The following is a 54,912-nucleotide window of genomic DNA, read 5'->3' as shown; positions in this document are numbered from 1 at the left end:
ATCCGCCTTCTTCCGCGGTGAGGCGCACGGTATTGGCCGAACAGCGCCCGGTGTACCATCCGCGCGGGCGCATCCCCACCACTTCGGTATGCAGGCGGATCGCCTCGGCGATGGCGGCGCGTTCCTCATCCTCGGGCATGTCGCGGTGATCGACCCATTTCAACCCGTGGCTGGCGATTTCCCACCCGGCGGATTTCATCGCCTCGACCTGTTCGGGGCTGCGGGCAAGTGCGCTGGCCACGGCATAGACCGTCAACGGGATGCCCGCGCCGGTGAACAGGCGGTGCAGCCGCCAGAACCCGGCCCGCGCGCCGTATTCATAGATCGATTCCATGTTCCAGTGACGCATCCCCTGCCAGGGCGTGGCCCCGGCGATATCGGACAGAAACGCCTCTGACGCCGCATCGCCATGCAGGATGCAGTTCTCGCCGCCTTCCTCGTAGTTCAGCACGAACTGCACGGCGGCCTTCGCACCATTGGGCCATTGGGCCTGCGGCGGGGTTGCGCCATATCCGATCATGTTGCGTGGGTAACGGTTCATCAATGTCCTCGCATGTGCTGGGAAAACTCTATGACAGTCAGGCGCGGTTTATTTTCAAGAAATCCGATAAAGACTTATCTGACAATCATCGCGCGGCATTTGCCCCTGTCCTGCGCTATGGCTTGGGTTAGACTGCCCAATGATACCGCACGGAAGGAGCCTTTCATGTCCCAGGGATACCTGACCACCCATGTTCTGGATACCGCACGCGGTTGTCCTGCGGCGGGGCTGGCCATCGACCTCTACCGGCTTGACGGGGGCGCACGCGTGCATATGGCGCGTAAGGTCACGAATGATGACGGGCGCACGGATGGCCCGATTTTGCCGCCGGGACAATTTGCATCGGGTGTCTATGAGCTGGAGTTTCACGCCGGCGCCTATCTGGATGCTGTGGGCACGCCGCCGGAAGACCCGCGTTTCCTGGATGTGGTGCCGATCCGCTTCGGCATGTCGGATGCAGGCGCGCACTACCATGTGCCGCTGTTGCTGTCGCCTTTCGGGTATTCCACCTATCGCGGCAGCTGAGGGGGGCCGCGCGCCCGGATGGACAGTTGCCCGCGCGCGGGATATTCAGCGCGCATGGCCCAGAAGAAAGCAGACCCCAATTACAAGGTGATTGCCGAGAATCGCCGCGCGCGTTTCGACTACGCGATCGAGGAGGATATCGAATGCGGTATCATCCTGATGGGATCCGAGGTGAAATCGCTGCGCGAGAACGGGGCGAATATCGCGGAAAGCTATGCCTCGGTCGAGGATGGAGAGCTTTTCCTGATCAACAGCTATATCGCGCCCTTCCAGCAGGCCCGTGTCTGGAAGCACGAGGAACGTCGGCGGCGCAAGCTGCTGGTCTCGCGTAAGGAACTGGCGCGGCTGTGGAATGCCACGCAGCGCAAGGGCATGACGCTTGTACCGATTGTGATGTATTTCAACGATCGGGGTCTGGTGAAGCTGAAGATCGGCATCGCCAAGGGCAAGAAAAACCACGACAAGCGCGAGACCGAGGCCAAGCGCGACTGGAACCGTCAGAAGCAGCGGCTGCTGAAAGAGGGCTGATTGCCCCGAAAAACAGGGGTTTTCGATTGCGTATCGCAGGCCCTTTGACTTGCCAGCAATCACCCCCCGATGTAGGCAGGGCAGGACGCATCGACAGGGGGTTTCCCATGGCACTTGATGATCCCAGAACGCTGGTGTCCACCGACTGGCTGGCCGCCCATATGAAAGACCCGGATCTGCGGATCCTGGATGCCACTTATTTCATGCCGGGCGATCCGCGTGACGCCAAGGCGGCCTATGCGGCCGCTCATATTCCCGGCGCGCGGTTTTTCGATATCGACGAGATCAGCGACCACCGGTCCGAACTGCCGCATATGGCGCCGCCGGTCGAGAAATTCATGTCGCGCATGCGCGCCATGGGCGTGGGCGACGGGCATCAGGTTGTCGTCTATGACGCCGAAGGGCTGTTTTCCGCCGCCCGCGTCTGGTGGCTGTTCCGCCTGATGGGGCAGATGGATATCGCCGTGCTGGATGGCGGTTTTCCGAAATGGCTGGCCGAGGGCCGCGAGGTCGAGGACATGGCCCCCATGGTGCGCGACCGGCACATGACGGTGCGCCGCCAGAACCACATGGTCAAGGATGTGACGCAGGTCTCGGCCGCGTCCAAGCTGGGCGATCATGAAATCGTGGATGCCCGTGCCGCAGAGCGTTTCGCGGGCGAGGTGGACGAGCCGCGCCCCGGCCTTCGCAAGGGGCATATCCCCGGATCGAAAAGCCTGCCCTTCAAGAATTTGCTCAACTCCGATGGCACCATGCTTGACGCGGATGGTTTGCGCGCGGCTTTTGCCGCCGCGCATGTGGATCTGTCCAAACCCGTGATCACCACCTGCGGGTCCGGCGTGACCGCCGCCATCCTCAGCCTGGCGCTGGAACGGATCGGCAAGACCGATCATTCGCTTTATGACGGGTCATGGTGTGAATGGGGGGCTTTCCCCACCCTGCCCGTCGCAACCGGAAAGGCTTGATTTCCCAATGTTTTCCAACCTCAAAGAACATCCCGCCGACAAGATCCTTGCGCTGATGCAGCTCTACAAGGATGATCCGCGCCCGACCAAGATTGACCTGGGCGTCGGCGTCTACAAGAACGCAGAAGGCGTGACCCCGGTGATGCGTGCCGTCAAGGCGGCTGAACGCAAGCTGGTCGACGAACAGACGACCAAGGCCTATGTCGGGCTGGCGGGCGATCCTGCCTTCGCGGATGTGATGATTGATCTTGTGCTGGGCGGGGCCGTGCCGCGCGACAGCATCGCCGCTGCGGCGACGCCGGGCGGCACAGGTGCAGTGCGGCAGGCTTTCGAGCTGATCCGCATGGCGAACCCGTCCGCACGGGTTTTCGTCTCCAATCCGACCTGGCCGAACCACGTGACCATCCTGAACTATCTCGGGATGGAGTTGGTCGAATATCGCTATTTCGATGCTGAAACACGCGGCGTGGATTTCGACGGCATGATGGCCGATCTGGCCGATGTGCGCGCCGGTGACGTGGTTCTGTTGCATGGTTGCTGCCATAACCCCACGGGGGCCAACCTGAACCTGACCGAGTGGAAGGCCGTGGTCGATCTGCTGCTGAAAACTGGCGGGATCCCGATGATCGACATCGCCTATCAGGGATTTGGCGACGGTCTGGACGAAGACGCGCTTGGTGTGCGTCTGGTGGCCTCATCGGTGCCTGAATGCCTGATCGCGGCAAGCTGCTCCAAGAATTTCGGCATCTACCGCGAGCGGACCGGTCTGCTGATGGCCGTGGCCCAGGACAAGGGGCTGCGCGGCCTGACGCAAGGCTCGCTGAATTTCCTGAACCGGCAGAATTTCTCGTTCCCGCCGGATCATGGTGCCCGTGTCGTGACCGAGATCCTGACCGATGCAAAGCTGCGCGCCGATTGGGCGGCAGAGCTGGAAGAGGTGCGCCTGTCCATGCTGGATCTGCGCAAGCAGCTGGCCGCCGAATTGCAGCGCCTGTCCGGGTCCGACCGTTTCGGTTTCATCGCGCAGCATCGCGGCATGTTTTCGCGGTTGGGCGCCTCGCCCGAGATGGTGGCCCGCCTGCGGGCAGAGCATGCGATCTACATGGTGGGCGACAGCCGGTTGAACATCGCGGGCCTGAACAAGACGACCGTGCCGATCCTGGCCAAGGCGATCATCGACACGGGGATCTGAGGTCTGCGGACCATCCGTATCCCTTGACGTGAAAAAAGCCCACGCTGCGCGCAGCGTGGGCTTTCCCGTTTCAACTCTGCCTTCGGATCAGTTGATCAGGCCCGCGTGACGCATCGCGTCATCCATGCGCGCCTTGACCGCATCCGTCAGGCCCACCAGCGGCAGGCGCACTTCGTCGCTGCACAGACCAAGGCGGGACATGCCGTATTTGGCACCGGCGACACCCGGTTCGGCAAAGATCGCTTCGTGCAGCGGCATCAGACGGTCCAGCAGGGTCAGGGCCGTCGCATAGTCACCCTTGAGGGTGGCCGTCTGGAATTCCGCGCAAAGCTTGGGTGCGACATTCGCGGTGACCGAAATGCATCCGACGCCGCCATGTGCGTTGAACCCAAGCGCGGTGGCATCCTCGCCGGACAGTTGAATGAAATCGGTCCCGCAGGTCATGCGCTGCTTGGGCACGCGGCTCAGGTCGCCGGTGGCATCCTTGACGCCCACGATCCGTGGCAGCTTGGCCAGTTCGCCCATGGTCGCAGGGGACATGTCCACGACCGACCGGCCGGGGATGTTGTAGATGATGATCGGCAGGTTGCAGCAATCATGCACCGCCTTGAAATGCGCGATCAAACCGGCCTGCGTGGGCTTGTTGTAATAAGGCGTCACGACCAGTGCGGCATCGGCCCCCACGGCTTCGGCGTGCTGGATCAGGCGAATGCCCTCGGCGGTGTTGTTGGATCCGGCCCCCGCGATGACGGGGATGCGCCCGGCGGCGGCCTTGACCACTTCCTCGATCACGATTTCATGCTCGCGGTGGGTCAGCGTGGGGCTTTCGCCGGTCGTGCCCACGGGCACCAGACCATGCGAGCCTTCGGTCACATGCCAGTCGACAAGTTTCTTGAGCGTCTCGATATCCAGCGCGCCGTTCTTGAACGGCGTGATGAGGGCGGGAATGGACCCTTTGAACATGACACGCTCCTTTTTATTGCGTGGCGGCCGCATACCGCCTGTGGATGGCCCGCGGGATCGGTCTTGTCACCAACGTGAATTGAAGCCCGGGACTCGAGGGGATAGTCTGGCGCTGTCTATCCTTCGTCCCTCTGGAAAAAGCAAGAGATGTTGCGAAAAGCGATCCTGACGGCCGCGCTTGCGGGCTTTGTAATGACCTCTGATGGGGTGGCGCAACAGACTGGGCCGCAGCCTCTGGCCTCGGCCATGGCGGCGGTGCGGTCGGGCAATTGGGACAATGCCGCGACCCTTGCCGAAAGGGCCGGCCCCGAGGCGGTGACGCTGGTCGAATGGCACAGGTTGCGCGCCGGGCGCGGCACCCCCGATCAAGTGCTGTCCTTTCTGGAACGCAACGCCGACTGGCCGGGCCTTGCCTTGCTGCGACGCCGGTCGGAACAGGCCTTTGTGACCGCGACCGACGCGCAGGTCATGCAGTTTTTCCGCGATCAGCCGCCCCAGACCGGAACGGGCGTCCTGCGTCATGCGGCGGCCCTGAAAGAGGCGGGGCGCGCCGGCGATGCCGAGGCGGGGCTGGTCCTGGCATGGCGCACGCTGGCGCTGGACCGGTTGGAACACGAGGTGTTTGTCGGATTGCACGGTCCGCTTCTGGCCCCGCACCATGCGGCGCGGCTTGACATGACCCTCTGGCGTGGCCTGACCGAGGATGCGGAACGCATGCTGCCGCTGGTCGGCGCGGATCGTCAGGCGCTGGCAAGGGCGCGTCTGGCGCTGAAGGCGCAGGCGGATGGTGTGAATGCCTTGATCGACGCGGTGCCTGCCGCGTTGAAGGCTGATCCCGGTCTGGCGCATGACAGGTTCAACTGGCGCATCCAGAAAGGGCTGACCGACGGCGCGATCGCGTTGCTGCTGGAGCGTTCGGACAGCGCCGCAGGCCTGGGCGAGCCGCAGCGTTGGGCCGGGTGGCGCGGCTATCTTGCCCGCGCACAGATGCGCGAGGGCAAGACCGACCTGGCTTATCGCCTGGCGGCATCGCATCAACTGACGGAAGGGTCCGATTACGCGGATCTGGAATGGTTGGCGGGCTATATCGCCCTGATCTACATGAAAGAGACCGATCTGGCGCTGGACCATTTCCAACGGTTCCGGGCGGCGGTGTCCACACCGATTTCGCTGGGCCGTGCCGGTTACTGGATCGGTCGCGCGCAGGAAGCGGCCGGTGACCCCGAAGCGGCTGGCCTGGCCTATGCGGATGGCGCGCAACACCAGACCAGTTTCTACGGGTTGCTTGCCGCCGAAAAGGCGGGTGCAGCGTCTGATCCTTCCCTGAAGGGTGCCGATGCCCCGTCAGACTGGCGTCAGGCCGCGTTTACCACCTCATCGGTCTACCGGGCTGGCCTGTTGCTGCTGCGAGCCGGTGAAACGGGCCTGGCCGAGCAGTTCTTCACCCACCTTGCCGAAGGGCAGGACGCGACCGGGCTTGCCCAGCTTGGCGAGATGGCGATTGATCTGGGAGAGCCGCATCTGGCCGTGATGATCGGCAAGGAGGCGGCGAACCAGGGCGTGACCCTGCCGCGCCCCTATTACGCGCTGCACCCGATGCGTGACATGCGCCTGCCCGTTCCGATGGAGCTGGCCAAATCCATCGCGCGGCGCGAAAGCGAGTTTGACCCCGCCGTGGTCAGTGGCGCGGGCGCGCAGGGTCTGATGCAGCTGATGCCCGGCACGGCGGCCGAAGTCGCGCGCGATCTGGGGCTGGATCACGACGCCGGGCGCGTTCTGTCGGACTGGTCCTATAACGCGCGGCTTGGCAGCGGTTATCTGGCCAGGCTGGGCGCTGATTTCGGGGGCAATGTCGTTCTGGTGGCGGCGGCTTACAATGCCGGGCCAAGCCGCCCGATCCGCTGGATGCAGGAACAGGGCGATCCGCGCGGCATGAGCGCGGATCAGGTCGTGGACTGGATCGAACATATCCCGTTCCGCGAGACCCGGAACTACGTCATGCGGGTGGCGGAATCGCTGCCGATCTACCGCGCCCGTCTGGGGCTTGATCCGCATCCGGTGCCGTTCAGCCGCGAATTGTCAGGCGCGACGGTTTTGCCGCTCGCGCCATAGGGTGAACAGGCCCGCCGCCACGATCATCGCAGCACCGATGGCGACATTGGTGCGGATGGTTTCGGAAAAGACCACGATTCCCAGCACCGAGACGAACACCAATTGCAGATAGGCAAAGGGCTGAACCGCGCTGGCCTCGGCCACCTCGTAGCATCTGATCAGCAGCCAGTGGCCCAGTGCGCCCGTGATGCACAGCAGGCCCATCCATCCCCAGTCAGGGGCTGTCATCGGTTCCCAGAACCAGATGCCGACGCTTGTCATGGCAACCGACCCCACGGTGCCGGTCCAGAAAAAGCTGGTGGCGGTGCTGTCCTTGCGGGCGGCGTAGCGGGTCAGCAGGCCGTAAAGCGCGAACATCAAGGCGGCGATCAGGGGCACGATTGCCTCGATCCGGAAGACGCCGAAACCCGGTTGCAGAATGATCAACACGCCGATGAACCCCACGCCGATGGCGCTCCAGCGTCGCCAGCCGACCTTTTCGCCCAGCACCGGGCCGGACAGCGCCGCGATCAACAGCGGATAGCAGGTAAAGACCGCGTGGCTTTCGATCAGGCCCAGCAGGGTGAAGGCCAGAACCATGACGCAGATCTCGGTGACCAGCAGAACCGCGCGGAATGCCTGAAGCACCGGTTGCGAGGTTTTCGCCGCCGCCCGCAGCCCGCCCGCCTTGCGTGCGGCCACGGACATGACGAAGGCGGCAAAGAACCAGTAGCGGATCATGATGACCATGAAGACGTTGTATTCCCCGGCCAGATGCCGCGAGATCCCGTCCTGCATCGCAAAAACGAAGGTGGTGGCGATCATCAGCATGATGCCGAGGCGTGTGTTCTGTTCGGTCATGCTTTGGCCTTCCGCGCCACGGTCATGTGTCTTTTGCTGCCGTATCCCTGACAGCGTTCAACGTCAAACCCCGCCGCTGCAAGGCCGCGCCTGACAAATCCTGCCGCCGTATAGGTGGCGGCGGTGCCATCCGGCGCGGTGTGGCGTCCGACCTCGGCCAGCAAGGCATCCTCCCACATCTCGGGGTTTTTCGCGGGCGAGAAACCATCGAGAAACCAGGCATCCGCCTGCCCGTCCCAATGCAAAAGGGTCTGGCGTGCGTCGCCCTTGATCATGGTGAAATGCAGGTCGGGCAAGATGAAACCCGTGGGGCTTTCGCGCCAGAAGGGGGCAAGCTCTGCCGCGATGGTGGAGACCGCGGGAAAGGCGGCCTGCGCGCGCAACATGTCGGGCGCCGTCATCGGATAGGCCTCGAAGGTGGTGAAGCGCAACTGGCCGGTCTGCCCCGTCTCGCGCCACAGGTGCAACACGGCCAGCAGGTTCAACCCGGTGCCAAACCCCAGTTCGGCAATATGGAACCCGTCGCAGAACCGATCCGGCAGGCCGTTGCCCTGCAGAAAGACATGCGCGGTTTCCGCCAGACCGCCCTGAAGCGAGAAATAGGGATCGTCGAACCGGGTCGAGACGGGCAGGTCGCCGTCGCGCCACGCGATCTGAGCAGACTGGTCTTGCAAGGGGGCATCCCTTAGGAAGGGCGTTGAAAACAGGGCGACAATGCAAAGGATGGCCGGGAATGGCAATGGCTGATGTGACCGTTCTGGGTGCCGGGATATTCGGCCTCTCGCTGGCTTGGGCCTGTGTGCAGCGCGGCGCAGGGGTGCGCGTGATCGACCCCTACGGACCCGGCGCGGGCAGCAGCGGCGGCATCGTTGGCGCCTTGGCCCCGCATGTGCCGGAACAGTGGAACGAGAAGAAGGCGTTTCAGTTCGACAGCCTGCTGATGGCTGCGGAATTCTGGTCGGGGGTCGAGGATGCCTCGGGTCTGTCCACGGGCTATGGCCGGCTGGGGCGGTTGCAGCCCCTCGCGGATCAGGCGGCGCTTGATCTGGCGCGGGCGCGTGCGCTGTCGGCGGACAAGCTGTGGCAAGGCCAGGCGGTGTGGGAGGTGCTGCGCGCGGATGAGTGTGGCGCCTGGGTCCCCGACAGCCCCAGCGGCTGGGTGATCCGCGACACGCTGACCGCGCGGTTGCATCCGCGTCTGGCTTGTGCGGCGCTGGTGGCGGCGTTGCGCGCGCGCGGCGCCGAGGTTGTGGCGGATCATGCACATCAGGGTGCTTTGGTTCACGCCACGGGTGTGGCGGGGCTTGCAGAAATCGGCGCGCAGCTTGGCCGCAGTTTCGGCAACGGGGTCAAGGGGCAGGCGGCCCTTCTGGCGCTGGACATGCGCGCGGCGCCGCAGCTTTTTGTCGATACTGTGCATGTGGTGCCCCATGCGGATGGAACTGTCGCCATCGGATCGACCAGCGAACGCGATTACGACGATCCTGCCAGCACCGATGACCAACTGGACCCGGTGATCGCCCGGGCCCGCGCCGCCGTGCCTGCGCTGCGCGATGCGCCGGTCATCGCGCGTTGGGCCGGTGTGCGACCCCGCGCGCGCAGCCGTGCGCCGGTTCTGGGGGTGCATCCGGTGTTCAAGGATCAGTTCATCGCCAATGGCGGCTTCAAGATCGGCTTCGGCATGGCGCCCAAGGTGGCACAGGTGATGGCCGATCTGGTGCTGGACGGGGTGGACCGGATTCCGGCCGGGTTCCGGCCAGAGGCAAGCCTGTAACCTTCAGGCGGCCTGCGCCTGCATGCATTGCCGCCCGTCAGGACCGCGCACCCACATGGTGCCGTCCGTACACCAGCACAGATCAGCGGCTTCGACATGCATCAGCGGGGCGGTCGCGCGAAAGCTGAACTGGCGCAGGGTTCCCAGCCGTTCCTCGGCCAGCAGCATCAGGTGCTGCGCCAGCAGGGGGCCATGGGTCACAAGCCCTTCGTAGCCTTCGACATCGCGGGCGTAATCCAGATCATAATGGATGCGATGCCCGTTGAAGGTCAGGGCCGAATAGCGGAACAGCAATGTGCTGTCGAAATGCACGGTGCGGCACAGATCCTCGTCTGTCCGCGCCTGCGGCGGCACGGGTGCGGGGGCGTCCGGCGCCGGATCCTCGCGATAGACAAGATCCTGCCATTCGGTGACACATGCCTTGCCGCCTTGGGTGATCTCATGACGAAGGGTCACGAAACCCAAAGGCCCGGTGCGTCCATCCTTGCGCGTCACGCTGTCGATCACGGTGGTCTTTGTCGCAGGTGCCCCGGCCAGCAAAGGTGCGTGAAACGCCAGCCGACCGCCCGCCCACATGCGGCGCGGCAGGCCAAGGTCGGGGATCAGGCCAAGCCCGGTCGCGGGGTGTCCGTCACGACCCAGACGCGCGGGGGGCTGCGGGTCCCAGAAATGCAGCTGATGGAAAAAGGGCGGCAAGGCGCTGCCGGTGGCGATGGTCGGGGCCAGTCCCAGCGCCACCTGAAAGGCCGCGCCGCGCGCGGGGTCCATCATGTCGGTGACGGTTTGACTGTCGGGGCCTGTGGCATCATTCTGCATGGGCGCAGATTAGGCGCGGGCGGGGCAAGGAACAATCGGGAAAATGTCACCAGAACTCAAGGCGCTGGATCATCTTGTCCTGACGGTGGCGGATATCGCGGCGACCGTTGAGTTCTACACGCGCGCCCTTGGGATGCGGGCCGAAAGCTTTACGCCCGCAGGCGGTGCGCCCCGTCTGGCGCTGCGTTTCGGGGTGCAGAAGATCAACCTGCATCAGGCGGGCGCGGAATTCCGCCCCCATGCGGGTCATGTGCAGCCGGGGTCGGCCGATCTGTGCTTTCTCAGCGATGTGCCGCTGGACGAATGGCAGGCGCATTTGTCAGGCGTGGGCGTCACGATCGAGGAAGGCCCCGTCCGCCGCACCGGCGCCGAGGGGCCGATCCTGTCGATCTACCTGCGCGACCCTGACGGGAACCTGATCGAAGTGTCGAACGCGCTGACGGTCTAGTCTTGCCGCTTCAGCCGCGCGGCGTGATCCGCCGCACAAGCCCTTCCTGCGCGACATTGGCAACCAGCCGCCCGTCGCGGGTGAAGATACGGCCCCGGTTGAAACCGCGGGCACCCCCGGCCCAGGGGCTGTCCATCGTGTAGAGCAGCCAGTCGTCCATGCGAAAATCGTCATGCACCCAAAGCGCGTGATCGAGGCTGGCAAACTGCATGTCCGGGTCAGTGAAGGTCTTGCCATGCGGCATCATCGAGGTGCCCAGCAGCCCCATGTCCGATGCAAAGGCCAGTGCCGCGCGATGCAAGGCCGGATCATCCGACATGCCCCCACGCACCCGGATCCAGATATGCTGCACCGGGGCGCGCGGGCTGCGGTCAAAAGGCGGGCGCGGCGTGACCGATCGCATCTCGACCGGGCGTGGTGTTTTCAGCCAGTTGCGAAACGCCTCGGGCAGGGCGTCGCCCATGCGGGCGGCCATCGCCTCTTCCGTCTCAAGATCCTCTGGGCCCGGCACATCGGGCATGCTGTCCTGATGACCCAGCCCCGGCTCGGGAGAGTGGAACGATGCGGCAAGGTTCAGGATCGGTTTGCCATGCTGGATCGCCACAACACGGCGGGTGGTGAAACTGCCGCCGTCGCGATCCCGCTCGACCTGGTAAAGCACGGGTTGGGTCGCATCGCCCGGCCGCATGAAATAGCCATGCAAGGAATGGTTCGGGCGGTCGGGATCGACGGTCATCGTGGCGGCCATCAAGGCCTGTCCGATGACCTGGCCGCCAAAACTGCGCCCGCGCCCTTGCGGGGTGGCGATACCGCGATAGAAATCCTCCTCGATCCGCTCGACGGTCAGAACGCTGGCCAGACTGTCGGCCAGTTGCTGATCGGTCGGACGAGGGGGCGTGGCGGTCATCGGCGTGCATCCTTCAGGCATGTTTGCCCCAAGGGGAGGGGAAAACGCGGCCAAGTGCAAGACCCGCCGCGCGCCATGTCGTCGCGTCAGCGGCCGATCAAGGGCGCGTTCCGGCAGGCCTCGTCCGGGTTTTCCAGTTCGATCGTGCTATGGGTGATCGCAAAGCGGTCATGCAGCAGCGTCTTCAGGTCGGCCCGCACCTGGGACGCCGGACGCGTGCTGTCCAGCACGACATGCGCCTCGAGCGAGCTGGCATGCTCCTGCATCTGCCACAGATGCACCTGGTGCAGGTCTGCGACGCCGGGAACGGCGCGCATGTCGCCGATGACCTTTTGCAGCCGGGGGGTGTCGGGGCTTCCCAGCATCAGAAGACGCACCGCCGGAACCAGACCAAGACCGGCAAGCCACAGGATATAGCCCGCGATCACCAGGGTCAGGATCGGGTCGATCAGACGCCAATCGAACAGCAAGACAAGGGTGCCGCCCAGGATCAGCGCAAGCGATCCCATCGCATCTGCAAGGTTGTGCAGAAAGGCCGCGCGCATGTTCATGCTCTGGCGGCTGAGGCGGAAGGTCAGAAATGCGGTCACAAGGTCCACCACCAGTGCCAGGATGGCCACGATCACCACGATCCAGCCCTGCACCTCAAGCGGATCGAACAGCCGGAGAAACCCCTCGGCCAGAAGCCAGAGCGCGATCACGATCAGCGTGGTGTAGTTGACCAGCGCCGCGACCACTTCGATCCGGCCATAGCCGAAGGTCATCGCCTCGTCCGCGGGGCGGCGCGCCAGCTTGCGCGCGGCCAATGCGATGATCAGTGACAGGGCATCCGACAGGTTGTGGATGGCGTCGGCGATCATCGCAAGGCTGCCCGCCGCAACCCCCGCCAGGATCTGCACCACTGTCAGGAAAATGTTGACCGAAACGGCCGCCACCACGCGGCGGTCGCCTTCGGGCGGTTGCGCGTGTCGATGGTCGTGATCATGTGGCATGACGATGCGTCTTTCTTGCGGCGTCCGGCCGCTGGATCAATGCGCCTCGGCCCAGTTTGCGCCGCGTCCCGCATCCACGATCAGCGGCACATCAAGTTTCAGTACCGGCTCGCACGCGCCTTGCATGATGTCGCGGGCGGTTTCGATCAGATGATCTGCCGCCCCCTCGTCCACCTCGAAGATCAGTTCGTCATGGACCTGCAGCAGCATTGTCGCGGGCTGACCCTTGATCGCGTCCGGCATGCGGATCATGGCGCGGCGGATGATGTCGGCGGCGGTGCCCTGGATAGGTGCGTTGATCGCGGCGCGCTGGGCAAAGCCGGCGGTCGGGCCCTTGGCGTTGATATCGGGCGTGTGGATCTTGCGCCCGAACAGGGTCTGCACATAGCCATGTTCGCGGGCGAAGGTCTTGGTGGCATCCATGTAATCGCGAATGCCTGGGAAGCGTTCGAAATAGCGGTCGATGAACCCCTGCGCCTCGGCCCGCGGAATCCGCAGGTTGCGCGCGAGGCCAAAGCCCGAAATGCCATAGATCACGCCGAAGTTGATCGCCTTGGCGCGGCGCCGGATGTCCGGGGTCATCTGGTCCATCGGCACGTCGAACATCTCGGATGCGGTCATCGCATGGATGTCCTGCCCCTCGCGGAAGGCCTGTTTCAGCGCGTCGATCCCGGCGATATGGGCCAGGATGCGCAGTTCGATCTGGCTGTAATCGAGGCTGACCAGAACACGGCCCTGCGGCGCCACGAAAGCCTCGCGGATGCGGCGGCCTTCCTCGCTGCGGACGGGGATGTTCTGCAGGTTCGGATCGGTCGAGGACAGGCGCCCGGTGTTCGCGCCCGTCTGCATGTATGAGGTGTGAACCCGGCCTGTCTCGGGGTTGATATGGTCCTGCAGCGCGTCGGTATAGGTTGATTTCAGCTTGCTCAACTGCCGCCAGTCCAGCACGCGGGCGGGCAGATCATGCATGGTCGCCAGATCTTCCAGGACATCGGCGCCGGTGGCATAGGCGCCGGTCTTGCCTTTCTTGCCGCCCTCAAGGCCCATCTTGTCGAACAGGATCTCGCCCAGTTGCTTGGGGCTGCCGACATTGAAGGTCTCGCCGGCCAGTTCGTGAATTTCCGCCTCAAGCCCGGCCATCTTCTGCGCGAAAGCGTTGGACATCCGGCTGAGCGTGTCACGGTCCACCTTGACCCCGGCCATCTCCATCTGCGCCAGCACGGGCACCAGCGGGCGTTCAAGTGTTTCGTAGACCGCGGTGACACGGGACGTGGACAGCTGCGGGCGGAACAGCTGCCACAGGCGCAGCGTGATATCGGCATCCTCGGCGGCATAGGTCACGGCCTCGTCGATCGGGACGCGATCGAAGGTGATCGCGGCCTTGCCGCTACCCAGAAGCGGCTTGATCGGGATCGGGGCGTGGCCCAGGTAACGTTCCGACAGCGTGTCCATGCCATGCCCGTGCAGGCCGGCATTCAGCGCGTAGGACATCAGCATCGTGTCGTCGATCGGCGCGACCTTGATCCCGTTGCGGGCCAGGATCTTGGCATCATATTTCATGTTCTGCCCGATCTTGAGGATGCTTTCGTCCTCCAGCACCGGCTTGAGCGCGGCCAGGACATCCGCCATGGGCAACTGCCCTTCCGCCAGCGCATCCGATCCGAACAGATCATCCGCCGCACCCGCCTTGTGGCCCAAAGGGATGTAGCAGGCGCTGCCCGCCTCGACGCACAGCGAAATACCCACCAGATCGGCGCGCATCTCGTCCAGGCTGGTGGTTTCGGTGTCCACGGCCACAAGACCCCGGTCGCGGATCAGGGCGATCCAGCGGTCCAGTGCTGCCATGTCCGACACATGCTCGTATGTCTTGGGGAAGGGGATGGCCGCCGGCGTCGGCGCGCCTTGTTCGGCAGTCTCGCCCATGGGGGCGGCGCCAGCCGGATCCGTGTCGCGCATCACGGGTGCCTCGACACCCAGGGCGGCCGAAATGCGCTTGGTCAGCGTGCGGAACTCCATCTCGGCCAGAAAGGCCAGCAGCTTGTCGGGATCGGGGTCGCGGATCTCCAGATCGTCCAGCGTGAAGTCCAGCTCCATGTCGCAATCCAGCTGCACAAGGCGTTTGGACAGCTCGATCTGCGCGCGATGCTGCTGCAGCACCTCGCGGCGCTTCGGCTGCTTGATCTCGTCGGCACGATCCAGCAGCGCCTCAAGCGATCCGAACTCATTGATAAGCAGCGCCGCTGTCTTGATCCCGATCCCCGGCGCACCGGGTACGTTGTCCACCGAATCGCCCGCGAGGGCCTGTACATCCACCACATGTTCCGGCCCCACGCCGAATTTCTCGATCACGCCGTCGCGGTCGATGCGGCGGTTCTTCATCGGGTCCAGCATCTCGACCCCGTCGCCGACCAGCTGCATCAGATCCTTGTCGGAACTGACGATGGTCACGCGGCCGCCCGCGTCGCGCGCCTGGTGGGCCAGGGTGGCGATGATGTCATCCGCCTCGAAGCCTTCAAGTTCCTTGCAGGCGATGTTGAAGGCCTCGGTCGCGGTCCGTGTCAGCGGGATCTGCGGGCGCAGGTCCTCGGGCATCGCTTCGCGATTGGCCTTGTAGAGGTCATACATGTCATTGCGGAACGTATGGCTGCCCTTGTCGAAGATCACCGCCACATGGGTGGCCGCATCCGGTCCGCTGTTGTTCTCGACATAGCGCTGCAACATGTTGCAAAAGCCCGACACTGCCCCGATCGGCAGGCCGTCGGATTTGCGCGTCAGCGGCGGCAGCGCATGGTAGGCGCGGAAGATGAAGGCCGAGCCGTCGATCAGATGCAGGTGGCAACCCTTGCCGAAAGTCATGCGCGCCCCTTTCGCGGACCTTGTGCCCGCTGCTTCTTCTTGCTCAAAATATCCCCGCCGGAGGCTCCGGCCAGATCAGCCGAAAGGTTCGGCCCGCGATCAGACCTTGCCCTCGAAATCGCGGTGCACGTACTTGCAATCGCAATAGGGGCATTCCACCCAGCCATGTTCATGCGGGATCTGCAGCCAGACGCGGGGATGGCCAAGCGCCCCCTCGCCCCCGTCACAGGCCACGCGGTAGCTGTCGACAAGCTTTGTCTCTGGTGCCTCGATCGTCATCTCGGGACATTCCCTTTTGCGGTCAACTGGATTAGGTCCGTTATGAGCGATGAGGCGGGCAGGGGCAAGTAGGGGCAGATTGACCATGAGCGGCAATGCGATCGAAATCCGGGGACTTGAAAAGACCTATGGCGGATCGAAGGGCCAGCCCCGGAAACAGGCGCTGCGGGGCATCGACCTGGATGTGCCCACGGGGTCTGTCTTCGGGCTTCTTGGCCCCAACGGGGCGGGCAAATCCACGCTGATCAACATCCTGGCAGGTCTGGTCGTCAAGACGGCGGGACAGGTTCGCATCTGGGGTTTCGATCAGGATATCAATCCGCGCCAGTCTCGCGCGGCGATCGGGGTGATGCCGCAGGAGCTGAACCTCGATCCCTTCTTCACGCCCCGGGCCGCGCTGGAAATGCAGGCGGGGCTTTACGGGGTGCCGAAGGCGCAGCGGCGCAGCGACGAGATCCTGGCCCTTGTCGGCCTGTCGGACAAGGCCGAAGCCTATGCGCGCACCCTTTCAGGCGGCATGCGGCGCAGGCTTCTGCTGGGCAAGGCGCTGGTGCACCATCCGCGCATCCTGGTGCTGGACGAACCCACGGCGGGCGTGGATATCGAATTGCGGCAGATGCTGTGGGAAAATGTCCGCAAGCTGAACCGTGAGGGCATGACGATCATCCTGACCACCCATTACCTGGAGGAGGCCGAGGAGATGTGCGACCAGATCGCGATCATCAACCAGGGCCAGGTCGTGGCGCGCGACAGCACGGCGGCGCTGCTGGGTCAGATGGATCGCAAGACAATGGTCATCCATCCCGCAGAACCGGCCGAGCGGTTGCCCGAGGGGCCGGGGCTGGATGTCGCGCGTCGTGATGACGGATCACTGGCGATCAGCTATCATACCCGTCAGACAACCGCCGATCAGGTGCTTGAGGCGGTACGGGCCGCGGGCCTGTCGATCCGTGATGTGAAAACCGAGCAGGCCGACCTGCAGGATGTCTTCCTGAACCTGACCCGGTCTGCCTGACCCGGTCTGCCTCTTGGGGCCCGCGCGCCTTGTGGCGGCTTCGGGATGCGCTCCGCGCGGGGATATTTCAGGCAAGAAGAAGCGTAAGGGGCGTGCTCAATCTGCGCGTGGCAGCATCCGGCCCAGAACGCGACCGCCCAGGATATGCACATGCAGATGCGGCACCTCCTGCACACCGGCGGCGCCGGCGTTGGAAATGGCGCGGAACCCGCCGCCACCCATTCCCGGCTGGACACCCATGATCCGGCAGACCTCGCCGATGGCGCGGGTGAAATCCACGATCTCGGCATCGGTCGCGGCCTGCGCGAAGTGGTCATAGGTCACGTATGGGCCTTTGGGGATCACCAGTACATGCACGGGTGCCTGTTCGGAAATGTCATGGAATGCCAGGCTGTGTTCGGTTTCCAGCACCTTGCGGCTGGGAATCTCCCCGCGCAGGATTTTCGCGAAAACGTTCTGATCGTCGTAGCCATAGGGCATGGGGCACCTCAGTCTGCAAAAAGGTATTCGGTTGCGGCGATTTCATGGGCCTTGTCATGCGGAATGGCAAGGAATTGCGAGAGTTTCGCCGCATTCTCGGCGACCGGATCAACTTCGCGGATGCGGTGGTGGTGTTCGAAATTCTGGTCGCGGATACGATCGCTTTCGAAGGTCATGTCGTTGCGGATCGTCGGCAGCAACCGCGCCAGGGTTTCCGGCGGCGTGCGGTCACCGGCAAGGCCCACGCGCCTGGCATGTCCGATCAGGTAGTCGTCGGAGAACTGGCATTCGATCTCGAGCAGCCTTGTGGTGGAGCGGTCGCCGCAGAAATCCTGGATCAGGTCCAGATTGCCGGGGTCCATGCACACGATAAGCCGGTCGGTTTCGTAGTAGTCGAACAGCATCCGCATCAAGGCGCGGCGATGCCGCGTGCGTTTGCCCAAGCTGGACTGAATGCCGCCAAGGTCTGGCAGATACGTGCTTTCCTCGTTGAAGAGATATTCGATGACGGGAACATTGGTCACATGGCGGATCCGGTAGAGCAGGCGCTTGGCCACGTGCCATTTCTTGCAGACCAGGATCAGCAATTCCCGTTCGCGCCCCAGGGTGCTTTCGGTTTCCCAGAACCGCGAGGCAAAGCGCCGTCCGATCCGGCCCCGACCGGACAGGAACTGAAAAAGGCCGCGCCCTTCGTTCGAGATCGGGAACCGTACCCCTTCGGCGGCGTAAAGGTCACCCAGCCTTTCCTTCAGCCGCGTGGCGCCCGGGCTGATCTTGCGGGCGAACAGGAAATCCTGGCTGAGCAGCAGATCGTAGTGATCGTTGTAGAAGGTCACGGGCATCCCGTAATCCGAGAACATCAGGAAGGTCAGTGTCCTGCAGCGAATCTCGGATTCCGGGATCAGGTGGCGCACAAGTGTCTGGAAAAAGGTTTCATCCGGGATCCAGGTCGTGCTGAAAAAGCGCATCACGTCGCGCCGCTTGCGCGTGAAGTCCAGGATCCGTTCGATCGTGCGGCGGCGCAGGCACCACCACTGGCTGCCGATCTGGATCTGCAGGTCATGGGGGATGTCGCGTTTCAGCCCCAGCCTTTTCTGGATATCCAGCGACAGGTAGAACAGGCGCTTGTGGGTGCGTTCATTGAAGATATGCCGATAGGCCAGCCGTTCTTCCTTGATCCCCGTCTTGATCCAGTCGCTTTCAAAGAAATCGAAGCTTTCGATGTAATCGGCATCGTCGGCATCAAGGAAAGCATGTGCATATTCGGCCGATTTGATCGCCATGCAATCGCCCGAGAGCATGTAGAAATGGGTGGCACGGGGAAACGCCTCGACCGCGGCCTGCACGGCATTCAGCGTGGCCTTGACCAGTGACCACGAACCCCAGCCGCATTTGATCCGCCGCTTTGCGAAGACCACGTTCGGATTGTCACGCAGCGCATCGCGGATCATGCGGTAGTGGGCATCGCTGGCGCGTGCGTCGAAATGGATGGCCATGTAATCGCCAACCGCCGTCAGTCGCTGCGCCTGAGCGATGATCGCTTCGGGGTCCTTGTGGCATAGAAGAATGAATGCAATTCTTGCCATCAGAAAACCGAAAGCCTCTGGTTACACATGTCTGGTAGAGTGTTAGCGATCCATGAGCGATCAATAAACAGGGTTTATTTCGATTTTGCAAAGTTGGTATATGACGTCTCATAAAAAAGACGCAGGTTTTGGAGGCGGTTGAGATGGGATTTCCGGGTACATGGATGACGGAAAGCGAAAGCGTGGTCTACCGCGTGGTGCCGAAATGCGCCTGCTCGACCATCGGCCAGATCCTGTTCTATTCCGATCATGGTGAGTTCTTTGATGGCGACATTCACGACTCCACCAGTGGTCTGCACAAATGGGCGCAACCCGAAAGCCAGCTGCTGATCGAAAAGAACGTGAAGGAGCATGCATCTTACGCGTTTACCTGTGTACGCAATCCCTACACGCGGATCCTGTCCTCTTTTTTTGACAAGGTCTGCGGGATCCAGCGGAACGGACGGCGCTACCGGGGCAACCTGGTGCCGATGCTGACCCAGAAATACGGTATCGAAGTGGGCGGCGAGGACGGCAAGCAGGAATTCGACCAGATCGCAAGCTTCCGCCGCTTTCTGCTGTTCGCGCGCGATACCATCCGCTGGCGGCGTCCGATGGAACCCGATATCCACTGGTCGGCCATGGCGGGCCATGTGTCCACCTTCATCGTGAATGGTGGCCGCTATGACAGTATCTTCTGGACGGAATCCTTCAACGCGGGGATGCAGACCGTGCTGGATTCGATCGAGACACCCCACAAGGTCGATCTTGCGACGATCCCGCGTTTCAATGAATCCGAAGGGCACGGCCCCAAGCGCCTGCACCCGGTCGAGGATTATTTCGACGATCTGTCGATGCACCTGGTCTATGAGATCTACAAACGCGATTTCGAGCTGTTCAAATACGATTTCGAAAATCCCGCCAACAAAATGCCAGTGGGCGAGATCGACATGGACGAGGTGCACGCCAAGCTGGGTGACTGATCTTGCGCCTATGCGCGCATGAGGTCAGGCAGATCACCCGTCAGGCCGGCCGCTTCGCGGATGAACCCGCGGCGCAGTCCGGGCAGCGCATTGACGACACCCATGCCGATGTCACGGCCCAGCCGCAGCAGGGGGTTGTCGCTGGCGAAAACCCGGTTTGTCAGATCCGTTGCCAGCGCAAGCGTCGCCGTATCGAAGCGGCGCCACTGCTGATAGCGATCCAGAACGGCGCCAGCGGCGATATCCTCGCCGCGCTGGCGGGCTTCGGCCATCACTTGCGCCAGTGCCGCGATGTCACGCAGGCCCGCGTTCAGACCCTGACCCGCGACGGGATGCACGCCATGGGCGGCATCGCCCACAAGCGCCAGGCGCGGCGCAACAAAGCTTTTGGCCAGCGTCAGGTTCAGCGGATAGCTGTAGCGCGCACCGGCCAGCCTGATCTCGCCCAGGAAATCACCAAACCGGGGGCGCAGCATGGTCAGGTAATCCGCGTCCGACAGCGCATTGAACGACGCGGCATTGGCATGCGTTTCAGACCAGACGATGGAGCTGCGATTGCCCTTGAGCGGCAGGATCGCCAGCGGTCCGGGTGGCATGAAAAATTGGTGTGCGATGCCGTGATGGGGCAGATCGTGCTCGATCGCGCAGACCATGGCCGTCTGGCCATAGTCCCATCCGGTCCGGGTGATCCCCGCCCGTTCCGCCGTGCCCGAGCGACGCCCGTCGGCCCCGACGATGGCGCGCCCCGTCAGGGTCTTTCCTGACGCGAAAGTGATGCAGACCCCCTGCGGGCCGACCTTCTGTTCCACAACGGTTTCGCCGTTGCGGCGCGTGATCAAGTCATGGTCCGAAACCGCCGCAAGCACGGCCTGGCGCAAGTGGCGGTCTTCGACCATATGCCCCATCGGGCCTTCCTCGATCTCGGCATGGTCGAAATGCAGATGGAAGGGTGACAGCGGGCCTTCGCCCGCGCGCCCGTCGCTGACCTTGATTTCAAGCATCGGCTGGGCCTGGTCCGCCAGCGCATCCCACAATCCCAGCTTGCGCAGCAGCCGGACGGATGCCAGCGCCAAGGCATAGGATCGCCCGTCAAAATCTGCGGCGGCCATCTTTTCCGCTGGCTGCGCGTCGATCACGGTCGATGTCAGGCCGGACCGGGCCAGGGCAAGCGCAAGAAGCGGGCCATTCAGCCCGCCACCCACGATCAGGATATCGCTGTCATATGTCATGACGCAAATATGGGTGAATGGCCGGGATTGTCCATGCGCCTGTCTGCCGCTACCGTTCGTTTCACCACCATATGAGAGGGCGTGACATGCAGGATTGGCTGGGCCGCACGGCGGCAGAGCAGGGGCGGGCCATCGGCGCGGGCGATCTTGACCCCATCGATCTGACGCAGGCCTATCTGGATGCCATTGCCGCGCATCCCATGGCGGGACGCATCTATGCGCGCACCACGCCTGATCGCGCACTGGCCGAGGCCGGCGCGGCGCGGGCGCGCGCCAGAACGGGCATGCGCCTTTCGCCGCTGGATGGTGTTCCGATCAGCTGGAAGGATCTGTTCGACACCGCAGGCGTGGCGACCGAGGCGGGGACCGCGCTGCTCAAAGGGCGGGTGCCTTCGCGCGATGCCGAGGTTCTGCGTAACGCGACATCTGCGGGGCTGGTCTGCCTGGGCAAGACCCACACGAGCGAGCTTGCCTTCAGCGGGTTGGGTCTGAACCCGATCACGGCGACTCCGCCCAATGTCAACGATCATGCGGCTGTGCCGGGCGGCTCCAGCTCTGGTGCTGCCACATCCGTGGCCTTCGGGCTGGCGGCCTGCGGGATTGGCACGGATACGGGCGGTTCCGTGCGTATTCCGGCGGCCTGGAACGATCTTGTCGGTCTGAAGACCACGGCGGGGCGCCTGTCCTGCGCCGGTGTGGTGCCGCTGTGCGAGCGGTTCGACACGGTCGGCCCGCTGTGCCGGTCGGTCGAGGATGCGGCGCTGATGCTGGCCGTGCTGGAAGGCGGCAAGCCCGCCGATCTGCGCGGCGCCAGCTTGCAGGGGCGCCGCCTTGCGATCCTGAAAACCGTGGTGATGGACGATCTGCGCGATGGGCCGGCCAATGCCTTTGCCTATGCCGTGACCCGGCTTGAGGCCGCAGGCGCCGTGATCGACGAGGTCGAAGCCCCCGAGCTGGCCGAAGCGCTGGGTCTTGCGCCGATCGTCTTTACCGCCGAAGCCTATGGCATCTGGCGCGATGTGATCGAGGCCGCGCCGCATCTGATGTTCGACCAGATCCTTGAACGCTTCCGCAGCGGGGCGGGCTTTTCAGGCGCCGATTATGTCGCGGCCTGGCGCAAACTGGACGCGGGGCGGCAGGCGTGGCACGCGCGGATGGCAGGCTATGACGCCGTGATTTGCCCCACGGCCCCGAACCTGCCGCCGAACCTGGAACGTCTGATGGCGGATCACGACTATTACGTGACTGAAAACCTGCTGACCCTGCGCAACACCCGCGCGGGCAACCTGATGGGTCTGTGCGCCACGACTTTGCCCACAGGTACGCCAGGTTGCGGGATCATGCTGTTGGGGGCACCCATGTCCGAAGAAAGGCTGTTGCGCCTGTCGGCCGCCGCCGAGGCCGCGCTGCGCTGAGGTGCTTTGCCGGCGCGGACAGCAGGGCCGGGCATAATTGCCGCATCGCTTTTGCGGAAATGCCACAAGAGGCCGGAATGCCGCTGCTTTTTCTGGACGCAAGCCGCGCAGTTGGATAGTTTGACCTCAAACGGGACGATACGATCCCGATGATTGAGGCAGTACAAGAATGTTCCCCGAGCGGTTCTCGAACCTACCGGCCTATGCGTTCCCGCGTTTGCGGGCGCTTCTGGACGCGCATGCGCCCGGCGGCCCGGTCGTGCACATGACCATCGGAGAGCCGAAACACGCCTTTCCCGACTGGATCGGCCGCGTGATTGCCGAGAATATTGCCGATTTCGGCCGCTACCCCCCGAACGATGGCACACCCGAGTTGCTTGATACCATCGGCGGCTGGATCGCAGGCCGCTATGGCGTGCAGATCGACGCACAACGCCAGGTGATGACCGTGAACGGCACGCGCGAGGGGCTTTACAACGCCTGCATGGCGCTGGTCCCGGAGCAGAAGCGCGGGGCCAAGCCGGTGATCCTGATGCCGAACCCGTTCTATCAGGTCTACATGATCGGTGCGATTTCCGTGTCGGCCGAACCGGTCTTCGTGCCTGCCACGCGCGACGGTGGCTATCTGCCCGATTATACGGCCCTGCCGCCCGAAGTGCTGAACCGGACGGCTGCCGCCTATATCTGTTCGCCTGCCAATCCGCAGGGGGCCGTGGCCAGCCGCGATTACTGGCGCGACCTGATCGGGCTGGCGGAACGCCATGATTTCCAGATCTTCGCGGATGAATGCTATTCCGAGATCTATCGCGGCGATGTGGCCCCTGTGGGCGCATTGCAGGTCGCGGCCGAAATGGGGGCCGACCCCGAACGCGTCGTGATCTTTCATTCGCTGTCCAAGCGATCGAACCTTCCGGGGTTGCGGTCTGGTTTCATGGCGGGTGGTCCGCAAAGCATCGCCCGCGCCCGGCAGTTGCGCGCCTATTCCGGCGCGCCGGTCCCGCTGCCCTTGCAGCGTGTGTCCGAAACGGTCTGGGCCGATGAGGCGCATGTGATCGAGAACCGCCGTCTTTATGGCGAGAAGTACCTGGCCGCGGATCAGGTTTTCGCAGGCGTGAACAGCTACATGGGCCCCGCCGCGGGTTTCTTCCTGTGGTTGCCGGTCGATGATGGCGAGGCGGCTGCCCTGAAGCTGTGGCAGCAGACCGGCGTCAGGGTTTTGCCCGGCGCCTATCTGAGCCGCGATGTGAACGGGGAAAACCCCGGCAAAGGATATATCCGGGTCGCCATGGTGGCCCCGATCAATGAAATGCAGGCGGGGCTGATCGCCCTGCGCGACTGCATCTATGGTTAAGAGGACGAGGGCAGGCATGGCATATCAGACCCGAGGGCGCGATCCGCTGTTTGACAGCGACGTTCAGGCGGCAATCGAAAAGCGTGGCAAGGAATTGCTGGGGCTTGTGCTGATCGTTCTGGGATGCGCGGCGGCGGCGATGGTCATGTCCTATAATCCTGCCGATCCCTCGTTCCTGTCGGCGACAGATGCGCCGGTGCAAAACTGGATGGGGCGCATGGGCGCGACCATCGCCGCACCGCTGTTCATGATCGCGGGCTGGGGCAGCCTGGCCATCGCACTGGTGCTGATGGCCTGGGGCCTGCGCTTTGCGCTGCATGTCGGCGAAGAGCGCGCCATGGGCCGGTTGATCTTTGCGCCGATCGCCGTCGCGCTGTGCTCGGTCTATGCCGCGACACTGGTGCCGGGGGCCGTGTGGAAGGATACCCATCATTTCGGCCTGGGCGGTGTCTTTGGCGACATGATCATGGGAATGTTGCTGACGGCCGTGCCGCTTGGCTCGACGGTCGGGATCAAGCTGGCCTCGCTGGTTCTGGCGATCGCCATGCTGGCCCTGGGGGCTTTCGTGCTGGGCTTTACCCGGACCGAATTGAAGCGGATCGGGCGCTTTTTGCTTGTGGGCATGATCCTGACCTATGCGCGGCTGATGCAGGTCATGGGGCGCAGCGCCTCGGGAACCGTGCAAATGGCGCAGGGCCTTCAGGCCCGCGTTGCCGAGCGTCGGCTGATCCGGACGCGTGAGGCCGAAGACGCCATGGCCTGGGCGCAAACCCAGGCAGATCTGGCACCTTCCGTGCAGCCCGCGGCGATGCCGCAGGCCGCGCGCGGGTCCCTGGTTGCCCGCCGCAACGATGTGCCGCCGGCCCCCGCCGCCCCCACCCATTGGCACGAGGACGAGACCTGGCAGGATCAGGTTGAAACCTACGAACAGCCAGCGGGTCCGGTCGGCAAGATCAAGACCGGCCTGCTGTCGCGTGTCCCCGGTTTCGGCCGCCGCGCCGAAGCGATGCCCCTGCCGGAACTGGTGGAAACCTATCCCAGCATGGAGCATGAGCCGCATGACCTGATGCCCGGCGATGACCGTATCCGCGCCAAGATCGCCGATGTGATCAAGTCGCGCGTGCGTCCCGTGGCGCCGATGGCCCCTGCCCAGCATGCGCCCCTGACGCGCGGTCGTGGTCGCGGTCCCGATCCTCTTGTGCTCAACCCCGCGCGGCCGACGGGCCTCAAGGCTGAACCGCCGCTGACGGCGGCCCACAAGAGCGCCGTTGCAGCATCGGCCACCGTAGCCGTGGGGACCGCCGCGATGATGCAGGCGCCTGCCGCATGGTCGCAAGAGGCCGAAGATCACAAGGCCAACATCTTTGACGATGCGTATGACCCTGCCCATGACGCGGGTTTCGATGCTGTTGAGGAGTCCGATGACGAGTCCTGGGCGTTTCAGGCGTATCAGGCCGAAGGGCAGCCCGCGCCGCAGCCGATGCCGATCCCCGTCGCCCAGCCCCGGACCGTCGTGCAGCACCCGCCGCGCAAATCCGTGCAGCCTTCGACCCGCGCCCGCGCCGAAGCGCAGCCCAGGCTCAAGTTTGACGAGGATGATGCCGCCTATGAGCTGCCGCCGCTGTCGCTGCTGTCCAACCCCGCGCTGATCCAGCGCCATCACCTGAGCGACGAGGCGCTGGAACAGAACGCCCGGATGCTGGAATCGGTCCTGGATGATTACGGCGTCAAGGGCGACATCGTGTCGGTCCGCCCCGGCCCCGTGGTGACCATGTACGAGCTGGAGCCCGCCCCCGGCCTCAAGGCCAGCCGCGTGATCGGTCTGGCCGATGACATCGCGCGGTCCATGTCGGCCCTTTCGGCGCGTGTTTCGACCGTTCCGGGACGGACCGTGATCGGGATCGAACTGCCCAACGAGAACCGCGAAAAGGTGGTTCTGCGTGAAATCCTGTCGGCCCGTGACTATGGCGACAGCAACATGAAGCTGCCGCTGGCGCTGGGCAAGGATATCGGCGGCGATCCCATCGTGGCGAACCTGGCCAAGATGCCCCACCTGCTGATCGCGGGGACGACGGGTTCGGGTAAATCGGTGGCGATCAACACGATGATCCTGTCGCTGCTCTACCGCCTGACGCCCGAGGAATGCCGCCTGATCATGATCGACCCGAAGATGCTGGAACTCAGCGTCTATGACGGCATTCCGCATCTGCTGTCCCCCGTGGTGACAGACCCGAAAAAGGCGGTCGTGGCCCTGAAATGGGTCGTGGGCGAGATGGAGGAGCGTTATCGCAAGATGTCCAAGATGGGCGTGCGCAACATCGACGGCTACAACAGCCGCGTGGCGGACGCCCTGGCCAGAGGCGAGATGTTCAGCCGCACGGTGCAGACCGGGTTTGACGATGAAACCGGCGAGCCCGTGTTCGAGACCGAAGAGCTGATGCCCGAAAAAATGCCCTATATCGTCGTCATCGTGGACGAGATGGCCGACCTGATGATGGTCGCGGGCAAGGAAATCGAAGCCTGCATCCAGCGTCTGGCACAGATGGCGCGGGCCTCGGGCATTCACCTGATCATGGCGACGCAGCGGCCTTCGGTCGATGTGATTACCGGCACGATCAAGGCGAACTTCCCCACCCGGATTTCCTTCCAGGTCACATCGAAGATCGACAGCCGCACCATTCTGGGCGAAATGGGCGCCGAGCAGCTGCTGGGCATGGGTGACATGCTTTATATGGCGGGTGGTGCCAAGATCACGCGTTGCCATGGCCCCTTCGTCAGTGACGAAGAGGTGGAGGAGGTTGTGAACCACCTCAAGGCCTTTGGCCCGCCGGAATACATGAACTCTGTGCTAGATGGCCCGGATGAGGACCGCGAAGCCGACATCGACGCGGTGCTGGGCCTGGCCAGCGGTGGCAATACCGATCTGGAAGACGCGCTTTATGACACCGCCGTGGCGATTGTGGTCAAGGATCGCAAATGCTCGACCTCCTATATCCAGCGCAAGCTGGCCATCGGCTACAACAAGGCGGCGCGCCTGGTTGAACAGATGGAGGACGAGGGTGTCGTAAGCCCCGCCAATCACGTCGGCAAACGCGAGGTTCTGGTGCCGGAACGCTGATTGCCGGCTGGCCTGCCGATCACGGCGGCCTCTCGGCGGCGTCTCGTCTTTGTGACGCGATGGGCCGTGCAGAACCGCGCAAGCAGGGTTATATCTGAAGCATGAACATGATGCGTTTTCTTGCGGCCCCTGTCCTTGTGATGGCGATGGCTGTTCCGGCGGCGGCAGAGAAACTGTCCCTGTCGGCCTTGTCCCAATACCTCAACGGTCTGCGTACGGCGACCGGGGCCTTTACCCAGATCAACGGGGATGGCAGCATTTCGACCGGGACGATCTATATCAGCCGCCCCGGCAATATCCGTTTCGAATATGCGCCGCCCGACAGCACGCTGGTTCTGGCCGGGGCAGGCAGCGTGGCGATCTTCGATCCGAAATCGAACACGGGCCCGGAAACCTATCCGCTGTCACGCACACCGCTGTCGATCATTCTGGCTGATCAGGTGAACCTTGAACGCGCGCGGATGGTGCGCGGTCACAGCTATGACGGCACCGCGACCACGGTGATGGCACAGGATCCCGACAACCCGGAACTTGGAAATATCCAGCTGGTGTTTACCGACAACCCGATCCAGCTGCGGCAATGGATCATCAACGATGATGCGGGCAACAGCACGACCGTCGTGCTGGGCGAGATGCGGACAGGCACATCCATCGCCGCGCGTCTTTTCGATATCCAGCGCGAAGCGGATCGCCGCGCGCGGGATCGCTGATCCCGCAGGCCCGATGGCGCGTCAACCGCGCGCGATCTCGGCGCGCAGGGCCTCCATCAGATCCGTCAGGGTCTTGATATAGATATCCCCTGTCAGATGCCCGTTTGCGTCGAACTGGTCAGAGGTCTGCGCCAGCAGCATCTCGGGTCCTTGCAGGATGCGCGGGCGGAACGCCACCATGCAATTTCGCAGCATCACTTGCGCCCTTTCGCCGCCGGCGCGACCTGCGGTGGCCGACAGGATCGCCACGGGTTTGCCCGGCCAGGGCGAAGGCTTTGTGCGGCTGACCCAATCCAGCGCATTCTTCAACACACCCGATACACCCTTGTTGTATTCCGGGGTCGATATCAGCACCGCATCCGAGGCGGCGATCTGATCGGCCAGTTTCTGCACCGCGGCCGGGATACCCTCGGCATCCTCAAGATCACCATTGTAAAGCGGCAGGTTCAGATCCGCCTCGACATAGGTGGCATCGCCATAGAGGCGGGCCGCTTCAGCCAGAAGCTTGCGATTGAAGGATCCGGCGCGGAGGGAGCCGGAGATTCCCAGAAGGGTCGGTTTGGCCATGAATGTCACTCTTTGATCTGAAATTGTCCTGACACGACCTAAGCCTTTGACGGATCATGACAAGGTGCACAGACACACATGGCCTGTGATCGGGGCATATGCCCTGCGACGCAAAACGCCCCGCCTTTGGGGCGGGGCGTCTGGTTGTGGTCCGCGTCCTGTCAGATCTTACTGATTCGGAACGATCACGATTTCCACGCGGCGGTTCTGCGCGCGGCCTTCGGGTGTCAGGTTCGATGCGATCGGCTGATCCTCACCCGCGCCAAAGGTGCGGACGCGGCCTGCGGAGACGCCCGAACTGATCAGAACGCCAGCAACAGCACCTGCGCGCCGCTCGGACAGGGACTGGTTATAGGCGGCGGTTCCGGTGTTGTCGGTGTGGCCCACAACCTGGATCGTCGTATCGGGATAGCTGTTCAGGCTGGTTGCGATGGTGCGCAGGTCGCCCTGAAGGTCCGACCGCAGCGTCGCGCTGTCTGTGGCGAACAGAATATCCTGCGGCATGGTCACGATCAGCCGGTCGCCGGTGTTGGTGATGCGCGCCTGGTTGCCCAGGTCGCGGCGCAGTTCGGCTTCCTGCTTGTCCAGGTTGTTGCCCACCACGGCACCCGTCCCGGCCCCGAGGATGCCGCCGATCACCGCACCGCGCCCACGGTTGTCGCTGACGATCGCCCCGGTGGCGGCGCCCAGCAAGCCACCGATGACGGCACCCTGGCGGGTATTGCGGTTGGGGTCGTTCGGATCGCCCATCCCGGTCGGTTCCGTACACGCGGTTACGGTCACCAGCGAAAGTCCTGCCAACAGCAGAAGCGGTTTTTGAGCTCGGATCATTCTATGCCTCTCAATTGCGTTCAGCATTTCTGCCTGAACCCACTTATAGCCCATGCTTTCTGTCCACCCAAGCGGTGGCGGGCAGGGTGTGCGCGGGAATTCGCCCATGATCAGGCAGAAGTGATCGCAAAACGCCCGAATCCGGGGGGTCAGGCGTCTGTGCGTGCCGCTTCGTAGGCCAGCATGGACCGTTTGACGGGAAGCCCCCAGTGATAACCGCCAAGGCCCCCGGATTTCCGCAGGGCGCGGTGACAAGGGATCAGCCAGCTTATCGGGTTGCGCCCCACCGCCGTTCCCACGGCGCGCACCGCGCGTGGATGCCCCACCGCGCCGGCCAGTTCGGAATAGGTCGTGACATGACCCGAAGGTATGGCCAGAAGCGCCTCCCAGACCTTGATCTGGAACGGTGCGCCGATGAGGTGCAGCGCCGCTTCGCCGTGACCACCGAAGGCGGCGGCAACCCAGGGGCGCAGCGGATCAGGGTCATGCAGAAATGTTGCGGCAGGCCAGCGGGCGGTCATGTCGGCCATGGCCGCATCCCGCCCGGTTTCCGCGCTGAATGCCAGGCCGCACAGGCCGCGGGTCGTACCCATGGCCAGCACCTCTCCGAAGGGGCTGTCGAACCAGCCGTGCCGGATCGTCAGACCAGCGCCGCCTTTGGCGAATTCACCGGGGCTCATCGCTTCCCAGCGTAAAAACAGATCATGCAGGCGGCTTGACCCGGACAGTCCGGAGCCAAGAGCGGTCTCGAGCGTGGTCATCCGCTGCGACAGAAGATACCTGGCATGGTCCAGCGCCAGGTATTGCTGGTAGCGCTTGGGCGAGACACCGACCCACGCGGAAAAGATCCGCTGGAAATGGGGGGCGCTCATGCCCAGCCGCGCGGCCAGTTCATCCAGCGGCAGTGGCGTGTCCGCCCCGTCGATGATGTCGATCGCCCTGCGCATCACGTTGTAGTGGTAGCTGCCGGTGTCATCTGCCACGGGGGCCTGGTGCGGGGCTGCTTGCGCTGTCATGGGGCGGGCTTTCCTGTTCTGGTCCCCTGATCCTAGCGCAGAGGTGGCGCATACCGCGACCCGAATGTTGCGGTTTCATCGGATCAGCCCCCTGCGCCACGGGTTCAGGCCGCAAAAAGGTCGGTCAGTGACAGCGCCTGTGGCATGTACTGCCGCAGCAGGTTCGCCTCTTTCGTGGACAGGGTCGGGCGTGGGGCATGTTGCGGGCGCTGCAGAAGGGTTTGCGCCGCCGCAGCAGGAACCGCCTTGCCCAGCCGTCTGGCCATATCGGGGCAGGTGCTTTCCAGCCAAAGGCCACCGGCCATGATCAGTTCGTGCCGCGGCATGATCAGGTGGAAATAGGTCAGCAGCCCCATGGTCGGATCGGGTCGCGGCGCGCGCCGGCGCGTCAGGTCGCAGGGCCTGGCCAGCGCTTCATCCAGGCCGAAGTTGAGTTGCACAAGCGGGTTTCGCAACAGCAGGCGATGACCCGGTGCAAGGCGCAGTTTTTCCCAAGGCTTGACGCTTGTGATGCAATCGCCGGGAAACAGAAGCACAGGATCGGGCAGCGCCATGCCGCCCGCCGTCTTGCTGCGCTGGCGCACCACGGCCAGAACGGGCTGCGGGCCATTGTCGCGCGTGATCAGCATGTCGCCAACAGACAGCCATTCCACAGGCAGTTCGCCGTTTGTGGTCAGAACAATTGCACCCGGCCCGATGCCAGACTGCATGTCGCCGTCATGCGAATCCGCCAGATAGGTTGTTGAATCCCCTGTGATCAAATCATCGACTCCTGTTGCTTTTGGTGCCGCCATATTGTCCAGGGCCAGTTAATCGAGGATGAAGCCCGCACAAAAATAGGCGCTGCCCCCCGCCCGCCAGCGGCAAAAGAACAAGCGGCTCTTGCCCGGCAGAGTCAGGCAGGGCATAGACCGATCATGGTGCAGCAACTTGGTTATCACGCGCTTCGCGACATCTTCAGCCGCTTCCAGGCGGCGGATCCCGAACCGAAGGGAGAGTTGGAGCATGTCAACGCCTACACGCTGGTCGTCGCTGTCGCGCTCAGCGCGCAGGCCACCGATGTTGGCGTCAACCGCGCCACCCGCGCGCTGTTCAAGATCGCGGACACGCCGCAAAAGATGCTGGATCTGGGCGAAGAGGGCCTGATCGAACATATCAAGACCATCGGGCTTTTCCGCAACAAGGCCAAGAACGTCATCAAGCTCAGCCGCATTCTGGTGGATGACTATGGCGGAGAGGTGCCCAATTCCCGTGCCGCCCTGCAATCGCTGCCAGGTGTCGGGCGCAAGACCGCCAATGTGGTGCTGAACATGTGGTGGGGCATGCCCACGCAGGCGGTCGATACGCATATTTTCCGCGTCGGCAACCGCACCGGCATTTGCCCCGGCAAGGATGTGAATGCGGTCGAGCGCGCCATCGAAGACAATATTCCGGCCGATTTTCAGCACCATGCCCATCACTGGCTGATCCTGCATGGCCGCTATACCTGTGTCGCGCGCAAACCCAAATGTAACGCTTGCCTGATCCGCGATCTGTGCCAGTACGAGGAGAAGACCCCATGAAAACCTATCAGGTTGTCGGTATCGGCAACGCCATCGTCGATGTGATCAGCCAGTCCGATGACAGTTTCCTGGACCGGATGGGTATCCAGAAAGGCATCATGCAGCTGGTCGAGCAAGAGCGCGGCGAGCTGCTTTACGATGCGATGCAGAACCGCCGTCAGGCCCCCGGGGGATCGGTCGCCAACACATTGGCGGGTCTGGGCAATCTGGGGCTGAAGACAGCCTTTATCGGGCGCGTCCATGATGACGCGCTGGGCCGGTTCTATGCCGATGAAATGGCCAAGGGCGGGACCGATTTCGTGAACGATCCGGTCGCGGGGGGCGAGCTGCCGACCTCGCGCAGCATGATCTTCGTGTCGCCCGATGGCGAGCGGTCGATGAACACTTATCTTGGGATCTCTGCGGAACTGGGTCCCGATGATGTGCCCGCCGATGTGGCCGGAAATGCCGCGATCCTGTTTCTTGAGGGCTATCTTTACGACAAACCCAAGGGGAAAGAGGCGTTCGAGGCTGCTGCCGCGGCCTGCCGCAAGGGCGGTGGCAAGGCTGGTATCGCGCTGTCCGATCCTTTCTGCGTCGACCGGCACCGCGCCGATTTCCGGCGTCTGGTCACATCGCTCGACTATGTGATCGGAAACGAACACGAATGGAAATCGCTCTACGAGACCGATGATCTGGGCGCCGCACTGGAACAGGCGTCCGCCGAATCCGGGCTGATCGTCTGCACCCGGTCCGGGCATGATGTCGTGCTGGTCGAGGGCGATCAGACGGTCAGCGTGCCGGTGGATGCGGTGGTGCCAGTCGATGCGACCGGGGCGGGCGATCAGTTCGCGGCCGGTTTCCTTTACGGCCTGGCCACGGGCCAAAGCCTTGAGGTGTCGGGCCGCATGGGCTGCGTCGCCGCGGCCGAGGTGATCGGCCATTTCGGCGCGCGCCCCGAAGCGGATATGCAGGCGCTGTTCAAGCAGGCCGGCCTGATCTGACCCGCTGACCCGCTGATCGGATCAGAACGGCACTCAGAAAGGCACCGGCGCGCGGAAGGACATGCCGCGCCCGGTTTCGGGGTGATTGAGGCGCAGTTCTTCGGCATGCAGCATCAGCCGGGGATGATCCAGCGCGGCCCCGGTGGCATAGATCGAATCGCCCAGGATGACGTGGCCAAGTGCCAGCATATGCACCCGCAGCTGGTGCGTGCGGCCCGTGCGCGGCAGCAGGCGCACGCGGGTTGCGTTGGCTTCGTGCCGCAAGACGCGCCAGTCGGTCACGGCCGGGCGGCCCGTGTCATGGCAGACCTTTTGGCGGGGACGGTTTTCCCAATCGACGATCAGGGGCAGATCCACCGTGCCTTCACGCGGTTCCAGCACCCCATCAAGACGCGCCTGATAGGTTTTCTTCGTGCGCTTTTCCTCAAACTGCATCGACAGGTTGCGCTGGGCATGGGGTGTCAGGGCAAAAACGATCACCCCTGATGTGTCCCGGTCCAGCCGGTGCACCAGCAGCGCCTGCGGAAAAACCGCCTGGACCCGGGTGATCAGGCAATCGGCCAGATCGGGCCCGCGTCCGGGTACGGACAAAAGCCCCGCAGGCTTGTCCAGAACGACGATCTCATGATCCTCGTGCAGGATGTTCAGGGGATCCGTCGGTGGGGTATAGGCGCTGTCCATGGCCCTTCAAGTGGCGCATTCGCCCTGCGGGTTCAACCCCCGGCGGGCGGTGACGGTGGCGCGGACAGCCCCAGCAGCACACCGTAGAGGATAAAACAAAGCGCCATGCCCCGCCTGAGCCAGATGTTGAACACCGCCCCCAGCGCCGCGCGACCCAAAAGCGCGCCAAGCGCCGTGTAGGTGCAATAGCTGGCGGCGGTGATCAGCAGGGCGGTGGGAAAGATCGCCCACATTTGCGCCCCGATCGGCACATCGGGTTGCACGAACTGGCTGAAGGCGGCCAGATAGCCCGCCACGCTTTTGGGATTGATCGTGGCGATCATGAAGGCGCGGGAATAGATCGATCCCGGATGTGGCATGATCGCCGGTGCCGGTTTGCCCGCATTGATCCAGCCACGCAGACCCAGCCAGATCAGCACGGCCGCACCCGCCAGCTTGGCGATGCCGAAAGCCTGCGGCGATGCCGCGATCAGGGCGGTCACGCCCAGGGCGGACAGTGACAGGAACAGCGCCGCCTGTGTCAGGATGCCCAGCACGCCCCAGAGGCTGCGGGCGAAACCATGCGTCATCCCATTGGTGATGCAATTGACGGCATTGGGCCCCGGCGTGGTGACGAAAACCACCCAGAACAGGGCGAAGACGGTCCAGCCTTCAAAGCTCATGCGGCGTCGCTGAAAACATCCGCCAGGATGGATTGCAGCGCGATTGCGTCGTCCTCTGTAAAGGCGTCGGGTTGGTCGCTGTCGATATCGAACACGCCCAGCAACTTGCCCGCGGCATTGAACACCGGCAGCACGATTTCCGAGCGGGTCGACGAGGAGCAGGCGATATGGCCGGGAAATGCCTCGACATCGGCGACAAGCTGGACCTGCCCGGTGCGCGCCGCAGCCCCGCAGACGCCGCGCGAAAACGGGATGACCAGGCAGCCATGCTCGCCCTGGTAAGGGCCGATCTTCAGCAGTTCGGGGGCTGTGACACGGTAGAAACCGGTCCAGTCGAAACGGTCGTCGCTGTGATGAACCTCGCAGGTGACAGTGGCCATGAGGGAAACCGTATCGGTCTCGCCTTCGGTCAGGGCTTTGATGGTGGCGGCAAGATCGGTGTAGTTGACGTGCATGTTGTGGCTTTCATGGACGGGGGGAGGGGGCTTTCGCCCCCGTCGTTCAACTGTGTTGAACGCCCCCCCAAGGATATTTCGGGCAAGAAGAAACCGGGATCACACCCGCTCGATCGCGATGGCCGTGCCTTCCCCGCCGCCGATGCAGATGGCCGCGACACCGCGCTTGAGGCCGCGCGTTTCCAGTGCGTTCAGCAGCGTGACCATGATCCGCGCGCCGGATGCGCCGATCGGATGACCCAGCGCGCAGGCGCCGCCGTTCACGTTCAGCTTGTCGCGGGGGATGCCCATTTCCTGCATGAAGGCCATGGGGACGACGGCGAAAGCCTCGTTCACTTCCCACAGGTCGACGTCATCCACGCTCCAGCCCAAGCGCTTGAGCAGCTTTTGCGCGGCGGGCACCGGGGCGGTGGTGAAAAGGCCCGGCGCCTGGGCATGGCTTGCATGCCCAAGGATGCGCGCGCGGATGTTCAGGCCCTGCGCCTTTGCCGCATCTTCCGAGGCCAGCACGAGGGCTGCCGCCCCATCCGAGATGGATGATGAATTGGCCGCCGTCACCGTGCCATCCTTGCGGAAGGCGGGCTTGAGCTGCGGGATCTTTTCGGGCTTGGCCTTGGCGGGCTGTTCATCGGCCTCGACCATGATCTGTCCGGTGCGGGTGGCCAGGGCCACGGGGGCGATTTCGCGCCTGAAGGCACCGGAGGTCTGCGCCTCGAGCGCGTTTGACAGCGACGCGAGGGCATAGGCGTCCTGCGATTCACGGGTGAACTGGAAGGTTTCGGCGCAATCTTCGGCGAATGTGCCCATCAGGCGGCCCTTGTCATAGGCATCCTCCAGCCCGTCCAGGAACATGTGGTCGATCACCTGGGCATGGCCGATCCGTGCCCCGCCGCGCATCTGGGGCAGCAGGTAAGGCGCGTTCGACATGCTTTCCATGCCGCCTGCGATCATCGTGTCGGTATGGCCAAGCGCGATCTGGTCGAAGGCGATCATCGCGGCCTTCATGCCGGAACCGCACATCTTGTTCAGCGTGGTGGCGGGCACCTCTTCGCCCAGACCCCCGGCGAATCCGGCCTGGCGGGCGGGTGCCTGGCCCTGGCCTGCCGGCAGGACGCAGCCCATCAAGACCTCGTCCACGGTGCCGGCCTTCGCATCGGACAGCGCGGCCTTGATCGCGGCGCCGCCCAGAACGGATGCCTCGATCCCGTTGAACACTCCCTGAAAGCCCCCCATCGGGGTGCGTGCGGCCCCTGCGATCACTACGGTTTTCATGGCCGATCTCCTTTTTGTCGATCCTGCGGTCCGGCCCGCGTTGCGGCTGACCCTTGCATACCGGATGGTAAGGAATCCCGTCTAGCGTTGCGAGATCGAAATTGTTGCAGGATTGACGGGAATGCGGCTGACGTCACAAGAACAGGCGAATTGGTGCGTTGTCACCGTTGAGGAGCGTCGCATAGATGCGGCAGGGGCGATTGCCTTCAAGGAAGCCATGCGAAAACTGACGGAAGGCTTGTCCGGCCCTGTCATTCTGGACCTTGGGCAGGTCGATTTCATCGACTCCAGCGGGCTTGGCGCCGTCGTTGCCGCCATGAAAACGCTTGGTGGCGAGCGGCGGCTGCATCTGGCGGCCCTGACGCCCAATGTGGACAGGGTGTTCAGTCTGACCAGGATGGACCTTGTCTTTCCGATACATGTCAGCGTGGCTGCCGCGCTATTCTCCGATGATCGCTGAGCATTTGGAACGCTCTGCCATCCCTGGCGCCGTCGCGTCTGATGGCTTGGCGCTGGAGGTGCCTGTCGGGTATGATGCCGTCAGGCAGGCCCTGCATGACTGGCGGCGCTGGATCGAGAGCATGAATGCCAGTTCGGACCTTGTGAGCCGGGCAGAGATCGTTCTGGCCGAGGTCCTGAACAACATTACGGAACACGGATATGCCGGGCAAGATGGCGCCGCGGTGCCGGTTGCTTTGCGGTGCAGGATTTCTGCCCAGGGTTTGCATGTGTCTGTGGTCGATCAGGGTCGCCCCGCACCTGCCGATCTGGGTCGCAAGGCCTGTTTGCCGCCCGCATCGCCAGCGGCCGATGGCATCGACAGCTTGCCAGAGGGTGGGTTCGGCTGGTTCCTGATCCGGGAGCTGACCTGCAATCTGCATCTGGAGTCCGATGAGGACGGCAACCGGCTGTGTTTCGTGGTGCCCGCAAGCTGATCAGAAGGCGGGGGGCGGGCGCGCCCTTCAGGGCGGGATCTGTCTGACCCCGATACCTTGCTCAGCATCTGGATGCGCCGCTTGGCGCGTCATCGAACCCGAAAACTGCAATCTTTCGCAGAATTGCCCCATTCCGACCTGAATGGCGCCGGAATCACCTGTGATAAGAGAGGCTGTAGCTGCATGGCTTCTCCCGGCGTCGCGTGAAATAGCCCCCACCTAATCGCGGCGCCGGGAACTTAATTCGACTGTTTCAGGTGGTTGGCAATCGCACAGGACCCTCCTACTGTGCCGAGCGAACAAATGGAGGGTTCCCAATGCGAGATTTCCAAAGCCCGGGCCGATCGACGGTCATGGCGCTGAACGGTATGTGTGCCACATCGCATCCGCTGGCCGCCAAGGTTGCGGTTGAAACGCTGGAGCGTGGTGGATCCGCCATGGATGCCGCGATTGCGGGTGCCGTTCTGCTGGGGATCTGCGAGCCACATATGTGCGGCATCGGTGGAGATTGCTTTGTGCTGATCTCGAAGCCGGGACAGCCCGATATTGTTGCGCTGAACGGGTCGGGGCGTGCGCCCGCCGCCGCCAGCGCCGCCGCCCTGCGCGCCCGCGGCCTTGACACGGTGCCCCTTCGTGGGCCCGAAGCCGTCACGATACCTGGCGCCATCGATGCGTTCTGCACGCTGGCCGAGGATTACGGCCGGTTGGGGATCGATGCCGTGCTGGCCCCCGCGATCCGCTATGCCGAAGAGGGCGTGCCCGTGGCCCCGCGCGTGGCGATGGATTGGCCAAACGCGGCCAAGGGCTTGCAGGGACATGCGACGAAGCATTACCCGATGACCCCCGGTCCGATCATCAGCGCACCGGCCCAGGCCAAGGCCCTGAGGCTTGTCGCGCAGAAAGGCCGTGCCGGTTTCTATGAGGGTGAAGTGGCGGAGGATCTTGTCGCCGCCCTGCGCGAGGCTGGCGGGGTCCATGATCTGGCCGATTTCGCAGGCCAGCGCTGCAATTATTCGGAACCTGTCAGCGGTCACTACAAGGGGACGGAACTGGTTGAACATGCGCCCAACGGGCAAGGCGCGACGGCAATCCTGTTGCTGAACATCCTGTCCCATTTCGACATTGCCGGCATGGATCCCCAGAGCGCCGCCCGCGTCCACATCGAGGCGGAAGCAACCCGTCTGGCCTATGATGCGCGCAACCGTTTCATCGCAGACCCTGATCATACCACGCGGCTGGCGCATATGCTGGCACCGGAAACCGCGGCGCGGCTGGCGGGGCTGATCGATCCGAAGAAGGCCATGGCCAATGCGCATGAGGTCAGTGAGGCCATCCACAAGGACACCGTTTATATTACCGTTGTCGACCGCGATCGGATGGCAGTGTCGTTGATCTATTCGCTGTTTCACGGCTTCGGTTCCGGTATCGGATCTGAAAAGTTCGGCATCCTTCTTCAGAACCGGGGTTCGGGTTTCACGCTTGAGGAAGGCCACCCCAACGAAATGGCGCCGGGCAAGCGGCCGATGCATACGATCATCCCGGGCATGCTGCGGGTGGGCGGGCGTGTGACCATGCCCTTTGGCGTGATGGGGGGCGCCTATCAGGCGACCGGCCATGCGCGGTTCCTGTCAAACATGCTGGATTTCGGCATGGATGCCCAAACGGCAATCGATGCGCCGCGGGCCTTCGCAGAGGGTGCGACCCTGAAGGTGGAAACCGGTTATTCCGATGCGGTTCGCGCGGATCTGGCGGCCATGGGCCACGATATCATTCTTGCCGAAAGCCCGATTGGCGGGGCGCAATCGATCCTGATCCGCGAGGATGGTGTTCTGGAAGGGGCATCGGATCCGCGCAAGGATGGCTGCGCGCTGGGCTACTGAATGTGGGCAAGGGGCGGGCCAGGGTCTGCCCCTTTTGTCACGCGGTCAATTCAGCTGGAAATGCAGCGGGTAGTGACCGTCCTGGAACGGCCCGAACAGATCCAGGATATCGGGGTGGTCCACCGGTTCGCCGGAATAGTCCGCGATCAGGTTCTGTTCCGAGACATAGGCCACGTAATAGCTTTGATCGTTTTCGGCCAGCAGGTGGTAGAACGGCTGCTCTTTCACGGGGCGGCTGTCCTCGGGAATGGCGGCATACCATTCCTCGGTGTTGTTGAATTGAGGATCAACATCGAACACCACGCCACGAAACGGATGCTTCTTGTGGCGAACGACCTGTCCGAGATGATATTTTGCGCGAGTCTTCAACATGGCAATGCGGCCCCTATGCCTCTTGATTAGACCTTTCAAGGGGTCTTTGTCCAATGTTAGGGCGTAAATTCAGGGAAACAGTGTGTGGTGCTTGCCATAACAGTGCCATAAACCACCGCTGCCGCAGGAGAAATTTGCGGCAATCTCAAGGCGGGTCAAAAGGCGGGCCAAAACAGTCGCCAAAGGGCTGGCGCGGTGGCTGATCTACGGAATTGTCATTTCTTCTTTCACGTCTTTCCGTTAAAATGCCTGAAAAAAGAAAAAGTGTTAGTGAAACGAGAGGCAGATGAGCAGACTTCTTCGCGCCTTCATCCTGTTGATGGTTCTTGCATCCTGTGGAAGCCGAGAGTTTTCGGCGCCGCGCAATCTGGATAACGCTTGTGCCATTCTCAGCGAGCGCCCGAATTACGCCCGCGCCCTGCGCGCGACAGAACGCCGCTGGGGCGTGCCCGTGGCCGTTCAGATGGCCACGATCTATCAGGAAAGCAAATTTATCGGGAACGCGCGCACACCGTTCCAGTATACCTTGGGCGTGATACCGATGGGGCGGCAAAGCTCGGCCTACGGCTATAGCCAGGCGCTGGATGGAACCTGGCGCGAATACCAGGTGGATCAGCGCAGGATGGGCGCGCGCCGCGACCGGATCGACGATGCGGCCGATTTCATGGGCTGGTACATGAACCGCTCTCGCGAGCGCAACGGCATATCGCTCAGCGATGCGCGCAACCAATACCTTGCATATCACGAAGGCCATACCGGTTTTTCGCGCGGGTCCTACAATGCGAAAAGCTGGCTTTTGCGGATTGCGGGAACGGTGCAGGATCGTGCGGTCATGTATGATGCGCAACTGATGTCCTGTCCAAACCGGCTGCGATAGAGGGCGCTTTGCGGCCTTTGTCCGGGGCAGGTGCCGGGACGCACCGCAGCCTGGCCTGGACTGTGCCGGACGCGCATGACGATCCATGCGCGCGGCACCTGCTTTGACGTGATCTGCGATCACCAGAACTGATCGCAGCGGATAAATTAAATAAATTCGACTCATCCACCCCCGCGGGGTAGCCATGATGCGGTCATTGCCCCGCCCCGGCGCGGCATTGTCCGACCGCAGGGCGCGGCCCCTCCCCGAAGGAGAGATGATGACCGATACCACCGCTTCGACCGATTCCCGTGTGACTGGCGAAAATGCCCGGCGTATTCTGCGCCGCGATCCCCACCCGCATCTGTTCCGTCCGGTCAGTTTCCGTTCGGTCACGGTCCGGAACCGGATCATGCTGTCGCCCATGTGCCAGTATTCGGCGCAGGAGGGGATGCCCAATGATTGGCATTTCATGCATCTGGGCGCGCGTGCTGCGGGCGGTGCCGGGATTGTGTGTACCGAAGCCGTGCATGTGGCACCGCGTGGACGGATCACGCCACATGATCTTGGTCTGTGGAACGACGCGCAGCGCGACGCGCTGGCCCGGATCGCCGGATTTGTCGCCGCGCAGGGGGCGGTGCCCGCGATCCAGTTGGGCCATGCGGGGCGCAAAGCATCGGTCGGGCGTCCGTGGGAAGGCACGCGGCCCATACCCTTGTCCGCGGGGGGATGGGGCACTGTTGCGCCCTCGGCCCGCGCTTATGCCGATGGCTGGCCCACACCGGGCGCACTGGACCGCACGGGCATCCAGGCTGAACTGGATGCGCTGGCCCAGGCAACCCGCCGTGCCCGCCAGGCGGGGTTCAAGATCGTCGAACTGCACGCGGCGCATGGTTACCTGATCCATCAGTTCTATTCGCCCCTCAGCAATATACGGACGGATACGTATGGAGGCGCGTTCGACAATCGCATCCGCTTTCTGATCGAGTCGCTGGAGGCCATGCGGAGTGAATGGCCCGATGATCTGCCGCTTTTCGTGCGTCTGAGCGTGACAGACTGGGTCGATGGCGGCTGGACGATCGAGGATAGTGTCAGGTTGTGCCGGATGCTGAAGGCGCGGGGCGATGTCGATCTGATCGACTGCACGTCTGGCGGAAACGATCCGCGACAGCAGATCCCGATCCATCCCGGCTATCAGGTGCCGTTCGCCCGCCGGATCAAGACGGAAACCGGGTTGGCGACAGGCGCGGTCGGCTTGATCAATGCACCAGATCTGGCAGAGGCCATCATTGCCAATCAAGACGCAGACCTGGTGCTTCTGGGGCGCGGGTTGCTGGCAGATCCCCACTGGCCGTTGAAGGCGGCGGCGGCGCTGAAGGCGCAGAATGTTTCCTGGCCCCTGCAGTATGAACGGTCGAACATTTTCTGATCACGCAGCTTTCCGATAAAAAAAATTGATCGAAACCAATCAAAACTTAAAATTCGACTAATTTTTGTCTCTGGGGCTTACTGGGGTTGCAGAACTGACTGCCGGGCTGACTGCCGGGCGGCCTGCTGTAGGTGACAAGGACAAAACGACCATGCTTGATACGCCCGTACCCCCGACATCCCCGTTCGAGACGGCCGCGGCGCTGCGGCTGGCCTGCCGCGAAGGTCGCTTTGCCGCGCCAACCAGCGGGCACGCCAAGGGATACCAGCAGGGGAATGTGGTGATCCTGCCGCGTGACCTGGCCGCTGATTTCCTGCGGTTCTGCGTGGTCAATCCCAAGCCTGCGCCGATTCTGGGCGTGTCCGAGCCGGGCGATCCTGCCCTGCCCATGCTGGGCGAGGGGATAGATATCCGCACCGACGTGCCGCGCTACCGGGTGTTCCGCAATGGCGATCCCGCCGAATGCCTGACCGATATCGGTGATCTGTGGCGCGATGATTTCGTGACCTTCGTGATCGGGTGCTCGTTTTCCTTTGAAACCGCGCTGCTGCAGGCGCGCATTCCTGTCCGGCATATCGACGCGGGGCGCAATGTGCCCATGTATGTGACCGATATCCAGACCCATGCGGCTGGCCCTTTCGGCGGGCCGATGGTCGTGTCGATGCGCGGTTTTTCGACCGTCGATGCGATCCGTGCCATGGTTCTGTCGGCGCAGATGCCGCAGGCCCATGGTGCACCGGTGCATTTCGGCGATCCTGCGGCCATCGGGATCAAGGATATCAATGCGCCTGAATTCGGTGATGCGCCTATCCTGAACGCTGGCGACGTGCCGGTTTTCTGGGCCTGCGGGGTGACCCCGCAATCGGCCATCAGGACGGCAAAGCCCGAGATCGCAATCATGCACGAACCCGGCCACATGCTGGTGACCGATCTTCCGACCGATGGGTGACCCCGCCCCGGGGTGATCCATCCAATCACAAAGACAAGACTTCAAATGCAACAAGGAGACCACTGATGACACCCGTATTCCGCACTTTCCTGGCTTCGGCCGCCTTGCTGCCGATGGCCATGGCTGCCTCGGCACAGGATCTGCCCGAAACCACCCTGTCCGTTGTCGGCAGCTGGAGCAGCCTGCCGCTCTATCAGAAGTTCGAGCGCGTCTTCTGGGAAGAAACCGTGCCTGCAGCCTCGGGCGGCAAGATCACGGTCAACATGACCACCTTCAACCAGATGGGTGTGTCCGGCGGTGACGTGTTCCGCATGCTGGGCGACGGCGTGTTCGAAGTGGGCATGACTGTTGGTGACTATACCGTGGCCGATGCGCCTGAACTGGAAGGTCTTGATGTGCCGCTGCTGGCGACGGATGCCGACAGCGCGCGCAAGATGGTGGCCGCGGCCAAGCCGATGGTCGCCGATATCATGCGTGACCGTTTCAATGCACATATGCTGGCCATCGCGCCCTATCCGCCGCAGGTCGTCTTCTGCAATGCAGAGATCGCAAGCCTTGATGATCTGGGCGGCAAGAAGATCCGTGGCTCGGGTCGCATGACCACGCTGTTCCTCGAGGCGCTGGGCGCCGAGGGGATCACCATGGCCTTTTCCGAAGTGCCCGGCGCGCTGGAGCGTGGCGTGATCGATTGCGCCGTGACGGGTGCCGGTTCGGGCTATTCCTCGGGCTGGTTCGAATCCTCGACCCATCTGGTGAACCTGCCGCTGGGCGGCTGGGATCCGGTCATCACGGCGGTAAACCTGGATGCCTGGAACGCGATGGACCCCGCCGTGCAGGCTTTCCTGACCGAGCAGGTCAAGACCGGCTTCGAGGATCCGGCATGGGATGATGCCGCAGGCGCACTGGCCCGCGATATTGCCTGCCTGACCGGATCTGGCGAATGCGCCGCCGGTGCTGCCGCGTCCATGACGCTGGTCGAACTGAGCGATGCCGACAAGGCCCGCGCGGTCGAGGTGCTGGAACAGAAGATCCTGCCAGATTGGGCAGAGCGCGCCGGTGGCGACTGGGCCGAACGCTGGAATGCCAGTGTCGGCGCGGCGCTGGGCGTCAGCATCGCCAACTGAAGCGGTTCATGAAAAGGAGCAGGGCAATATGACAGGTTCGGACAGACTGGCCACGCGGGTGATGACGCTCGTCAATGGTCTGAGGACGGCCAACAGGTGGATTGCCCTGCTCTGCGGCATGGTGCTGGTGGGGGCGGTCGCCCTCATCATCGTCGAGGTGCTGGGCCGGCAGTTTCCGGCGCTGCATCTGGGCGGCGCAGATGAACTTTCAGGTTACATCATGGCCGCGATTGCGACATGGGGCTTTTCCTATGCCCTGGTCGAGCGGGCGCATGTGCGTATCGACCTTGTGCATGCGCGGCTTCCGGTCGGCGGGCGCGCGGTGATGGATGTGATCGCCATGGCATCCGTCCTGCTGGTGGCGGTTCTTGTGGCCAGCTATGCCTATGACGTTCTGGCCAAGTCCGTGGCGCGCGGGTCGCGCTCGAACACGCCGCTGGGCATACCCTTGTGGATGCCACAGATCATCTGGTTCGGCGGTTGGGTCTGGCTGACGCTGACCTCGGCGCTGTTACTGGCGGCGACGGTGATCCTGTCCTTGCTGCGGCGCTGGGACATGGTGGAACAGATTGCCTCGATCCCGGTCGAGACGGGAGAAGTGCAATGATCTGGTATGTCTCGATCGGCCTGGCCGTTCTGCTGGCGCTGTCGGTGCCGGTGGGGGCGGCGCTTTTCATCCTTGGCTTCGGCCTTGATGCTTTCTTCTCGCCCATGCCGCTGATGCGCGGGCTGGGGCAGATGGTCTATTCCTCCTCCGACAGTTTCCTGCTGATCGCGATCCCGCTTTTCGTGCTGCTGGGCGAGATCCTGGTGCGCGCGGGTATCGCGGAACGCACCTATGCCACGCTGGACACCTGGTTTTCCTGGCTGCCCGGCGGTCTGGTGCATGCCAATATCGGCACGGCCACGATGTTTTCCGCGACCTCGGGGTCGTCCGTCGCCACGGCGGCCACTGTCGCCACCGTGGCGATGCCGCAAGCGCGCAAGCAGGGCTATGACCAACGGCTGTTCGCCGGGGCAATTGCCGCAGGCGGTGCGCTGGGCATCCTGCTGCCGCCCTCGATCAACCTGATCGTCTATGGCTTTCTGACACAGACATCCGTGCCGCAACTGTTCATGGCCGGGATCGTGCCGGGGTTGCTCATGGCGCTGGGTTTCATGATCATCACGGCGATCCTGTGCACGATCAAGCCGGAATGGGGCGGGCCAAGCCGCAGCTTCACCTGGGCCGAACGCATGGCTGGCCTGCCGCATCTGATCCCGGTCCTTTTGGTTTTCGCCATCATCATCGGGTCGATCTACACCGGCTGGGCCACCCCGACCGAGGCTGCCGCCATCGGCGTGGTCATGGCGCTGGGCATCGCCGCCTTCTATGGCGCTGTCACCTGGACCAACATGCGCGCGGCGCTTCTGGGCACGATCCGCACCACATCCATGGTGATGTTCGTCATCGTCGGCGCCTATTTCCTGAACTTCGCGTTGGGTGCAACCGGCCTGAACCGCGCGCTGTCGGGCTTTCTGGAGGGGCTGGGGCTTGGTCCCTACGGCATGCTGCTGATGATCGTGCTGATGTATATCCTGCTGGGTTTCTTCATCGAGACGCTGGCCCTGATGATCGCGACCATTCCGATCGTGGTGCCTATCGTGATCGGCCTTGGCTTTGACAAGGTCTGGTTCGGCATCCTGCTGATCGTGCTGATCGAAATGGCGCTGATCACCCCGCCTGTGGGCCTGAACCTCTACGTGGTGCAGGGCGCGCGCAAGGAAGGCCGGCTGAGCGATGTGATGCTGGGGGCGATCCCCTTCGTCTTCGTGATGCTGGTGATGGTGGGCCTCTTGATCGCCTTTCCGTCCACCGCGCTGCTTTTCGCACCGGCCTGAGGCGCGGCACACCACCACTCAAGAACGGAGAAGACCAAGACAATGGGCAACCGCGTAACCTTTGAACGGGCAGGCCACGGGCCGGTCGAGATCGAGATCAGCCAAGGTGTCATCGCAGGCTGGACCGGGCGCAACGCCGATGCGGTCAACCATCATATCGCGGAACTGGCCGAGATCGGCGTGCCCGCGCCTTCGACCGTGCCGCTTTACTATCGCGTGTCGGACCTGATGTTTACCACCGCCGCCCGAATTCAGTGTCTGGATGACACATCCTCGGGCGAGGCGGAGCCGACGTTGATCGACGACGGCACCCGGCTTTATCTGGGGCTTGGGTCGGATCATACCGACCGCAAGCTTGAGGCCTATTCCGTCGCTCATTCCAAGCAGATATGCCCCAAGCCAATGGCGCCCGTGCTGTGGGATTTCGACGATGTCGCGGGACATCTGGACGAGATCCGCATCCGGTCCTTCATCCATGAAGCGGGCGAATGGGTGCCTTATCAGGATGGTACACTGGCCTCGATCCGTCCGCTGTCCGAATTGCTGGCCGGATCGCCCGCGTCGCAGGGCGCAGGGCGCTTGCAGCCGGGAACCGCGATGATGTGTGGCACCTTCGCCGTGCTTTCAGGCGGTGTGCGGCCTGCAAATGCCTTTCGCATGGAAATGACCGACAACAGGCTGGGCCGGCGCATCGAACATGACTACCATATGGTCAGCCTACCCGTCATCGCTTGATCATCAGGAGTCCCATGAACATTTCCCCGCTGACGTCCCCATGCGGACGGATCACCTATCGCGCCGAGGATCACGCACGTCACGCCATCGACCGGGCCATGGACATGCCGATGTCCGTCATGTCGCGGATCTACATGCAATATGATTCCGCCCGCATCATGCAGGCGGCGCGCGATCTGGATGCCGATGCCACACGCCGCGCGGGTCCGCTGGCGGGCCTGCTGATCTCGATCAAGGATCTGTTCGACGAGGCAGGTCAGGTTACCGCGGCCGGATCGAAAATCCTGCGCGCGGCGGCCCCGGCCAAGGCCGATGCGCCTGTCGTCGCCCGGCTGAAGGCGGCGGGCGCGGTGCCCTGCGGGCGCACCACGATGTCGGAATTCGCCTATTCGGGCGTTGGTCTGAACCCGCATTCCGGCAATCCCGGCAATGCGCGCGACCCTTCGCGGATCTCGGGCGGGTCCAGTTCGGGCGCGGCTGTTTCCGTGGCGCTGGGTCTGGCGGATGTGGCCCTTGGCACGGATACGGGTGGTTCCGTACGCATTCCGGCTGCATTGAACGGTTTGGCCGGGTTCAAGCCGACACAGGCCACCGTGCCTCTGGAAGGGGCCTTTCCGCTGTCCCAGACCTTTGACAGCATCGGCCCGCTGGCCTTGCGGATCGCGACATGTGCCGCTGTCCATGGGGTACTGTCCGGCACTGCCGCGCCACAACAGCAGCCCGCCAACAGGCCGCTGCGCCTTGCCGTGCTGCAAGGTCCGTTGATGTCGGGACTGGATGCACAGGTCACGGCGGATTTCGCCGCAGCGCTGACGGTCCTGCGCGCCGCCGGTCACGAGGTGATCGAGGCAGAACTGCCAGAAATCGAAGGTTACGGCGACGTCAACCGAATCGTGGTGGCGACCGAGGCGCATGCCATCCATGCCCATCACCTTGACGGGTTGAAAACGCAGGGTGATCCGCGTGTCCTGCAACGCATCATGTCTGCAACAGGCTTTGCCGCATCGGACTACGCGGACAAGCTGGCGCACCGGGCGCGGGCCATGGCCGCGTTCCATACGCTTGCGTATGGTATTGATGCCTTCCTGTTGCCCACCGTGCCGACCGTTGCGCCCGCGATTGCAGAGGTCGATGCCGATTTCGACCGGTTGAACGCGCTGATGCTGCGTAACCCGTCACTGGTCAACTTTCTTGATGGTTGTGCCGCCACGGTTCCGATGCAGCGCGCGCAACGTCTTGCGACCGGCCTGATGATCTTTGCGCCGGGTGGGCAGGATTGGCAGGTTCTGGATATCGCCCAACATTGCGAGGCCCTGTTGCAGTCGTGACCGATCCGTCGATCTGGGCCGAATTCATCGCCCGGATGGTGGGCACGGCCTTTGTCGTGATCGCGATTTCCTGGGTCTCGGTCCGGTTGGGGCCGCGCATCGGCGGTGTCGTCGTGGGCTTGCCGATCGTGCTGGCGCCTGGCCTGGGCTTCATGTTGCTGGATCAACCCGCCGCATTTGTCGCCTCTGCTGCGGCTGGCGCCCTGTTTTCGCTGGCGGCCACGCAGGTGTTTCTGCTGGTCTTCGTTGCCATGTCTGTGGCTTCCGGGCCATTCCTGTCGGTGGCGGCTGCAGGGCTGGCCTGGCTGGTGCTGGCCCTGCCCTTTGCCTTTCTGCCGCATGACCCGCTGACTGGCGCGGTGCTTTTCGCGGCCGTGACACTGGCGGCGCGCAGGATTGGAAGACGCTGGGTTGCGGGTCCGGTTGCACGGGCGGCAGGCACCCGTTGGGGCCTGCTGGTGTTGCGGGGGCTGTTGGCCGGGGTGCTGGTCGGGGCGGTTACCTTGGGCGCGGCGGTTCTGGGGGCCGGTTTGTCCGGGGCCCTGATGGCCTTTCCGGTCGGCTTCACTGTCATCGCCGTATCGCTGCACCTGGATCATGGCGGCCGGTTCGCGGGCCAGACTGCATATGCCGGGCTGGGTGGGCTGAGCAGCCTTGCGGTATTCTGCCTTGGTCTTGCGCTGCTTGCCGGGCTTCTGCCTGCGGGGCTGGCCTTTGCACTGGCCCTTGCGGCATCGGTCATGGTGACGCTGGTCATGACCCAGGTGGCCGGGCGTTCACGGCCGGGTCAGGCTTGACATGCGGTGCCGCGCGATGCTGGCTGGACTGGCGCTGTCAGGGATCGGATCGCAGTCATGGTAGATTTCAAAGGGTTGGAGACGTTTCTCTGGGTCGCGGCCCTGGGCAGTTTCCGGGGTGCGGCGCAAAAGCTGAACACGACCCAGCCCGCCATTTCCCATCGCATTGCCCAGCTTGAAGCCGAGGTGGGCGCAAAACTCCTGACCCGCGAAAGCCGCAATGTGGCGCCCACGCTGCGCGGGCGGCAATTGCTGGTCTATGCGGAAAAGATCCTGGCGATGCGTGCCGAGATGCTGGCTAGCCTGCGCGATGCCGAGGCCGTGCGGGGCGTGATCCGGCTGGGCGTGGCAGAAACCATCGTGCACACCTGGCTGCCTGATTTCATCAAGGAAGTGCACCGCATCTACCCGAACCTGTCGATCGAGATCGAGGTGGATATCTCGCCCTCGTTGCGGGCGCGCCTGCTGGCGCAGGAGGTTGATATCGCTTTCCTGCTTGGCCCCCTGTCTGCGCCGCTGCTACGCAACAGGTTGTTGTGCGAATACCCCGTGGGTTTTATCGCAAGCCCTTTGCTGAAAGTGCCCAACCCGGCGGATGTCAGCGACCTCGCGCAATTTCCGCTGATCACCTTCGCCCGCAAGACGCAGCCCTACGAGCATGTCAAATCCCTGTTCAACCGGCCCTACCTGCCGCCGATCAACCTGCATGCCAGCGCATCCATGGCCACGGTAGTGCATCTGGCAACCGAGGGGATCGGGATTGCCGTCATTCCCCATGAATTGGTCGAGAAAGAGCTGCGCGACGGCACGTTGGAACGGATCCAGACCGAGGTGACGATCCCGCCGCTGGCCTTCTGCGCCAGCTGGCTGGAAAGCCCCGACACTCTGGCGGTCGAACTGGTGGTCGAGATCGCGGCCCGCATGGCAGGCAGCTGGAACGAGACGCCGCGCCCGGCCTAGTCGGCCCCAACGGTGCGTGCGGTCAAGCGGACCCCGGCGTCGACCCGCGAACCGGGATAGGCAACGACACTTTCGCCATCCGCGATGCCCGAGATGATCTGCACCCAATCGGCCGTCATGCGACCTGTTTCGACGATGCGGATCGCCGCGCGGTCGTCCTGTGCGACGAACAGCGCCCATTGCCCGTCCTGGCGGAACAGGGCCGCGCGTGGAACCTGCAACACATCCTGTGCCGACCAGACGACGATCCGCACATAGACGCGGTAACGGTCGCCCAGCCCGGCACGGTTTTCGGGCGGCGATGTGATATCCAGCAGCAGGCGCACACGCTGCTCTTCGATCCCCAGGGCAGAGATGCGGGTGAAGGCCGAAGGGTCGATACGGCGCACTTCCGCTTCGATCACGCCCTCGCCGCCCCACCGTTCGACATGGGCGCGGGTGCCGGGCGCGATGCCGATCGTATCGGCTGACAGCAGATCGACCTCGATTTCCAGATCGTCCAGATCGCCAATACTCAGAAGCGGCGCACCGGCCTGCACCAGCCGCGCGTTCTGATCCGCCACATCAAGGACCGTGCCTGAAACCGGGGCGGTCAGACGGATGCAGCACTCTGATATTGCGCCCCCGGCCTCGGGTGCTTCCGGCCCCATCAGTTGCGCGCGCGCCCTGTCCAGGGTTGCGCGGGTCAGCTCCAGTTCGGCCTGAGCGGCCTGTCGCGCGGCCCGTGCCGAAGCCGCAGCCTGCGCGCTGTTCTCCAGCATGGTGACGGACACCGTGCCGCGTTGGGCCAGGGTCTTGTTGCGTTCCAGTTCCGCCTCGAAATGGATCAGTTCGACATCGGCGCGTTCCAGCTGCGCCTCGGCCAGCTTCACGGCCGCTTCGGCCTCGGTCACGGCGGCCTCGGCCAGGCGGCGGGCGCGGGCGTCCAGAAAGGCAGGCTCGGCGGGCTGGATCACGGCCACGATGGTTTCGCCTGCCGTCACGTGATCGCCTGTTTCCACGGGCGACCGGGTGGTATTTCCGGTGACAGGGGCGGTCACCTGCCAGGGTTCGCGGATCCGGGTCATGCCCTCGGCGGTGACGGTCACCTCCATCGGCGCAATGCGCGCCTTGACCAGATCGACCGGCACGGGTTGCGGCAGCAGCGCCCAGAACAGGCCACCGATCACGGCCAGCGCCGCGATGGCACCAAGGATCAGTCTGATGTAGCGCGTCATGTTCATTCCTTCTGCTTGAGGGCCGTCACGATGTCGATCCTGTCCAGTCTGCGCCGGACCATCAGGACGGACACGAAAGCGGTCGCCAATGCCGTCAAGGCGGCCTGAGCATAGGTGGCTTGGGATATGACCATGGGCAGGCTGATGATGTCAGTCGAAAACCCCTGTGTCATCAGGACCGCGAACCAGTAGCCCAGCAGCCAGCCCACAGGCACGGCAATCAGCGTGAGCAGCATCTGTTCGGCAATCAGGACATAGCCCACCTCGGCCCGTCGAAAGCCAAGCACACGCAGACTTGCCAATTCATGCGCGCGTTCTGCCAGCTGGATGCGGGCCGCATTATAGACAACGCCGATGGTGATCAGCATTCCCAGAACCGAGAATATGATGGTCATCGTGATCAGGCTTTCGTTCATCGTCTCCTCCATCGAGGATCGCACATCTTCCCAGAGGGTAAATCCCGTGATTGCCGGGGTCTGCTTGACCTGGGCCTGCAGCGCGGGCAGGGCGGCCGGGTCGATGGCCAGATGCAGCATGTTGACCTGCGGTGTTTCGTTCATCAGGGCGAAGAAGACATCGCGCCGCATCAGGATGTCCTGCCCCATGCTTTGACGAAAGACGCTTGTGACCGTGACATCCCAGGGCTGGCGCGGTGGGGCCAGCAATTCGATCTGTACCGTTTCGCCGGGAACCAGCCCCAGGTGGTCGGCCAGCGATTCAGGCAGGGCTACGCCGCTGTCCGGCAAGGGGATCCGTGTGCCGTCGGGGTCCAGCAGGCGGGTCAGGTCGGCGCCGGGATCCTGCGCTGTGAGGCTCACCAGTTTCGATGCCTGTCCATGTCTGATCCTGACCGGCGCGACATGGACGCCTTCGGCGTGCAGCACGCCGGGCAGCGACAGGGCATCCAGCTCGGCCCGCTCCTTGACGGGTTGATGAAGGATCACCGTTGCATGCTGGCGGTTGGTGCGGTCGAAGATATCCTCCATCACAAGGTCGATGATGTCGAAGGTCACGAAGGATACGATCAGCACGGCGACTGAACCCGCGACACCGAACAGGGTCACGGCGGCGCGTCCGGGCCAGCGTGTCAACGACCTCACGATCATCATCGTGGTCTGACGCAGGCCAAGTACGTGCCCCAGCGCATCCGCCCAGCCGCGCCTGTAGACCGGTGGCGCCGGCGGGGCCATGGCCACGGCAGGCGCCAGCCGGACTGCGGCCAGTACCGCGCGCAGGGCCCCCAGAACGACAGCCCCCATGGCCGCCGCGCCAGAGATCACCATCGGCGCGGCGCCTGGCGTGTAATCCAGCCAGGGAAACCGGAAATATTCGGTATATAGCGCTGTCATCTGGTGACCCAGCCACCAGCCCATGCCCCAACCGATGAGTGTGCCCGCGAACCCGATACCGATGGTCATCTTGAGGTAATGGATCACGATGGACCGGATCGGATAGCCAATGGCTTTCAGAAGCCCGATCTGCCGCCGTTCCAGCGCGATAAGCCGCCCCAGCACCATGTTGACCAGAAAGGCCGAGACGATCAGGAAGATGGGCGGCAACACGCGGGCCATCGCGCCAAGCTGGCTCAGTTCGCCCTCGATGAAGACATGCGACATCTGCCGGTCGCGGCCATAAGCCCCCGTGCCGCCGTAAGGGGCCAGCAGGCGATCAATGGCGGCAATGACTGCGGCCTGATGCGCCCCGCGGGACAGGCTGAGGGCCAGATCGTTGAAGGCGCCGTCCAGATCGGTCGCGGCGGCAGCGGCCGGTTCGCGCATCCAGATCAGGCCGTAATGCCTGTCATCGGGCATCATCGCGGCAGGCCCCAGCGTGTAGATGTATTCCGGTGACAGCAGGTGCCCGGTCACGACCAGGTCGCGCAGGCGCCCGTTCAGCACAGCCCGGAACCTGTCGCCCGGTCGAAGCCCGTTGGCCTGGGCAAATGGTTCAGATAGCGCGACTTCGTCCGGTTGCAGCGGGTCGGGCAACCGGCCCGCCCGCAGCAGCGGCAGGTTCAGCGCCGGCCCCCCCAGCGCCGGCAGGGAAATCACCCGGGCCGATGCAGGTTCCACCATGCCTTCCAGATCCACCATCGCGGTAAAGACGATCCGCGCCTCGACCTGGGCCACTCCATCGATGGCCGCGATCTCGGACAGCAGGCCGCGCGGCGCGCGGGTCGCGCCTGCGAAGACATCGGCAAAGCGATGACGTTCGTAAAAGGTGTCGCGTGTTTCGGTCAGTGAACGCTGTGTTCCGGTCGACAGGACCATGACCATCACGCCGCAGGCCAGCACCAGGGCTATGGCCAGACATTGGGCCCAGATCCCGCGCAGGTCGCGCAACACCTTGCGATCCAGCGCGCGCATCACCAGCTGACCTCGGATGGTGCGATGGGGGCGCTGTTTTCCTCGACCTTGGTGATCCGGCCATCGGCCATGTAGATCACACGATGGGCGATGCGGCGGATTTCGACATTATGCGTGATCAGCGCGGTCGTGGTGCCAAGGTCGCGGTTGACGCTGATCAGCGCCTCAAGAACGGTGATGCCGGTCTTGCTATCCAGCGCGCCGGTCGGCTCGTCGCAGAGCAGAATGTCGGGCCGCTTTGCAATGGCGCGGGCAATGGCGACGCGCTGCTGTTCGCCCCCCGATAGTTCGGACGGAAAGTGATCCATGCGGGCGGTCAGGCCGACACGGTCCAACGCCTCTTCGGGGGGCATGGGATCGCCTGCGATTTCAGTGACAAGGGCCACGTTTTCACGCGCGGTCAGGCTTGGGACCAGATTGTAGAACTGAAAGACAAAGCCCACATGCTTGCGGCGAAACTCTGTCAGGGCGGCATCTTCCATCGCGCTCAGGTCCTGATCGCGGAACAGAACCCGGCCCGATGTGGGCTGATCAAGGCCGCCCAGGATGTTCAGCAGCGTGGATTTGCCCGATCCCGACGCCCCCAGCAGCACGACGACTTCCGCCTCGAACAGGCTGACAGAGACGCCCGCCAGCGCATGCACGGCCACCGGGCCGGAGCGATAGACCTTGGTGATCGCTTCGGTTGACAGAACGGGTGATCGTGTGCGCGCGGTGGTCAACATGCCACAACCCTAGCACGACCTGGCAAGCCTTCGGATTGATCTGCCGCAAAGCCGGATGCAGGACCGAACAACGTCCGGCCGTGTCAGATGATCCGCGTCATGGGTATGTTGATGTCTGGTGACCGCGGCAGGATTCAACCCTGCCCGATCCATGCCTGATGCGACTGCGCCGACATGTGACCGCCTGTGCTAATTCCACGGGTTTTCGATGGCCTTTGACACGAGTTCCGTTTTTTCGTGAAGTTTGCTCCGCAGCAAATGCGCATACCGCTGTGTCATGGTCACATTTGAATGACCCAGAAGGCGCTGGACTTCATAGATGCTGACTTCGTTATTAATCAGGATGCTCGCATATGTATGTCTCAAGTCATGTATTCTGACATCTTCCAATCCTTCGGATCTGACAACCTTATACCAGGCAGCATAAAAGCTGTCGTATTTGGTTTCCGTTCGTGGATTAGTGAAAACATATCCGTCGGCCAGGTGTGCCGTACCAAGAGCAACCGATTCTCTGCGTACGGTGGCAAGGGTATCCAGTGATTCTGCGCTCAAAAATATCTCTCTTGAGCGGCCGTTTTTGGAAACAGGCACGATCCAGATACGCTTGTGTTCATCTATGTCCGACCATCTTGCGTTTCTCAGCTCGCCAACGCGTGCGCCGGTCAGAAGAAGTAACTTTACCGCAAGATATAAATAGGGATGCGGGCTTCTTTTGCACCCGTTTAATAGATTTCGTATTTCTGTTTCATTCAGAAACTTTTGTGTATAATTTCCAACGGGTAATTTCCGGATATTGATCTTGATGTGAAGCTGATCGTCCACATGCCCCCAAACATAGGCTAACTTGATGATATTCATAAGAAAATCTATGTGTTTGTTGATTGTGGAGTTCTTCAGCCCCTTGGCGATCTGCTTGTTGCGCCATTCGTTGACGGCACGGGATGAGATGTCGCTCAATGGAAGAGAGCCAAAGCTTTTGGCGAGATGCTTGGAATAGGTCAAGCGATCATCTGGGCCTCTTTTCTTGGTGGCAAGCGCATTTGGCAAATAGTGTTGGAAGAAAAATTCATCCATCGTTACCGCAATTGCGGCGTCTTCAAACTTCTTCCTCCAAAACATCCCTGACACTCCGCTATGGAAACTTTTATGCCAGCCCGCGCATTTATCAGGGCCACTAAGAACTATACCTTAAAGAGACTAAGAAATCATCAATTTTACACCATGCTTTTCCGATTCGAAGATCAACATAATTTTCATTTATTTCCGTCATGAGCCAGGAGGTTTTAATAAATCTAGAGTTGTGGCCTGCAATGGGAGCATGCAGGCCCATTTGAAAAAGACCTGTATGCGTTTTGACCTCGAATTCTTGGAAAATGTTTTGAAGGACGCGCATCTGGCGGAAATGGGTTGCATAATTGCAACAACGCAAGGCGGGGCAGGACCCGGCGCTTTCACAGCAAAACCAAGGAAAAACTGGCGATTTCGCCTGAATGGTCAGGCCGACAATCCTGCGGCGGCTTGACCGGCCCCCGCATCCAAAGTCGTTCAGCTATCCGGATTACGCGCCGGGGTCAGACCGCCATGTGCGGTTGGTCAAACGCGATTCCCGCATCGCGCCACGTTAGGCGCAAAAGAAAAGGGCAGGTCCGAAGACCTGCCCTTCCTTGTTCAACTGCTTGTTCTGGATCAGAACGAGAAGAAGATACCAGCGGACACGATGTTGTC

General features: G+C 63.2%; 54 protein-coding genes (1 of these 54 only partly in view). 29 read left to right on the top strand and 25 right to left on the bottom strand.

Going from position 1 to position 54,912, the window contains the following annotated elements:
- Positions 1-541, bottom strand: the 5' end (the start) of a protein-coding gene (gene puuE, locus ACFQ3C_RS10005; protein WP_380791264.1) for an allantoinase PuuE. 872 nt of this gene lie to the left of the window's left edge; only the first 541 of its 1,413 coding nucleotides appear in the window; it begins with the start codon at positions 539-541; the stop codon falls past the left edge of the window.
- Positions 542-706: 165 nt separating this feature from the next.
- Here puuE and uraH point away from each other — a divergent pair, with 165 nt between their 5' ends.
- From uraH to ACFQ3C_RS09985, 4 genes are all read left to right on the top strand, one after another.
- Positions 707-1,066, top strand: coding sequence for a hydroxyisourate hydrolase (gene uraH, locus ACFQ3C_RS10000; protein WP_380791262.1), 360 nt, complete (start codon positions 707-709; stop codon positions 1,064-1,066).
- Positions 1,067-1,120: 54 nt separating this feature from the next.
- Positions 1,121-1,594 (top strand): SsrA-binding protein SmpB, encoded by a 474-nt coding sequence (smpB, locus tag ACFQ3C_RS09995; RefSeq protein ID WP_380791260.1) that lies wholly within the window; start codon positions 1,121-1,123, stop codon positions 1,592-1,594.
- Positions 1,595-1,701: 107 nt separating this feature from the next.
- On the top strand, positions 1,702-2,559 hold the full coding sequence (gene sseA, locus ACFQ3C_RS09990) for a 3-mercaptopyruvate sulfurtransferase (protein WP_380791258.1): 858 nt from the start codon (positions 1,702-1,704) through the stop codon (positions 2,557-2,559).
- Positions 2,560-2,566: 7 nt separating this feature from the next.
- Positions 2,567-3,751 carry an amino acid aminotransferase gene (locus tag ACFQ3C_RS09985; protein WP_380791256.1) on the top strand — a complete coding sequence of 395 codons (1,185 nt, stop codon included), beginning with the start codon at positions 2,567-2,569 and terminating at the stop codon, positions 3,749-3,751.
- Between the two features lie 87 nt (positions 3,752-3,838).
- Here the strand turns inward: ACFQ3C_RS09985 and dapA are convergent, their stop codons facing one another.
- The gene (gene dapA / locus ACFQ3C_RS09980) at positions 3,839-4,714 is read right to left on the bottom strand and encodes a 4-hydroxy-tetrahydrodipicolinate synthase (RefSeq protein WP_380791254.1); all 876 of its coding nucleotides are present in this window, start codon (positions 4,712-4,714) and stop codon (positions 3,839-3,841) included.
- Positions 4,715-4,861: 147 nt separating this feature from the next.
- Here dapA and ACFQ3C_RS09975 point away from each other — a divergent pair, with 147 nt between their 5' ends.
- Positions 4,862-6,826, top strand: a complete 1,965-nt coding sequence (locus ACFQ3C_RS09975; RefSeq protein WP_380791252.1) for a lytic transglycosylase domain-containing protein — start codon at positions 4,862-4,864, stop codon at positions 6,824-6,826.
- Here the strand turns inward: ACFQ3C_RS09975 and ACFQ3C_RS09970 are convergent.
- Positions 6,794-7,666: a DMT family transporter gene (locus ACFQ3C_RS09970; protein ID WP_380791250.1), complete on the bottom strand. Its 873-nt coding sequence runs from the start codon at positions 7,664-7,666 to the stop codon at positions 6,794-6,796. The genes ACFQ3C_RS09975 and ACFQ3C_RS09970 overlap by 33 nt on opposite strands.
- Complete coding sequence (gene mnmD, locus ACFQ3C_RS09965) at positions 7,663-8,340, bottom strand: tRNA (5-methylaminomethyl-2-thiouridine)(34)-methyltransferase MnmD (protein ID WP_380791248.1); 678 nt, start codon at positions 8,338-8,340, stop codon at positions 7,663-7,665. The genes ACFQ3C_RS09970 and mnmD overlap by 4 nt, the downstream gene beginning before the upstream one ends.
- Before the next feature lie 65 nt (positions 8,341-8,405).
- On the opposite strand from mnmD, the gene ACFQ3C_RS09960 reads away from it, so the two are divergent.
- On the top strand, positions 8,406-9,440 hold the full coding sequence (locus ACFQ3C_RS09960; protein WP_380792119.1) for an NAD(P)/FAD-dependent oxidoreductase: 1,035 nt from the start codon (positions 8,406-8,408) through the stop codon (positions 9,438-9,440).
- A gap of 3 nt (positions 9,441-9,443) precedes the next feature.
- Here ACFQ3C_RS09960 and ACFQ3C_RS09955 read toward each other — a convergent pair whose 3' ends face one another.
- Positions 9,444-10,256 carry an FAS1-like dehydratase domain-containing protein gene (locus tag ACFQ3C_RS09955; RefSeq protein ID WP_380791246.1) on the bottom strand — a complete coding sequence of 271 codons (813 nt, stop codon included), beginning with the start codon at positions 10,254-10,256 and terminating at the stop codon, positions 9,444-9,446.
- Positions 10,257-10,299: 43 nt separating this feature from the next.
- Here ACFQ3C_RS09955 and ACFQ3C_RS09950 point away from each other — a divergent pair, with 43 nt between their 5' ends.
- Entirely contained in the window at positions 10,300-10,704 is a 405-nt protein-coding gene (locus tag ACFQ3C_RS09950) for a VOC family protein (RefSeq protein ID WP_380791244.1), read from the top strand.
- Between the two features lie 10 nt (positions 10,705-10,714).
- Here the strand turns inward: ACFQ3C_RS09950 and ACFQ3C_RS09945 are convergent, their stop codons facing one another.
- The 4 genes from ACFQ3C_RS09945 to ACFQ3C_RS09930 all read right to left on the bottom strand — a co-directional run bounded on the left by ACFQ3C_RS09945 (position 10,715) and on the right by ACFQ3C_RS09930 (position 15,738).
- Positions 10,715-11,611, bottom strand: a complete 897-nt coding sequence (locus ACFQ3C_RS09945; protein WP_380791242.1) for an acyl-CoA thioesterase — start codon at positions 11,609-11,611, stop codon at positions 10,715-10,717.
- Positions 11,612-11,697: 86 nt separating this feature from the next.
- Positions 11,698-12,603 (bottom strand): cation diffusion facilitator family transporter, encoded by a 906-nt coding sequence (locus tag ACFQ3C_RS09940; protein ID WP_380791240.1) that lies wholly within the window; start codon positions 12,601-12,603, stop codon positions 11,698-11,700.
- Between the two features lie 36 nt (positions 12,604-12,639).
- The gene (gene polA, locus ACFQ3C_RS09935) at positions 12,640-15,459 is read right to left on the bottom strand and encodes a DNA polymerase I (RefSeq protein ID WP_380791238.1); all 2,820 of its coding nucleotides are present in this window, start codon (positions 15,457-15,459) and stop codon (positions 12,640-12,642) included.
- Between the two features lie 99 nt (positions 15,460-15,558).
- Entirely contained in the window at positions 15,559-15,738 is a 180-nt protein-coding gene (locus tag ACFQ3C_RS09930) for a zinc-finger domain-containing protein (protein ID WP_380791236.1), read from the bottom strand.
- 85 nt (positions 15,739-15,823) lie between these two features.
- Between ACFQ3C_RS09930 and ACFQ3C_RS09925 the strand changes: the two genes are divergently transcribed.
- Entirely contained in the window at positions 15,824-16,753 is a 930-nt protein-coding gene (locus ACFQ3C_RS09925) for an ABC transporter ATP-binding protein (protein WP_380791234.1), read from the top strand.
- A gap of 96 nt (positions 16,754-16,849) precedes the next feature.
- Here ACFQ3C_RS09925 and ACFQ3C_RS09920 read toward each other — a convergent pair whose 3' ends face one another.
- Together ACFQ3C_RS09920 and ACFQ3C_RS09915 are read right to left on the bottom strand one after the other, a co-directional pair.
- Positions 16,850-17,233, bottom strand: a complete 384-nt coding sequence (locus tag ACFQ3C_RS09920) for an HIT domain-containing protein (protein WP_380791232.1) — start codon at positions 17,231-17,233, stop codon at positions 16,850-16,852.
- A gap of 8 nt (positions 17,234-17,241) precedes the next feature.
- Positions 17,242-18,819, bottom strand: a complete 1,578-nt coding sequence (locus ACFQ3C_RS09915; RefSeq protein ID WP_380791230.1) for a DUF5928 domain-containing protein — start codon at positions 18,817-18,819, stop codon at positions 17,242-17,244.
- A 143-nt stretch (positions 18,820-18,962) separates the two neighbouring features.
- Between ACFQ3C_RS09915 and ACFQ3C_RS09910 the strand changes: the two genes are divergently transcribed.
- Positions 18,963-19,781 carry a sulfotransferase family protein gene (locus tag ACFQ3C_RS09910; RefSeq protein ID WP_380791228.1) on the top strand — a complete coding sequence of 273 codons (819 nt, stop codon included), beginning with the start codon at positions 18,963-18,965 and terminating at the stop codon, positions 19,779-19,781.
- 8 nt (positions 19,782-19,789) lie between these two features.
- Here ACFQ3C_RS09910 and ACFQ3C_RS09905 read toward each other — a convergent pair whose 3' ends face one another.
- A complete protein-coding gene (locus ACFQ3C_RS09905) occupies positions 19,790-21,010 on the bottom strand; it encodes a UbiH/UbiF/VisC/COQ6 family ubiquinone biosynthesis hydroxylase (RefSeq protein WP_380791226.1) in 1,221 nt (406 codons plus the stop codon).
- A gap of 86 nt (positions 21,011-21,096) precedes the next feature.
- On the opposite strand from ACFQ3C_RS09905, the gene ACFQ3C_RS09900 reads away from it, so the two are divergent.
- The 4 genes from ACFQ3C_RS09900 (at position 21,097) to ACFQ3C_RS09885 (ending at position 27,604) form a co-directional block, all read left to right on the top strand.
- Positions 21,097-22,425, top strand: a complete 1,329-nt coding sequence (locus ACFQ3C_RS09900) for an amidase (protein ID WP_380791224.1) — start codon at positions 21,097-21,099, stop codon at positions 22,423-22,425.
- A gap of 169 nt (positions 22,426-22,594) precedes the next feature.
- Positions 22,595-23,776: an aminotransferase class I/II-fold pyridoxal phosphate-dependent enzyme gene (locus tag ACFQ3C_RS09895; protein WP_380791222.1), complete on the top strand. Its 1,182-nt coding sequence runs from the start codon at positions 22,595-22,597 to the stop codon at positions 23,774-23,776.
- Between the two features lie 16 nt (positions 23,777-23,792).
- Positions 23,793-26,894: a DNA translocase FtsK gene (locus ACFQ3C_RS09890; RefSeq protein WP_380791220.1), complete on the top strand. Its 3,102-nt coding sequence runs from the start codon at positions 23,793-23,795 to the stop codon at positions 26,892-26,894.
- 110 nt (positions 26,895-27,004) lie between these two features.
- Entirely contained in the window at positions 27,005-27,604 is a 600-nt protein-coding gene (locus tag ACFQ3C_RS09885; protein WP_380791218.1) for a LolA family protein, read from the top strand.
- A gap of 21 nt (positions 27,605-27,625) precedes the next feature.
- Here ACFQ3C_RS09885 and ACFQ3C_RS09880 read toward each other — a convergent pair whose 3' ends face one another.
- From ACFQ3C_RS09880 to ACFQ3C_RS09865, 4 genes are all read right to left on the bottom strand, one after another.
- Complete coding sequence (locus ACFQ3C_RS09880; RefSeq protein WP_380791216.1) at positions 27,626-28,171, bottom strand: NADPH-dependent FMN reductase; 546 nt, start codon at positions 28,169-28,171, stop codon at positions 27,626-27,628.
- Between the two features lie 168 nt (positions 28,172-28,339).
- On the bottom strand, positions 28,340-29,002 hold the full coding sequence (locus ACFQ3C_RS09875) for an OmpA family protein (protein ID WP_380791214.1): 663 nt from the start codon (positions 29,000-29,002) through the stop codon (positions 28,340-28,342).
- A 149-nt stretch (positions 29,003-29,151) separates the two neighbouring features.
- Positions 29,152-30,018, bottom strand: coding sequence for a methylated-DNA--[protein]-cysteine S-methyltransferase (locus ACFQ3C_RS09870; protein ID WP_380791212.1), 867 nt, complete (start codon positions 30,016-30,018; stop codon positions 29,152-29,154).
- A gap of 104 nt (positions 30,019-30,122) precedes the next feature.
- Positions 30,123-30,728, bottom strand: coding sequence for a Hint domain-containing protein (locus tag ACFQ3C_RS09865; protein WP_380791210.1), 606 nt, complete (start codon positions 30,726-30,728; stop codon positions 30,123-30,125).
- Positions 30,729-30,935: 207 nt separating this feature from the next.
- Between ACFQ3C_RS09865 and nth the strand changes: the two genes are divergently transcribed.
- Both nth and ACFQ3C_RS09855 read left to right on the top strand, forming a co-directional pair.
- Positions 30,936-31,580, top strand: a complete 645-nt coding sequence (gene nth, locus ACFQ3C_RS09860; protein ID WP_380791208.1) for an endonuclease III — start codon at positions 30,936-30,938, stop codon at positions 31,578-31,580.
- Entirely contained in the window at positions 31,577-32,563 is a 987-nt protein-coding gene (locus ACFQ3C_RS09855) for an adenosine kinase (protein WP_380791206.1), read from the top strand. The genes nth and ACFQ3C_RS09855 overlap by 4 nt, the downstream gene beginning before the upstream one ends.
- Before the next feature lie 33 nt (positions 32,564-32,596).
- Here the strand turns inward: ACFQ3C_RS09855 and ACFQ3C_RS09850 are convergent, their stop codons facing one another.
- The 4 genes from ACFQ3C_RS09850 to ACFQ3C_RS09835 form a co-directional block, all read right to left on the bottom strand.
- Entirely contained in the window at positions 32,597-33,244 is a 648-nt protein-coding gene (locus ACFQ3C_RS09850; protein WP_380791204.1) for an RluA family pseudouridine synthase, read from the bottom strand.
- 32 nt (positions 33,245-33,276) lie between these two features.
- Positions 33,277-33,906: a LysE family translocator gene (locus tag ACFQ3C_RS09845; RefSeq protein ID WP_380791202.1), complete on the bottom strand. Its 630-nt coding sequence runs from the start codon at positions 33,904-33,906 to the stop codon at positions 33,277-33,279.
- Positions 33,903-34,361: a GAF domain-containing protein gene (locus tag ACFQ3C_RS09840; RefSeq protein WP_380791200.1), complete on the bottom strand. Its 459-nt coding sequence runs from the start codon at positions 34,359-34,361 to the stop codon at positions 33,903-33,905. The genes ACFQ3C_RS09845 and ACFQ3C_RS09840 overlap by 4 nt, the downstream gene beginning before the upstream one ends.
- Positions 34,362-34,460: 99 nt before the next feature.
- Positions 34,461-35,633, bottom strand: coding sequence for a thiolase family protein (locus ACFQ3C_RS09835; RefSeq protein ID WP_380791198.1), 1,173 nt, complete (start codon positions 35,631-35,633; stop codon positions 34,461-34,463).
- Positions 35,634-35,754: 121 nt separating this feature from the next.
- Between ACFQ3C_RS09835 and ACFQ3C_RS09830 the strand changes: the two genes are divergently transcribed.
- From ACFQ3C_RS09830 to ACFQ3C_RS09820, 3 genes are all read left to right on the top strand, one after another.
- The gene (locus ACFQ3C_RS09830; RefSeq protein WP_380791196.1) at positions 35,755-36,093 is read left to right on the top strand and encodes an STAS domain-containing protein; all 339 of its coding nucleotides are present in this window, start codon (positions 35,755-35,757) and stop codon (positions 36,091-36,093) included.
- The gene (locus ACFQ3C_RS09825; protein ID WP_380791195.1) at positions 36,083-36,568 is read left to right on the top strand and encodes an ATP-binding protein; all 486 of its coding nucleotides are present in this window, start codon (positions 36,083-36,085) and stop codon (positions 36,566-36,568) included. The genes ACFQ3C_RS09830 and ACFQ3C_RS09825 overlap by 11 nt, the downstream gene beginning before the upstream one ends.
- A gap of 317 nt (positions 36,569-36,885) precedes the next feature.
- Positions 36,886-38,448, top strand: a complete 1,563-nt coding sequence (locus ACFQ3C_RS09820; RefSeq protein WP_380791193.1) for a gamma-glutamyltransferase family protein — start codon at positions 36,886-36,888, stop codon at positions 38,446-38,448.
- A 45-nt stretch (positions 38,449-38,493) separates the two neighbouring features.
- Here the strand turns inward: ACFQ3C_RS09820 and hspQ are convergent, their stop codons facing one another.
- Positions 38,494-38,820 carry a heat shock protein HspQ gene (gene hspQ / locus ACFQ3C_RS09815; RefSeq protein ID WP_380791191.1) on the bottom strand — a complete coding sequence of 109 codons (327 nt, stop codon included), beginning with the start codon at positions 38,818-38,820 and terminating at the stop codon, positions 38,494-38,496.
- Between the two features lie 286 nt (positions 38,821-39,106).
- Here hspQ and ACFQ3C_RS09810 point away from each other — a divergent pair, with 286 nt between their 5' ends.
- From ACFQ3C_RS09810 to ACFQ3C_RS09765, 10 genes are all read left to right on the top strand, one after another.
- Positions 39,107-39,697, top strand: coding sequence for a transglycosylase SLT domain-containing protein (locus ACFQ3C_RS09810; protein ID WP_380791189.1), 591 nt, complete (start codon positions 39,107-39,109; stop codon positions 39,695-39,697).
- A 259-nt stretch (positions 39,698-39,956) separates the two neighbouring features.
- Positions 39,957-41,105, top strand: a complete 1,149-nt coding sequence (locus ACFQ3C_RS09805; RefSeq protein WP_380791188.1) for an NADH:flavin oxidoreductase/NADH oxidase — start codon at positions 39,957-39,959, stop codon at positions 41,103-41,105.
- A 151-nt stretch (positions 41,106-41,256) separates the two neighbouring features.
- Positions 41,257-42,054, top strand: a complete 798-nt coding sequence (locus ACFQ3C_RS09800) for a putative hydro-lyase (RefSeq protein WP_380791186.1) — start codon at positions 41,257-41,259, stop codon at positions 42,052-42,054.
- A gap of 65 nt (positions 42,055-42,119) precedes the next feature.
- Complete coding sequence (locus ACFQ3C_RS09795; RefSeq protein WP_380791184.1) at positions 42,120-43,178, top strand: TRAP transporter substrate-binding protein; 1,059 nt, start codon at positions 42,120-42,122, stop codon at positions 43,176-43,178.
- Positions 43,179-43,206: 28 nt separating this feature from the next.
- Positions 43,207-43,785 carry a TRAP transporter small permease subunit gene (locus ACFQ3C_RS09790; RefSeq protein WP_380791182.1) on the top strand — a complete coding sequence of 193 codons (579 nt, stop codon included), beginning with the start codon at positions 43,207-43,209 and terminating at the stop codon, positions 43,783-43,785.
- Positions 43,782-45,059: a TRAP transporter large permease gene (locus tag ACFQ3C_RS09785; protein ID WP_380791180.1), complete on the top strand. Its 1,278-nt coding sequence runs from the start codon at positions 43,782-43,784 to the stop codon at positions 45,057-45,059. Before ACFQ3C_RS09790 ends, ACFQ3C_RS09785 begins: the two co-directional genes overlap by 4 nt.
- A gap of 42 nt (positions 45,060-45,101) precedes the next feature.
- Positions 45,102-45,794 (top strand): DUF2848 domain-containing protein, encoded by a 693-nt coding sequence (locus tag ACFQ3C_RS09780; protein WP_380791178.1) that lies wholly within the window; start codon positions 45,102-45,104, stop codon positions 45,792-45,794.
- 14 nt (positions 45,795-45,808) lie between these two features.
- Entirely contained in the window at positions 45,809-47,122 is a 1,314-nt protein-coding gene (locus ACFQ3C_RS09775) for an amidase (protein WP_380791176.1), read from the top strand.
- Positions 47,119-47,919 carry a hypothetical protein gene (locus ACFQ3C_RS09770; protein ID WP_380791174.1) on the top strand — a complete coding sequence of 267 codons (801 nt, stop codon included), beginning with the start codon at positions 47,119-47,121 and terminating at the stop codon, positions 47,917-47,919. The genes ACFQ3C_RS09775 and ACFQ3C_RS09770 overlap by 4 nt, the downstream gene beginning before the upstream one ends.
- Before the next feature lie 57 nt (positions 47,920-47,976).
- Positions 47,977-48,879 (top strand): LysR family transcriptional regulator, encoded by a 903-nt coding sequence (locus tag ACFQ3C_RS09765; protein WP_380791172.1) that lies wholly within the window; start codon positions 47,977-47,979, stop codon positions 48,877-48,879.
- On the opposite strand, the gene ACFQ3C_RS09760 is transcribed toward ACFQ3C_RS09765, so the two are convergent.
- From ACFQ3C_RS09760 to ACFQ3C_RS09745, 4 genes are all read right to left on the bottom strand, one after another.
- On the bottom strand, positions 48,876-50,096 hold the full coding sequence (locus ACFQ3C_RS09760; protein WP_380791170.1) for an efflux RND transporter periplasmic adaptor subunit: 1,221 nt from the start codon (positions 50,094-50,096) through the stop codon (positions 48,876-48,878). The genes ACFQ3C_RS09765 and ACFQ3C_RS09760 overlap by 4 nt on opposite strands.
- Positions 50,097-50,098: 2 nt before the next feature.
- Positions 50,099-52,462 carry an ABC transporter permease gene (locus ACFQ3C_RS09755; protein WP_380791168.1) on the bottom strand — a complete coding sequence of 788 codons (2,364 nt, stop codon included), beginning with the start codon at positions 52,460-52,462 and terminating at the stop codon, positions 50,099-50,101.
- Positions 52,462-53,187: an ABC transporter ATP-binding protein gene (locus ACFQ3C_RS09750; RefSeq protein ID WP_380791166.1), complete on the bottom strand. Its 726-nt coding sequence runs from the start codon at positions 53,185-53,187 to the stop codon at positions 52,462-52,464. The genes ACFQ3C_RS09755 and ACFQ3C_RS09750 overlap by 1 nt, the downstream gene beginning before the upstream one ends.
- Positions 53,188-53,376: 189 nt before the next feature.
- On the bottom strand, positions 53,377-54,261 hold the full coding sequence (locus ACFQ3C_RS09745) for a tyrosine-type recombinase/integrase (RefSeq protein ID WP_380791164.1): 885 nt from the start codon (positions 54,259-54,261) through the stop codon (positions 53,377-53,379).
- Positions 54,262-54,532: 271 nt separating this feature from the next.
- On the opposite strand from ACFQ3C_RS09745, the gene ACFQ3C_RS09740 reads away from it, so the two are divergent.
- Positions 54,533-54,709, top strand: a complete 177-nt coding sequence (locus tag ACFQ3C_RS09740; RefSeq protein WP_380791162.1) for a hypothetical protein — start codon at positions 54,533-54,535, stop codon at positions 54,707-54,709.
- Positions 54,710-54,912: the final 203 nt, after the last annotated feature.

The sequence above is a fragment of the Seohaeicola saemankumensis genome (genome assembly GCF_042678485.1).
Lineage (GTDB): Bacteria > Pseudomonadota > Alphaproteobacteria > Rhodobacterales > Rhodobacteraceae > Seohaeicola > Seohaeicola saemankumensis.
The sequence above is the reverse complement of the archived record's forward strand: the minus strand, read 5'-3'. Positions and strand labels throughout refer to the sequence as shown.

What these genes read in the sequence shown, in the direction of transcription:
- uraH (WP_380791262.1), top strand. Translation starts at nt 707, where the DNA reads ATGTCCCAGGGATACCTGACCACCCATGTTCTGGATACCGCACGCGGT.
- smpB (WP_380791260.1), top strand. Translation starts at nt 1,121, where the DNA reads ATGGCCCAGAAGAAAGCAGACCCCAATTACAAGGTGATTGCCGAGAAT.
- sseA (WP_380791258.1), top strand. Translation starts at nt 1,702, where the DNA reads ATGGCACTTGATGATCCCAGAACGCTGGTGTCCACCGACTGGCTGGCC.
- ACFQ3C_RS09985 (WP_380791256.1), top strand. Translation starts at nt 2,567, where the DNA reads ATGTTTTCCAACCTCAAAGAACATCCCGCCGACAAGATCCTTGCGCTG.
- dapA (WP_380791254.1), bottom strand. Translation starts at nt 4,714, where the DNA reads ATGTTCAAAGGGTCCATTCCCGCCCTCATCACGCCGTTCAAGAACGGC.
- ACFQ3C_RS09975 (WP_380791252.1), top strand. Translation starts at nt 4,862, where the DNA reads ATGTTGCGAAAAGCGATCCTGACGGCCGCGCTTGCGGGCTTTGTAATG.
- ACFQ3C_RS09970 (WP_380791250.1), bottom strand. Translation starts at nt 7,666, where the DNA reads ATGACCGAACAGAACACACGCCTCGGCATCATGCTGATGATCGCCACC.
- ACFQ3C_RS09960 (WP_380792119.1), top strand. Translation starts at nt 8,406, where the DNA reads ATGGCTGATGTGACCGTTCTGGGTGCCGGGATATTCGGCCTCTCGCTG.
- ACFQ3C_RS09955 (WP_380791246.1), bottom strand. Translation starts at nt 10,256, where the DNA reads ATGCAGAATGATGCCACAGGCCCCGACAGTCAAACCGTCACCGACATG.
- ACFQ3C_RS09950 (WP_380791244.1), top strand. Translation starts at nt 10,300, where the DNA reads ATGTCACCAGAACTCAAGGCGCTGGATCATCTTGTCCTGACGGTGGCG.
- ACFQ3C_RS09945 (WP_380791242.1), bottom strand. Translation starts at nt 11,611, where the DNA reads ATGACCGCCACGCCCCCTCGTCCGACCGATCAGCAACTGGCCGACAGT.
- ACFQ3C_RS09940 (WP_380791240.1), bottom strand. Translation starts at nt 12,603, where the DNA reads ATGCCACATGATCACGACCATCGACACGCGCAACCGCCCGAAGGCGAC.
- polA (WP_380791238.1), bottom strand. Translation starts at nt 15,459, where the DNA reads ATGACTTTCGGCAAGGGTTGCCACCTGCATCTGATCGACGGCTCGGCC.
- ACFQ3C_RS09930 (WP_380791236.1), bottom strand. Translation starts at nt 15,738, where the DNA reads ATGACGATCGAGGCACCAGAGACAAAGCTTGTCGACAGCTACCGCGTG.
- ACFQ3C_RS09925 (WP_380791234.1), top strand. Translation starts at nt 15,824, where the DNA reads ATGAGCGGCAATGCGATCGAAATCCGGGGACTTGAAAAGACCTATGGC.
- ACFQ3C_RS09920 (WP_380791232.1), bottom strand. Translation starts at nt 17,233, where the DNA reads ATGCCCTATGGCTACGACGATCAGAACGTTTTCGCGAAAATCCTGCGC.
- ACFQ3C_RS09915 (WP_380791230.1), bottom strand. Translation starts at nt 18,819, where the DNA reads ATGGCAAGAATTGCATTCATTCTTCTATGCCACAAGGACCCCGAAGCG.
- ACFQ3C_RS09910 (WP_380791228.1), top strand. Translation starts at nt 18,963, where the DNA reads ATGGGATTTCCGGGTACATGGATGACGGAAAGCGAAAGCGTGGTCTAC.
- ACFQ3C_RS09905 (WP_380791226.1), bottom strand. Translation starts at nt 21,010, where the DNA reads ATGACATATGACAGCGATATCCTGATCGTGGGTGGCGGGCTGAATGGC.
- ACFQ3C_RS09900 (WP_380791224.1), top strand. Translation starts at nt 21,097, where the DNA reads ATGCAGGATTGGCTGGGCCGCACGGCGGCAGAGCAGGGGCGGGCCATC.
- ACFQ3C_RS09895 (WP_380791222.1), top strand. Translation starts at nt 22,595, where the DNA reads ATGTTCCCCGAGCGGTTCTCGAACCTACCGGCCTATGCGTTCCCGCGT.
- ACFQ3C_RS09890 (WP_380791220.1), top strand. Translation starts at nt 23,793, where the DNA reads ATGGCATATCAGACCCGAGGGCGCGATCCGCTGTTTGACAGCGACGTT.
- ACFQ3C_RS09885 (WP_380791218.1), top strand. Translation starts at nt 27,005, where the DNA reads ATGCGTTTTCTTGCGGCCCCTGTCCTTGTGATGGCGATGGCTGTTCCG.
- ACFQ3C_RS09880 (WP_380791216.1), bottom strand. Translation starts at nt 28,171, where the DNA reads ATGGCCAAACCGACCCTTCTGGGAATCTCCGGCTCCCTCCGCGCCGGA.
- ACFQ3C_RS09875 (WP_380791214.1), bottom strand. Translation starts at nt 29,002, where the DNA reads ATGATCCGAGCTCAAAAACCGCTTCTGCTGTTGGCAGGACTTTCGCTG.
- ACFQ3C_RS09870 (WP_380791212.1), bottom strand. Translation starts at nt 30,018, where the DNA reads ATGACAGCGCAAGCAGCCCCGCACCAGGCCCCCGTGGCAGATGACACC.
- ACFQ3C_RS09865 (WP_380791210.1), bottom strand. Translation starts at nt 30,728, where the DNA reads ATGCAGTCTGGCATCGGGCCGGGTGCAATTGTTCTGACCACAAACGGC.
- nth (WP_380791208.1), top strand. Translation starts at nt 30,936, where the DNA reads ATGGTGCAGCAACTTGGTTATCACGCGCTTCGCGACATCTTCAGCCGC.
- ACFQ3C_RS09855 (WP_380791206.1), top strand. Translation starts at nt 31,577, where the DNA reads ATGAAAACCTATCAGGTTGTCGGTATCGGCAACGCCATCGTCGATGTG.
- ACFQ3C_RS09850 (WP_380791204.1), bottom strand. Translation starts at nt 33,244, where the DNA reads ATGGACAGCGCCTATACCCCACCGACGGATCCCCTGAACATCCTGCAC.
- ACFQ3C_RS09845 (WP_380791202.1), bottom strand. Translation starts at nt 33,906, where the DNA reads ATGAGCTTTGAAGGCTGGACCGTCTTCGCCCTGTTCTGGGTGGTTTTC.
- ACFQ3C_RS09840 (WP_380791200.1), bottom strand. Translation starts at nt 34,361, where the DNA reads ATGCACGTCAACTACACCGATCTTGCCGCCACCATCAAAGCCCTGACC.
- ACFQ3C_RS09835 (WP_380791198.1), bottom strand. Translation starts at nt 35,633, where the DNA reads ATGAAAACCGTAGTGATCGCAGGGGCCGCACGCACCCCGATGGGGGGC.
- ACFQ3C_RS09830 (WP_380791196.1), top strand. Translation starts at nt 35,755, where the DNA reads ATGCGGCTGACGTCACAAGAACAGGCGAATTGGTGCGTTGTCACCGTT.
- ACFQ3C_RS09825 (WP_380791195.1), top strand. Translation starts at nt 36,083, where the DNA reads ATGATCGCTGAGCATTTGGAACGCTCTGCCATCCCTGGCGCCGTCGCG.
- ACFQ3C_RS09820 (WP_380791193.1), top strand. Translation starts at nt 36,886, where the DNA reads ATGCGAGATTTCCAAAGCCCGGGCCGATCGACGGTCATGGCGCTGAAC.
- hspQ (WP_380791191.1), bottom strand. Translation starts at nt 38,820, where the DNA reads ATGTTGAAGACTCGCGCAAAATATCATCTCGGACAGGTCGTTCGCCAC.
- ACFQ3C_RS09810 (WP_380791189.1), top strand. Translation starts at nt 39,107, where the DNA reads ATGAGCAGACTTCTTCGCGCCTTCATCCTGTTGATGGTTCTTGCATCC.
- ACFQ3C_RS09805 (WP_380791188.1), top strand. Translation starts at nt 39,957, where the DNA reads ATGACCGATACCACCGCTTCGACCGATTCCCGTGTGACTGGCGAAAAT.
- ACFQ3C_RS09800 (WP_380791186.1), top strand. Translation starts at nt 41,257, where the DNA reads ATGCTTGATACGCCCGTACCCCCGACATCCCCGTTCGAGACGGCCGCG.
- ACFQ3C_RS09795 (WP_380791184.1), top strand. Translation starts at nt 42,120, where the DNA reads ATGACACCCGTATTCCGCACTTTCCTGGCTTCGGCCGCCTTGCTGCCG.
- ACFQ3C_RS09790 (WP_380791182.1), top strand. Translation starts at nt 43,207, where the DNA reads ATGACAGGTTCGGACAGACTGGCCACGCGGGTGATGACGCTCGTCAAT.
- ACFQ3C_RS09785 (WP_380791180.1), top strand. Translation starts at nt 43,782, where the DNA reads ATGATCTGGTATGTCTCGATCGGCCTGGCCGTTCTGCTGGCGCTGTCG.
- ACFQ3C_RS09780 (WP_380791178.1), top strand. Translation starts at nt 45,102, where the DNA reads ATGGGCAACCGCGTAACCTTTGAACGGGCAGGCCACGGGCCGGTCGAG.
- ACFQ3C_RS09775 (WP_380791176.1), top strand. Translation starts at nt 45,809, where the DNA reads ATGAACATTTCCCCGCTGACGTCCCCATGCGGACGGATCACCTATCGC.
- ACFQ3C_RS09765 (WP_380791172.1), top strand. Translation starts at nt 47,977, where the DNA reads ATGGTAGATTTCAAAGGGTTGGAGACGTTTCTCTGGGTCGCGGCCCTG.
- ACFQ3C_RS09760 (WP_380791170.1), bottom strand. Translation starts at nt 50,096, where the DNA reads ATGACGCGCTACATCAGACTGATCCTTGGTGCCATCGCGGCGCTGGCC.
- ACFQ3C_RS09755 (WP_380791168.1), bottom strand. Translation starts at nt 52,462, where the DNA reads ATGCGCGCGCTGGATCGCAAGGTGTTGCGCGACCTGCGCGGGATCTGG.
- ACFQ3C_RS09750 (WP_380791166.1), bottom strand. Translation starts at nt 53,187, where the DNA reads ATGTTGACCACCGCGCGCACACGATCACCCGTTCTGTCAACCGAAGCG.
- ACFQ3C_RS09745 (WP_380791164.1), bottom strand. Translation starts at nt 54,261, where the DNA reads ATGGATGAATTTTTCTTCCAACACTATTTGCCAAATGCGCTTGCCACC.
- ACFQ3C_RS09740 (WP_380791162.1), top strand. Translation starts at nt 54,533, where the DNA reads ATGCGTTTTGACCTCGAATTCTTGGAAAATGTTTTGAAGGACGCGCAT.